Source organism: uncultured Pedobacter sp. (assembly GCF_913776295.1).
Classification (GTDB): domain Bacteria; phylum Bacteroidota; class Bacteroidia; order Sphingobacteriales; family Sphingobacteriaceae; genus Pedobacter.
In genome coordinates, this window is record NZ_CAJYOJ010000082.1 from 1 (window position 1) to 57,671 (window position 57,671).

35 protein-coding genes (1 of these 35 running past the window's edge) are annotated in these 57,671 nt (G+C 42.1%); 15 read left to right on the forward strand and 20 right to left on the reverse strand.

Annotated elements, in window-relative coordinates; translation table 11 throughout:
• Positions 1-462: 462 nt before the first annotated feature.
• The 4 genes from QZ738_RS19455 to QZ738_RS19470 all read right to left on the reverse strand — a co-directional run bounded on the left by QZ738_RS19455 (position 463) and on the right by QZ738_RS19470 (position 6,755).
• Positions 463-2,097, reverse strand: a complete 1,635-nt coding sequence (locus QZ738_RS19455; RefSeq protein ID WP_293789699.1) for an ABC-F family ATP-binding cassette domain-containing protein — start codon at positions 2,095-2,097, stop codon at positions 463-465.
• Between the two features lie 128 nt (positions 2,098-2,225).
• Positions 2,226-3,215 (reverse strand): PorP/SprF family type IX secretion system membrane protein, encoded by a 990-nt coding sequence (locus QZ738_RS19460; RefSeq protein WP_293789701.1) that lies wholly within the window; start codon positions 3,213-3,215, stop codon positions 2,226-2,228.
• Complete coding sequence (locus QZ738_RS19465) at positions 3,212-5,584, reverse strand: gliding motility-associated C-terminal domain-containing protein (protein ID WP_293789703.1); 2,373 nt, start codon at positions 5,582-5,584, stop codon at positions 3,212-3,214. Before QZ738_RS19465 ends, QZ738_RS19460 begins: the two co-directional genes overlap by 4 nt.
• Positions 5,585-5,855: 271 nt before the next feature.
• Positions 5,856-6,755, reverse strand: coding sequence for a glycerophosphodiester phosphodiesterase family protein (locus QZ738_RS19470; RefSeq protein WP_293789706.1), 900 nt, complete (start codon positions 6,753-6,755; stop codon positions 5,856-5,858).
• A 569-nt stretch (positions 6,756-7,324) separates the two neighbouring features.
• On the opposite strand from QZ738_RS19470, the gene QZ738_RS19475 reads away from it, so the two are divergent.
• Positions 7,325-8,659 carry a putative sensor domain DACNV-containing protein gene (locus tag QZ738_RS19475; RefSeq protein WP_367268614.1) on the forward strand — a complete coding sequence of 445 codons (1,335 nt, stop codon included), beginning with the start codon at positions 7,325-7,327 and terminating at the stop codon, positions 8,657-8,659.
• A gap of 32 nt (positions 8,660-8,691) precedes the next feature.
• Positions 8,692-9,939 carry a GAF domain-containing sensor histidine kinase gene (locus QZ738_RS19480; protein ID WP_293789710.1) on the forward strand — a complete coding sequence of 416 codons (1,248 nt, stop codon included), beginning with the start codon at positions 8,692-8,694 and terminating at the stop codon, positions 9,937-9,939.
• A gap of 132 nt (positions 9,940-10,071) precedes the next feature.
• Here the strand turns inward: QZ738_RS19480 and QZ738_RS19485 are convergent, their stop codons facing one another.
• Positions 10,072-10,305: a hypothetical protein gene (locus tag QZ738_RS19485; RefSeq protein ID WP_293789713.1), complete on the reverse strand. Its 234-nt coding sequence runs from the start codon at positions 10,303-10,305 to the stop codon at positions 10,072-10,074.
• 495 nt (positions 10,306-10,800) lie between these two features.
• Positions 10,801-12,201: an MFS transporter gene (locus tag QZ738_RS19490; RefSeq protein WP_293789715.1), complete on the reverse strand. Its 1,401-nt coding sequence runs from the start codon at positions 12,199-12,201 to the stop codon at positions 10,801-10,803.
• Between the two features lie 651 nt (positions 12,202-12,852).
• Here QZ738_RS19490 and QZ738_RS19495 point away from each other — a divergent pair.
• The 6 genes from QZ738_RS19495 to QZ738_RS19520 all read left to right on the forward strand — a co-directional run bounded on the left by QZ738_RS19495 (position 12,853) and on the right by QZ738_RS19520 (position 21,709).
• Positions 12,853-13,410 (forward strand): RNA polymerase sigma-70 factor, encoded by a 558-nt coding sequence (locus QZ738_RS19495; RefSeq protein WP_293789718.1) that lies wholly within the window; start codon positions 12,853-12,855, stop codon positions 13,408-13,410.
• Positions 13,411-13,503: 93 nt separating this feature from the next.
• Positions 13,504-14,529, forward strand: coding sequence for a FecR family protein (locus QZ738_RS19500; protein WP_293789721.1), 1,026 nt, complete (start codon positions 13,504-13,506; stop codon positions 14,527-14,529).
• Positions 14,530-14,625: 96 nt separating this feature from the next.
• Positions 14,626-18,078: a SusC/RagA family TonB-linked outer membrane protein gene (locus QZ738_RS19505; RefSeq protein ID WP_293789724.1), complete on the forward strand. Its 3,453-nt coding sequence runs from the start codon at positions 14,626-14,628 to the stop codon at positions 18,076-18,078.
• Positions 18,079-18,089: 11 nt separating this feature from the next.
• Entirely contained in the window at positions 18,090-19,562 is a 1,473-nt protein-coding gene (locus QZ738_RS19510; protein ID WP_293789726.1) for a SusD/RagB family nutrient-binding outer membrane lipoprotein, read from the forward strand.
• Between the two features lie 30 nt (positions 19,563-19,592).
• A complete protein-coding gene (locus QZ738_RS19515; RefSeq protein WP_293789728.1) occupies positions 19,593-20,882 on the forward strand; it encodes a metallophosphoesterase family protein in 1,290 nt (429 codons plus the stop codon).
• Between the two features lie 2 nt (positions 20,883-20,884).
• The gene (locus QZ738_RS19520) at positions 20,885-21,709 is read left to right on the forward strand and encodes a glycerophosphodiester phosphodiesterase family protein (RefSeq protein WP_293789731.1); all 825 of its coding nucleotides are present in this window, start codon (positions 20,885-20,887) and stop codon (positions 21,707-21,709) included.
• Positions 21,710-22,009: 300 nt separating this feature from the next.
• Here the strand turns inward: QZ738_RS19520 and QZ738_RS19525 are convergent, their stop codons facing one another.
• Both QZ738_RS19525 and QZ738_RS19530 read right to left on the reverse strand, forming a co-directional pair.
• Positions 22,010-22,651, reverse strand: a complete 642-nt coding sequence (locus QZ738_RS19525; RefSeq protein WP_293789733.1) for an alpha-ketoglutarate-dependent dioxygenase AlkB — start codon at positions 22,649-22,651, stop codon at positions 22,010-22,012.
• Positions 22,630-23,124, reverse strand: a complete 495-nt coding sequence (locus QZ738_RS19530; protein WP_293789735.1) for a hypothetical protein — start codon at positions 23,122-23,124, stop codon at positions 22,630-22,632. Before QZ738_RS19530 ends, QZ738_RS19525 begins: the two co-directional genes overlap by 22 nt.
• A 217-nt stretch (positions 23,125-23,341) precedes the next feature.
• Between QZ738_RS19530 and QZ738_RS19535 the strand changes: the two genes are divergently transcribed.
• The 3 genes from QZ738_RS19535 to QZ738_RS19545 are packed head-to-tail and all read left to right on the forward strand — an operon-like array spanning position 23,342 to position 28,804.
• Positions 23,342-24,070 carry an Error-prone repair protein ImuA gene (locus QZ738_RS19535; RefSeq protein ID WP_293789742.1) on the forward strand — a complete coding sequence of 243 codons (729 nt, stop codon included), beginning with the start codon at positions 23,342-23,344 and terminating at the stop codon, positions 24,068-24,070.
• The gene (locus QZ738_RS19540) at positions 24,067-25,572 is read left to right on the forward strand and encodes a DNA polymerase Y family protein (RefSeq protein ID WP_293789745.1); all 1,506 of its coding nucleotides are present in this window, start codon (positions 24,067-24,069) and stop codon (positions 25,570-25,572) included. Before QZ738_RS19535 ends, QZ738_RS19540 begins: the two co-directional genes overlap by 4 nt.
• 4 nt (positions 25,573-25,576) lie before the next feature.
• Entirely contained in the window at positions 25,577-28,804 is a 3,228-nt protein-coding gene (locus QZ738_RS19545) for an error-prone DNA polymerase (RefSeq protein ID WP_293789748.1), read from the forward strand.
• A gap of 224 nt (positions 28,805-29,028) precedes the next feature.
• Here the strand turns inward: QZ738_RS19545 and QZ738_RS19550 are convergent, their stop codons facing one another.
• From QZ738_RS19550 to QZ738_RS19565, 4 genes are all read right to left on the reverse strand, one after another.
• Positions 29,029-30,135 carry a glycoside hydrolase family 88 protein gene (locus QZ738_RS19550; RefSeq protein ID WP_293789750.1) on the reverse strand — a complete coding sequence of 369 codons (1,107 nt, stop codon included), beginning with the start codon at positions 30,133-30,135 and terminating at the stop codon, positions 29,029-29,031.
• 138 nt (positions 30,136-30,273) lie between these two features.
• Positions 30,274-31,947 (reverse strand): RagB/SusD family nutrient uptake outer membrane protein, encoded by a 1,674-nt coding sequence (locus QZ738_RS19555; RefSeq protein ID WP_293789753.1) that lies wholly within the window; start codon positions 31,945-31,947, stop codon positions 30,274-30,276.
• An 11-nt stretch (positions 31,948-31,958) separates the two neighbouring features.
• A complete protein-coding gene (locus QZ738_RS19560; protein ID WP_293789756.1) occupies positions 31,959-35,015 on the reverse strand; it encodes a TonB-dependent receptor in 3,057 nt (1,018 codons plus the stop codon).
• 196 nt (positions 35,016-35,211) lie between these two features.
• Complete coding sequence (locus QZ738_RS19565; protein ID WP_293789759.1) at positions 35,212-36,783, reverse strand: family 43 glycosylhydrolase; 1,572 nt, start codon at positions 36,781-36,783, stop codon at positions 35,212-35,214.
• 298 nt (positions 36,784-37,081) lie between these two features.
• Between QZ738_RS19565 and QZ738_RS19570 the strand changes: the two genes are divergently transcribed.
• On the forward strand, positions 37,082-40,240 hold the full coding sequence (locus QZ738_RS19570) for a two-component regulator propeller domain-containing protein (protein ID WP_293789761.1): 3,159 nt from the start codon (positions 37,082-37,084) through the stop codon (positions 40,238-40,240).
• Positions 40,216-41,010 (forward strand): DNA-binding response regulator, encoded by a 795-nt coding sequence (locus QZ738_RS19575; RefSeq protein ID WP_293789764.1) that lies wholly within the window; start codon positions 40,216-40,218, stop codon positions 41,008-41,010. Before QZ738_RS19570 ends, QZ738_RS19575 begins: the two co-directional genes overlap by 25 nt.
• 286 nt (positions 41,011-41,296) lie before the next feature.
• Here QZ738_RS19575 and QZ738_RS19580 read toward each other — a convergent pair whose 3' ends face one another.
• Positions 41,297-42,652: a Gfo/Idh/MocA family oxidoreductase gene (locus QZ738_RS19580; RefSeq protein WP_293789866.1), complete on the reverse strand. Its 1,356-nt coding sequence runs from the start codon at positions 42,650-42,652 to the stop codon at positions 41,297-41,299.
• Between the two features lie 12 nt (positions 42,653-42,664).
• Positions 42,665-43,399, reverse strand: a complete 735-nt coding sequence (locus QZ738_RS19585) for a DUF1080 domain-containing protein (RefSeq protein WP_293789767.1) — start codon at positions 43,397-43,399, stop codon at positions 42,665-42,667.
• Between the two features lie 520 nt (positions 43,400-43,919).
• Between QZ738_RS19585 and QZ738_RS19590 the strand changes: the two genes are divergently transcribed.
• Entirely contained in the window at positions 43,920-45,650 is a 1,731-nt protein-coding gene (locus tag QZ738_RS19590; protein WP_293789770.1) for a glycoside hydrolase family 43 protein, read from the forward strand.
• A 101-nt stretch (positions 45,651-45,751) separates the two neighbouring features.
• Here the strand turns inward: QZ738_RS19590 and QZ738_RS19595 are convergent, their stop codons facing one another.
• Genes QZ738_RS19595 through QZ738_RS19610 form a run of 4 tightly spaced genes read right to left on the reverse strand, consistent with a single transcriptional unit; the run spans position 45,752 to position 53,346 of the window.
• Positions 45,752-46,750: a DUF4973 domain-containing protein gene (locus tag QZ738_RS19595; protein ID WP_293789773.1), complete on the reverse strand. Its 999-nt coding sequence runs from the start codon at positions 46,748-46,750 to the stop codon at positions 45,752-45,754.
• A 19-nt stretch (positions 46,751-46,769) separates the two neighbouring features.
• Complete coding sequence (locus tag QZ738_RS19600; RefSeq protein WP_293789776.1) at positions 46,770-48,857, reverse strand: RagB/SusD family nutrient uptake outer membrane protein; 2,088 nt, start codon at positions 48,855-48,857, stop codon at positions 46,770-46,772.
• Between the two features lie 3 nt (positions 48,858-48,860).
• Positions 48,861-51,941: a TonB-dependent receptor gene (locus QZ738_RS19605; RefSeq protein WP_293789778.1), complete on the reverse strand. Its 3,081-nt coding sequence runs from the start codon at positions 51,939-51,941 to the stop codon at positions 48,861-48,863.
• A 19-nt stretch (positions 51,942-51,960) separates the two neighbouring features.
• Complete coding sequence (locus QZ738_RS19610) at positions 51,961-53,346, reverse strand: IPT/TIG domain-containing protein (protein ID WP_293789780.1); 1,386 nt, start codon at positions 53,344-53,346, stop codon at positions 51,961-51,963.
• Positions 53,347-54,333: 987 nt separating this feature from the next.
• Here QZ738_RS19610 and QZ738_RS19615 point away from each other — a divergent pair.
• A complete protein-coding gene (locus QZ738_RS19615) occupies positions 54,334-54,828 on the forward strand; it encodes a nucleoside deaminase (RefSeq protein ID WP_293789781.1) in 495 nt (164 codons plus the stop codon).
• Positions 54,829-55,027: 199 nt separating this feature from the next.
• Here the strand turns inward: QZ738_RS19615 and QZ738_RS19620 are convergent, their stop codons facing one another.
• Together QZ738_RS19620 and QZ738_RS19625 are read right to left on the reverse strand one after the other, a co-directional pair.
• Positions 55,028-56,518 (reverse strand): alpha-amylase, encoded by a 1,491-nt coding sequence (locus tag QZ738_RS19620; protein ID WP_293789783.1) that lies wholly within the window; start codon positions 56,516-56,518, stop codon positions 55,028-55,030.
• A gap of 393 nt (positions 56,519-56,911) precedes the next feature.
• Positions 56,912-57,671 carry the 3' portion of an ATP-binding protein gene (locus QZ738_RS19625; protein WP_293789785.1) on the reverse strand. It continues 506 nt past the right edge of the window, so the window shows 760 of its 1,266 coding nt (coding positions 507-1,266); its start codon lies beyond the right edge, outside the window; it ends in the stop codon at positions 56,912-56,914.

The window sequence follows — 57,671 nt, forward strand, 5'->3', positions numbered from 1 at the left end:
AGTCCGAAAAATTTGTTAGGCCGGACTTAAGTAGAACGGAGACCCAGTGCGAAGGCCTTGTTGGATGGAAATGCATATTTCATAAGTGACTAATTATCAAATAATTAAAAATTAACGTCAATGGTAGGCATAATTTATTGGATAAAAATCAATAGCAATGACAGCTGATTTAGCAATTTGAAAGGCCGAGAGGCATCGTCATCGCGAGAAGGCTTTTTCAGCTGACAGCCAGCCCCGGCTTTTCGGGGAAGCAATCTTAAAACGATCGCTACCAGCGCGCGCATTAAGATTGCTTCTTTCCTCGCAATGACGATTTTTGTATTGGAGTCTGTCAATGGTAGCTTGTCGAAGGACCTGCTTTAAATATTTAACAGGGCGTTTTTACAGGCTTAACGTGACAAATTAAGCGTAGGGCACAATTTATGATACTGCATCTTCAAATTTGAGTTTAAAAAATGCTGTTTAACTTTGCTCAATTTCCTTCAGACTATTCATCTTTTTATAAGCTAGGAATCCTTTGATATCCTCAAAATGTTCCCGAACCCGTTTATGGCCAAATTCAAATACCTTTTGTACCAATCCGTCTAAGAAATCACGATCGTGCGATACCAAAATCAACGTTCCATCGAAATCTTTCAATGCATCTTTGATAATATCTTTGGTTTTCATATCCAAATGGTTGGTAGGTTCATCCAGGATCAATACATTTACAGGCTCCAACAACAGTTTAATCATCGCTAAACGCGTTTTTTCGCCACCAGAAAGCACTTTAACCTTTTTAGTGGTATCATCGCCACTGAACATAAAAGCGCCCAAAAGGTCTTTAATTTTTATCGAGCCGTCACTTAATGGAATCTGATCAATGGTTTCAAAAACCGTTAGGTTCTCATCAAGTAGCGCAGCCTGGTTTTGTGCAAAATAGCCAATTTTGGCATTGTGTCCCACTTTTAAACCCCCTTCAAAATCAATCTCCCCCATAATGGCTTTAATCATAGTCGATTTACCTTCGCCATTTTTACCCACAAATGCCACTTTTTCTCCGCGTTCGATGACCATTGATGCCTTTTCGAAAACCACATGATCGCCATAAGTTTTAGTTAATTCCTCTACCATTACCGGATACTGACCTGAACGTGGTGAGGGTGGAAATTTCAGTCGCAATGCGGAAGTATCTACTTCATCAATTTCGATTATTTCCAGCTTTTCTAACATTTTTACGCGCGATTGCACCTGTAGAGTCTTAGAATAAGTTCCCCTGAAACGATCGATAAATTCCTGGTTATCGGCAATAAAACGTTGTTGCTCTTCGTAGGCCTTTAACTGATGGATCCGACGGTCAGCACGCAGCTGAAGATAATGGCTATATTTTGCTTTATAGTCATAAATCCGACCCATCGTTACCTCAATGGTGCGGTTGGTGATGTTATCCACAAAGGTACGGTCGTGTGAGATGACCATTACAGCCTTGGCCGAATTGATCAGGAAATCTTCGAGCCACTGGATACTTTCAATATCCATATGGTTGGTAGGCTCATCCAATAGAATCAGATCAGGCTTCTTTAATAAAATCTTCGCTAATTCAATACGCATACGCCATCCACCTGAAAACTCAGCAGTTTGACGGCTAAAATCTTTACGCTCGAAACCCAAACCTTTTAAAACTTTCTCAACTTCCGCATCGTAATTGGTTTCTTCAATGGAATAAAATTTTTCGCTCAATTCCGATACACGTTCAATAAGCTTCATGTAATCATCGCTTTCATAATCGGTACGGATGGTAAGCTGTTCATTCAGGTCATCAAGCTCTTTCTGCATCTGGTTTACCTCTGCAAAGGCTTTCATGGTTTCCTCAAAAACAGTAACATGATCCTGCGTGAGCAAGTGTTGTGGCAGATACGCAATTACAGCTTCTTTTGGACCCGTTACGCTTCCAGAAGTAGGTTTAGCCACATCGGCAATTATTTTTAGTATGGTCGATTTACCTGCACCATTTTTACCCATAAGGGCGATTTTATCGTTCTCGTTTATCGAGAAAGTTACATCGCTAAAAAGCGTAGTTCCGCCAAATGAAACGGAGATATTATTTACATTGATCACGAATCGGGAATATTAAATCAGCGGCAAAGATAAAGGAAAGCAGTTAAATTTCAGCCAGAAATAAAACACAGCAAAAGGAGCAGCTATTGCAAATATTGATAACCCGTTGATGAATGAGCAATTTAACGTTAAAACTTACAGGTATTTTTAAATTTGGTGAAGTTTTTATCCCTGATGATCAGTGAAACTTCAAAGGTACGTGGTTTATAAGTGGCTATATTATTGGTGAACAAAGAATAGTTCATTCCGATGGCAATATTGTCTACATCAAAACCTATAAACGGAATAAATGCTTTTTCGTTAGTCTGGTTCCATAAACCAAAACTTAACCTGAGTTTTGATTCGATATGTGGTTTAAAGCCCAGTACCGCACCAGCTACAAAATCCGTGCTTCGCGCCTGGATCAGGTAATGCGCACTCAGGTTAAAGTCAAGGAGATCATTCGATTCGTACCTGAACCCGGCATTGAGCGTATGCCGATAAGGCAAAGTCACCTGATTGTTCTTAAAAAAGGAATCCTGCGGACGTGTTAAATGATATATTGCATAGCCGATATTGGCAGCGATCCGATCTGATGTGAAGCCGAAATTGGTCCCTAAATTTAAATCAAGATAGGAAAAATGACCTGACTGCAGATCAAGACCATTTGGCAGTGCTGTATTAAAAGCACCATCCTGATACTGTGATGCAACCGTAAGAGCATTGTAATTAAGTCGCCTCGAAACATAAGAAAGCTGGGGCGAAAGCCCGAACCTGAATTGATGATCAGCATCAAAATACCGGTAATAGGAAATACCGGCAGAATAAGTATAGGACTTAATGAATTTATTGAACGATTCCTCCAGCAATCCTCCTACGGCAATTGTGAAAATATCGTTATAATAATATTCATCCTGCAATTTCATTTCCCCTGAGGCACTATAGGTATTGTACGGATTTCCAATATTACCCCATTGCTGGCGGCTATTAACGGCCAACCTATAATCTCCATCAAAATAGCCGGTCATTGCTGGGTTTAAGGTTAATGGCGACGCAAAATATTGTGAAAATTTAGGGTCTTGTGCAAACACCGTTTTTCCTAATACCACCAGTAAGACCAACAGACAGCTTCTCCTCATGGCAGTAATATGGTTTTTCCGGTTTTGGTAAAACGTTCATCCAATTCGTTAACGGCATCAACAAACCAGGTATAGGTTTCAAATGGTTGCAACTGGTTTTTACAGGTCCCGTCCCATCCTTTATCCATGTCCATCAAATTGGTTTCGAACACCATATTTCCCCACTTGTTAAATACCTTAAAGCTATTTAGCCTTTTTATTCCCTCATAAAAAGGGAAAAGCGTATTGTTTTTTTCTTTAAGCGGGGTAAACACAGTGGGTACATTAACCTTTGGCCGTTGCACCATCACAACATCTACGGCCCCAAAGCTCAAACATCCTGAAGCATTATGCAACGAGATATAATATCTGCCTGACCGTGATATCGATTCGGGGTGTTCAAGAGTCTCCGTTAAAGCTGCATTCTTCCAATAGGAAATGCTGGTGTAGCCACTGCTTCCTTTTAAAATGACCGGGTTGGTGAGATCTACCTTATCCGAGATAAATACTTTTCCGGGCTGGGTGATCAATAGTTTAGGCATTTGATAGATGACTACATCCATTGGTTTTGTAAGGGTACAACCCTCATTATTTTTAACAGATATGTAATAAGTACCACCTTTAGCAACATGCCGGGCATCATTTACAACAGCACCGGTAGCATCCATAAACTGGTAGCTTAACCCATCATCATCACTCCCCTGGTATAGATCCGGATTTGTTATATCAATTGTTGCTGGTTCACAAACGGGTTCAGGATTGGCAACCGTTAAAATTAATGGTGGGTTAACGATCGTTTTTACTGCTGAAACAACACTGCAGCCCCTATCATTTACGGCCCTGATATAATAAACCCCGCTATTTTTGATTTTAGTAGGATCTGCTACCGCTTCTGTGCAATTTACATCCATATAATAACTGAAGGTCAGATCAGGATCGCTCCCATCCCTGATGATAGCTTTCGTTAAATCGATGCCTTCTGGCAAACATACCGCAGCGGGATTAGTAATTTTCAAGTTGGGTAATGGATTGATTTCCAAAGCAACTTTCTTAATAATTATGCAATACGGAAACTGGTATCGTATAAAATAGTCGCCGGATGTTGAAATCTGTCTGGGATCTGTAACCGGCGTTTGCAATGATACATCGCTAAAATAAGATACTTTGGCATTTTGGGGTACTTTTTTCTGAATCTGGCCTGAGGTGAGATCAAGGGTTTTACCACAGGCAGAAAAATTCGGCAACACCTCTAATGCACCTAAAAGATGAAAAGTGATGGTTACACTCTTGGTAGAAATACACCCATCCGGGGATTTTGCTTTCACATAATATACTCCGGAAACATTAATTTTTTGAGGGTCAGCAATCTCCTGTTGCAGGGCATCATCGGCATAGTAAGCATAACTCACCTGGTCAGATTTGTTCAGGATAAACTGGCTGCTCGTTAAATCAACCACTTCATTTTCGCAGGAATTGATCGTGGGTATTAAATCAAGCTGGAAATTATAGGTAGAAATGGTAGTGGTTACGGTATTGGGGCAGCCAAAACCCGCAAAAGGGCTTAGATCCAGTAATACTTTTGTCCCCGAGGGCAGTGCGGGGCTCATTTCCAATGTTTCTCCCTCGCCATACAATTTACTTTTATCTTCGTTATACCACTTGTAGTATTGATATCCGCTTGGTCCTTTCAACCGGGTTGACTGCGCGCCTTCGCAACTTACATTTCCAACAATAACACTTTCACATTGCTCATCCACATCCACATAGGCGTAACCAAAGTGTCCACCCTCTGTACAATCTGCGGTGGTGAACTCCAGCGATAACGTTTTACCTTTGTAACTGCTCAGATCTATGGTAACCGGTGTCCAATCTTTATAAATGACGGTTGGATCGATGGTAGAGGCTTTAAAACCTGGGATTCCGGATGTTGCAATGTATTTAAATGAAGCGCATTCGATATACGCTCCGGTACTCACATCAAGCAGTTTAACATCAAACCGGGGCTGCTGTTCGTCGGTATGGTTGGGTGCCTGAAAAACAACTGCATATTGATAAGTAATGGTAAAATGATCTACCTGATCAGGCACATTGATTAAATAGGAAATGCCTTCGGCTTGTTTACCATTGGTATTACTGCCCAGTTTAACGGCATGCCCGCTTCCGTTGGGTGATAATACCGGAAATCCTCCGTACATATCATGGTCGGTAGCCGATGTCATCATTGAATGTCGCCCCGCTATAACAGATGAGGGGCTTAATACTATCGTATTTTTCCCTCCGGAGAGTGAAACTGAACCTGTAAATGTTTTCCAGTTTAAAAAACTGCCCTTTTCAAAACCGATATTCTCGGGACAGGTTTGACCATAAAGTGATGTGCAAAAACAAATCACAATAATCAAATAAGCCAGGAATATCCTTGTTAAAAATAGAAAGCGCCGGTTTAACATATGAAGTAATCATCTGGTGGCTGATTCAGTCTAAAAAATTACCACATTTATACTGTAAATATAGTTGTGCTCAATGAGTATCGGATTAAAACGAAATTAATTTTTCTTCATATCCAAATTGCATAAAAAAGTCTAATCTGCGTTGGGCAAGAGGCAAAAATTTCTGACTTTTGCTCCAAAACATCAGCAACAATTAATAAAGCGCCCACCGAAACTAACGGTGAAGTTTTTTTATCCTTAGATATTCGATAAGTTCCTTTGGCCGGTCGGTCTGGATCAGGTTGGCTTTGTGGCTGATCAGCCAGCCCCAGCTTTCTTCCTTTTTATTTTCTTCAACAGCCATATCATCATCATGACCACCATTTTGCTCTGGCCATAAACTGTTGATCCATAAGCCGTAGTTTTTCCTCAAGCCAGCGATATTTTTTAAAACCGACAAGGTATCGGTACTGAAGTTTGCCTGGATAATGGTTTTAGGATGAATCTTATAACTTGCAATAATAGCTGATGCATCGGCTCTTTTCATATCCACTATGGGCATAATGGTAATGTCTTTTTCAATTTTACCTACCTCTTGCTCTATTAAAGGTAGTGGTGTGTTTGCCTTTACATTCACAATAGCCTGACCGATCATTCCCAGTTCGCGCAGTTCTTTAATTACCTGCGGATAATAATCGTAACCTTTATCCACATCAATAATGATCTTATTTTTCGCGATGGCCAATATCTCCATAAAGGTGGGCACACGGTGCTTAGTCGGGTGTCCTGTACCTGAGCGCAGGAAAAATGTTTTGATCTCTGCCAGGGTGTAATCAGAAACTTTGCCTTTTCCGGTGGTAGTTCTATCCACGTTCTGATCGTGCATTATAACCAGATATCCATCCTTTGTTTTTTTCAGATCCAGTTCCATAATATCTACGCCCATAGCTATACAGTTTTTAAGGGCTTGAATAGAATTTTCCGGCGTATTGCGCCAGTCTCCACGATGAGCTGTAACCAATACCCTTTTATTATCCGGGTTAAATACTTCTTTCAAGCTAGCTTCTGGTCCTGGTTGAGCAAATCCACTTAAAGCAATAAATAAGATGGATAGTTGCAGTACAATTGTTTTCATTTCGTTTTATTTAAGATTAAAATAGTGATATGGATTTTGTTTTAATTGCCGGATGTGTATCAATCTGGCTTTGCGGAACAGGTTGCGGAAGGTCGCGTTCAGTAATGCCCATCGTTATATTTGCGTGGCAAACCAGGTATTCATGAACGAAATGGCGGCGCCTGTTTTAAGCAGATCAAACTATGGATGACGTTCACCTATCATTTCTCCTATGGTACGACCTTGTAAATTGGATCGAAAAAACACCCCTATTGGGCAAGGGGCTGTTTTGAAATTGATGCTTTACCATGAAGAATTAGATTGGACAAAAATACTGATACAAAAATATAGCGAATATGTTAACTCTATATTAAGCTTCTGAAGGGGTGCTTCACAATACTTTTTTTTACGTTGAAAGGAATAATCGATGCAAAAATCTGATCTTGAATTTTCCTGCATCGCAGGCCCGAAATTGAAAAAATATATCTGAATATCAGTAAAATAAAAAAAAGCGTCATTAAAAAAAACACATTACATTCATTTGCTGTTGTATACCCTAAATTCAAACACATAACGAGCGCTATCAGGCAATGATTGAGGAAAAATCAAAAACAACGGACCTTGCGGCGCATATTCATGCCAAGTTGAATCATAGCAGACTGGCGATGGCTACTCCCCCTTTAATCGTTCTCGAAGAACTTTTCGAGTGTCTTTTCTACACGTCTATGAGAACAGAAGAGGGAGAGCTGACCAAGGTAGCCGTAACACTCATCGATCCTGCCAATCCAGATCCCACTCCGCCGAGGAAAATTGTTTCTGAAAGATGGAGCTGTGTAGAATTTGCCCAACATCTACCTCTTGATATCAGGTCTTTGGCCAAGCTCTCAAAGGCAGCCGATCCATCCGGCACCTCACTTGCCGTTTATTATGATCAGGATGGAAAACTCTTTATCTGGGGAATGATTGACCAGGCCATGCACTACCAGAGTTTTCTGAATTACGAATCTGAATCAGGATCTGAACAGCCAGGGTTGTTTCAGGTATTTATAGACGATATTGCCACACTTAAGGTGATGTTCGACTACGAACTGCTGGCTACTTTAAAACAAAACGTACTGGTTACCCGCTACCTGGATGTATTTACCATCGGACCGGTATCCAAAATCATCAGAAAAAATGCCGGTGCAATCAGGGCAGAAATCAAAGAGTTCCTGTCTGTGTCGCATCCCGAAGAAGATTTTGCAGATTGGGAAGAATTTGTAGATAGTATATGGACCCAAACATTGTCCAGGTTACTGCTAAAAATCCAAAACTACCATCATGGCGGGGCGGTGCTGATCTCAGAGGATAGTAGCGATGTTGATATTAAATATGCGGTAAACTATAAAAGATTGCTACTGGCTATCAGTGACTATCTGAAGCAGACCATCAATAGCTATGTTACAGAAAACAGGATTGACCAGCGGCTGGCCTCTGGCAAACAAACGGTAACAAAATTGCTTTATGAGCAGGAAACTATTGCCCTGCATGCCAAAACAGAAGTAGCCAACGAAATTAAGGGTTCGGTAAGTTTCATCGCCTCTCAAAGCTGCGTGGATGGCGTGGTGTTATTTGGCCAGGATATGGTGGCACGGGGATTTGGTGGCGTAATCCGCTCGAAAAAGATACCGGGAAAAATCTATGTTTCATCCACCGCCACGGCAACCCCTAAATCATTGATCCCTACGGATCCTAAACATTTTGGTACAAGGCACCGCTCCATGATTGCCTACTGCTGGACACACCCCGGCAGTTTGGGCATTGTGATTTCTCAGGATGGAGATATCCGTGTATTTTCCAGAATTGAGGACAAGCTGATTATGTGGGAGAATATCAAAACGCAACAGTATCAAAAGAGTGGAAAGCTCAAGGCAACAAGAAACTAATACCCATAAATTAACGCTACATTTATAACGATTTGAACAATATAGCAAAACTTCCCGAAAACGAAAAGCAGCGGCTAGAGGCCCTAGAATCTTATCAGATTATGGATAGCCTGCCGGAAGAGGATTTCGATGAGCTGACCAAAATGGCTTCGCAGATTTGTGGAACGCCGATTGCACTGATTACCCTGGTAGACAGCTCGCGACAGTGGTTTAAGAGCAAGCTGGGCATTGATGTGCAGCAGACCCCAAGGGCGCATGCTTTCTGTGCGCATACCATTATTGATCCAACCGGTGTAATGGTGGTGAGTAATGCAAAGGAAGACCAACGATTTGCGGAAAACCCCTTGGTTACCGGCGATCCTAACATCGCATTCTATGCCGGAATTTCATTGCTTACCCCGGAAGGGATGCCACTAGGTTCGCTATGTGTGATAGATACCGTTCCCAGAACGCTAAACGAGCAGCAGCTATGGTCGCTCAAGGTATTGGGCAAACAAGTGATTGCCCAAATGGAACTGAGAAAAAAACTATCGTTGCTCTGTGAAACGAACAGACATCTTGCTGAGACCAATCAGTTTATGCAACAGTTTGCCACAACGGCTGCCCACGATATTAAAAATCCATTAACGACCATTTCTATGAGTGCCGAATTATTAACCAGACACCTGGACAATAGCGGTGATAAAAAAGGGCATAAATTGGCGTTGACCAGCCTTAATGGTATAAAAGCCCTTAGGAAACTGATTAACGATATGTTCGACTATTCGATCAGGCCAGAAATGCTGACAGCCCAACACGAACTCATCAACCTGGGTAGTTTTCTGCGCAAAACCGTATCTATGCTTAGCATTCCGGAAAATGTAAACATCTGCTATCCGGAGGCGAAGATCGAGATCAGCACTTCAGCTATTGCACTCCAGCAAATCATGATTAACCTGTTAACCAACTCTGTACGGTACAATGACAAACAGAAATGCCTGATCCATATTGACTGTGTAATTATTGACGACCAGGCCAACATTACCGTTAGTGATAACGGAATGGGCATCAGAAAAGAAGAGCTGGAACGCATTTTCCAGAGAAATGTTACCCTAAATACATCTGACCGTTTCGCCCAGAGCGGGACAGGAATCGGCCTTGCAACGGTGAAACTTTTGGTTGAGAAACTTGGTGGACAGATCAGTGTTCAGTCTACCCCGGGCATAGGTAGTGCCTTTACTTTTACAATCAGATCAAAAAAAATTAACGTTCGCAAAGATTTGGAAGTCGTTGAAAAATAAAGAGTCTGTATATGACACCATATTTCTTGTAAATCGATAAATAAACTTCTCTAAACAAAAACGTCTGTCGAAAACCGACAGACGTTTTTATGCTACTGGTGGTACCAGTAATGGTCAGAATAGATTTATTTTTTAACCAGCATTCTTATACACCACTTCAAAACTTCCGTACATAGCCATTTCCGCACTGTGCGCCACGGAAAGCTTTAATTTTAACTTTTCGATTACTTCATTTGCAAAAATGATGCTTTTATTTAAATCCTTTATCCCGCGGATCTCTATTCCCCTCGATAAGCGCTTGAACTTAGAAGGTTCAAATTTTTCAATGAATTTTTCGATATCAGATGTTTGTGTCATTTTATTCATAGCGTTATGATTTTACCAAAGCAAACCTATCTAACAAGGTTTTGTTTGCCTCCTGCCTTGGAAAAATATTAACAATTCAACAATCTGAAAGCCATTAAACTGACAGTCAACTCACTAAACAATAAAAAGCGTTAATAAGTCTTCACCTGTAAAAAATCATTACTCATCCGTGATTAATGATTTCTTAAAACATATCTTAAAACCGTTTTATGGAGTTCAGCCAAAGCGTCGTTACGATTTTCCATTAAATACCACATTTATTACAAGTCTCAATGGTGTTGAAGCATGAGACCCATCGTCACCTATCCATTAATTGCTAAATCATCAAACAGCGGATTGATTAACGATAGGCTTGATTATTCCTGGAAAAGAATGGAACGATGGCCAATACAATTCCAAATAAAATTTATCCGAATTATTTTTGAACTGAAATAAGCATCTGCCAATCAAAACTAATCTTTAAAAAGGACCCTAGTACAAATTCTCCAATTACAATTATTTTAAATTTTCACCATCCTTAAAATGTAACCGCCTAAATACAAAACCTGATAGTATAGTCAAAACGCCCACTACAAGAAAGGTGTATCTGAATGCATTATGGATATCATCATGGATGAGTTTCACGTCTCCCCTGAATATTTTTAAAATAATAAGTCCAAAGGCTACACCAAAACCAATCGCCAGTTGCTGATTGACGGAAATTAATGAATTACCACTGCTGGTATGATACTCGCGCAGATCGGCAATTGAAATGGTGTTCATGGCCGTAAATTGAATGGAGTTAAAAAAGCCCATCAACACAATAATTGGTATATAATAGTAAATGGACGAACTGATGGCAGGTATCGCCATCGAACAGATCAGGCATCCGATGATAAAAGTATTCGCCATTAAGGTGGTTCTGTAACCAAACCTGTTCAAAATTTTTATGACCTGCGATTTTGCAAGAATAGCAGTTAATGCCATGGGCGCGATAATCCAGCCTGAAACTACTGCAGATTGACCATAAGCAATCTGAATCATCATGGGCAACAATAGTGGTATTGCACTGATACCTAACCGGGTGGCAAGGTTGCCAAGTATACCCACCCTAAATGTTCTTACCTGAAATAAATTCAGTGGAAAAATAGGATTATTGTCTGTTGCGGCATGTCGGTAATAAAAATAAAGCATCAATACACCAAGTGATAAAATAGTCAGAGCGGGTGAAGTGTATACCTCATCTCCCAGAAGCTCCAGCGAAATGGAGAGCAACAATGAGGCAGCAGCAAATATCAGAAAACCGCGTAAGTCAAAATCAATTACATCAGATCGATAATCAGGCATGTAACGTAAGCTGAGCACAATACCCAAAATGCCCATTGGTATATTAATTAAAAATATCCAATGCCATGATAGATAGTCTACCATATACCCTCCAACAAGCGGGCCTAAAACCGGGCCAATGAGCGCAGGTATAATGGCAAAATTCATCGCTTTCAACAAATCTTTCTTTGAAAAACTCTTTACCAGCGCTAATTTACCAACCGGTGTCATCAAACTTCCCCCCACCCCTTGTATTACCCTTGCAATGACCAGTTGAGTTAGATTTCCGGAGAGCGAGCAAAAAAGTGATCCCGCACTGAAAAGCAACAATGACAGTATAAAAACCTTCTTGGTTCCGAATTTATCAGATAGAAAACCACTTACCGGCATAAACACCGCGAGTGTTAACACATAACCGATAATGGCGTTTTGCATATTCAATGGAGATTGATGGAGATCCTTAGCAATAGCCGGCAGCGATGTATTAAGTATGGTCGAATCCAGCATCTGCATAAAAATAGCAGTAGCCAGTATCATGGGCAAAACGCGTTTTGTAGCCTCTATATTTTTTGATGGTAAATCTTGCGGCATAACTTAATTTTGAGTCTATTCTGATGAAATATAACTAATCTTCTTTGTGTTCGATGTTCAAAACTGTACGATGTATCACCTAGATTAGATATTATTCCAGATCAGCAATAGCATTCTTAAAACTTTATTTTATCAAAAGTAGTACCTATTAGTAGGCTGCCTAATAAATTTAATGTCATTATTTAATCTTAAAGCTTGGTAGCGCAGATTAAAGTGTCTAAATATTCCCTTTACCAGCTCTTGAACGTTTCAGTAAGTAAAAAGTTGAGTTGAAATTTATTTTACTCGAATACACAAAGAATATTCAGACCTTTATATTTTATCTTGTATCATCAGAATTTATCAGTAAGCTAAATCTGAGTCCATGCTTCTCACTATGGAGAGATACCAAATAGGATAGGTTATGAGCAAGAATTGCAAATTTTAATCCAAAACGGGCAGCAATCTCGCCCTTGTCGTGATGCTAATCACAATAACCTGCATCAAAAAATTATTTATAGGAAAATCAGCACTTATTGAGGTGTTCTTAAACTATGTTAGCCACCAGGTTCACTGGCAAAGAAACCGAAAAGCTTCTTTACAAAAGAGGTGCATTTAATATTGAGTTAATATGTGTATCGTTTCTGAATTTTAATTTTGACGCGATAATTTATGGGCGAAAACAATATAGCCGGATTTAACGATAGTAAAGGAAAGAAGTTTGATGAAAAAGCATTCGCGGACCTTTATCGCCGTATGTACCCCACACTTAAAAAATACGCTATTTATCTGGTAAAGGATATTGAAAATGCCCAACTCATTTTAAATGATGTATTTATATCCATCTGGAAAAACGGCACAATTATCTCAAACGAAAAGGCTTATCTTTTCCGGGCCATAAAAAACGCAGCTACCAATTACCAAAAAATGTCTAAAGTAAATATCTGGCCTATTGATAGTGAAGAAGAAGCAACTGAAATTATCGACCTGAAAGAAACCCCTGCTCAGGCTTTCCAGAATAAAGACCGCAACCGGGTACTTTACAGTCTTATTGACCAGATGCCCGAACGCCGCAGGCTTATTTTCTATATGTACCGGATTGATGGCTTCAGTTATAAGGAAATAGCTGCTTTATTGGACATATCGGTACGTACAGTTGAAGATCATCTGGTAAAAGGTTTTCAATTTCTCCAACAAAAAGTATTACAAAACAGATCCGAATTCAGATAAAACACCAGTTAACGATTTTTTAACGCAAAGTTAACTTTTTTGGGCCCGTAGCGATCCTTCCTATTCTTGTCTTGTAAGTATAAAAGCATGTGAATGGATCAGGAAACCTGGAAATTGGTACTCGAATATTTGGCGGTAAAGGAAAACGCTCGCAGCAGCAAGGCCGAAATAGCCATGCTCAAACAAAAGCTTTACGATTGGGCAGGTAACGATCGGGCACGGATGGAGCAGTTGGAAGAGGCAATATCATTATGGGAAAATACTGCAGAGCTTCCGGATGACGGATCGTGGAAAGAAAGTTTTGCCACTATCAAACAACAGCTGGATAAAACTCCGGTAAAAAAATTGAAAATAGCAAAGTGGTGGCCTGCTGCAATAGCAGCAGCAGTAATTGGAGCACTGCTATTTTTTGTTAACTATGATAAAACACCATGGGCAAATAACCAGAATACCATTATATGGACAACCAAAACTGCTCAACCCGGTAAAATCGTTGATATAATGCTACCCGATAGTTCAGAGATCTGGTTAAACTCCGGAAGTAGCATCAGCTTTCCTCAAAACTTGAAACACGCTGACATCAGAACAGTTAAGCTCAATGGGGAGGCTTTCTTCAAGGTAAAAAGAGATCCCGCACATCCGTTTATCGTAAAAAGTGAAAACATACAAACCATGGTATTGGGTACCAGTTTTAACATCAATGCCTGGAAAGGATACAGTCCGCAAGTAACTGTGCTGACCGGAAAGGTAGCAGTATCAAGAGATTCGGCCGGTGTACAATCGGCAGCAGTTCATCTATTACCCAACCAAAAAGTAGTTTATGATATTAAAACAGCACGCCTGATGCGCGAAAATGTTGATGATGCAAAGATTGCTATCGACTGGAGAACGGGAAAAATGAATTTCGACCAAACGCCTATGGAAGAAGTTTTTCAGACCATCTCGAGAAAATATGCCATCAAGATTATTTCTGATCAGTCTTTTAAAAGCTGCCAGCTTACGGCAAAGTTCGATAATGTAGCAATTAATGAGGTAATGAAAACCATTAGTCTCACATTCGATATCCAATACACCATAAACAAACAGACTATTTATATAAAAGGAGGCAAATGTAATTAAACAACGATTAAAAGATAGCTGCAGCATGTTGACGCATGCCACAGCTATGAAATTTCAATTTTATTTTAACCCATCAAGATTAAAACATACAAAGTTATGAAAAAGTCAGCAGTGACTAGTCAATTAATTTTTAGCGCAATGCGTTTTTTAACCCTTATTTACTTTATGCTCTCGGTAATGCTTTTAACAGGGCAGGCATCACCAGTAAATGCACAACAATTAAATACAAAAATTAGTATCAATTTAAAACAGGGGAGCTTAACCGACCTTTTTAAAACCATCGAAAAAAAAACAGGCCTTTATTTTGTGTATTCAAATAAAGATGCAGTAGAAAAACAACACATTACCAGTTTAAAAGCAGATAACGAAACCGTTGGCAGCTTATTGAACCGGATTTTAACCCCGATGCAACTTACATACCTGATAGAAAGAAACCAGGTGATCATAAAAAAATCCGTCCGCATTAACGGTCAGGTAACAGACGAAAAAGGTTTACCCCTGCCTGGAGTAAACGTAATCGAAAAAGGAAGCAGCAACAGTACCAGCACCAACCTTAATGGTGAATTTAACCTGAACGTTAAGGATAAGTCAGCTACGCTGGTTTTCAAAATGATCGGTTACCGGACTAAGGAAATAGGACTTTACAATCAAACCCAGTTAAAGGTTAGTCTCTCACCTGATGAAACCGCTCTTTCTGACGTAGTCGTTACCGCGCTCGGTATTAAACGTTCCGAAAAAGCCCTGGGTTATTCTATTGCTACCGTAAAAGGCAGTGATGTGAATACTGTAAAAGAAGTAAATGTAATCAACTCACTTGCCGGTAAAGTAGCCGGGGTAAATGTAGTAAGCGCCGGTTCCGATCCCGGATCGAGCGCTTTTATCACCATCCGTGGACAATCGTCCATCGCTACCGATAACCAGCCCTTATTTGTAGTTGACGGCGTTCCTGTGGCACATTCGCTTCGCGCTACATCAGAGGTTGGCCGATCATCAATCGACTATGGCAGCCCCATTGCGGATATCAGTCCGGACGATGTAGCAAGTATAACTATCCTGAAAGGTGCAAGTGCAGCAGCCTTATACGGCAGCAGGGCCGGCAGTGGTGTGGTATTAATTACTACCAAAAGCGGTTCGGCAAATAAAAAAGGTTTGGGCATCAATTTCAACTCAAACGCCATGTACGATCGGGCCTGGATGTTCCCGCATTTTCAGCATACCTTTGGTGGTGGCGAATACACCGACGATCCGGCTTCCTCTACCTCCTCGGCATGGGGACCAAGACTTGATGTTGGCACAAAACACCTGCAATGGAACAGTCCTTTGGATGCCAACGGAAAACCGATTGCCACCGATTGGGTATCACACCCGAATAATCCACAGGATTTTTACGAAACCGGTGCAACTTATACCAACAACATTTCCATCAGCGGCAAAAATGCTGATGGCAGTTACCGTTTATCATACACTAACCTCAGCAATACAGGGATTGTACCCAATACCGACCTCAAAAGGAATACGCTTAACCTTTCGGCCATGTATGTGCTACACCCTAAATTAAAAATCAGCACCAACATTGGTTATGTAAACAATAAAAGCGACAACAGGCCATCGGCTTACCGGGAAAGTGTTACACAGATGTTGTATTCACTTCCGCCGAATATGAACATCAACGACCTTAAAAACTATTGGAAACCGGGAAGGGAAAACATAGAACAATTTTCTGCAGATGATTCAGACAATCCCTATTTTGTAGCTTACCAACATACCAATGGTTATGACCGGAACCGTTTAACAGGAAATATTCAAGCGGTTTACGACATTACCAAAAACTTAAGTTTAATGGTGCGTACAGGGTTGGATATGTACAACGAAGAACACGAAACCAAGCGTCCCTTCAGTTCGAAACGTTTTAAATTTGGTGGATATGGGGTAGATAATTCTTTCTTTAAGGAACAGAATAGCGATTTTTTACTGAGCTATAAAAAACTGCTGAATCAGGATTGGTTGTTAAGTATTTCTGCAGGAGGTAATCAAATGAACCAAACCAACCGGTTTACCGCGCAGAAAACAGAGAGCCTGAGCATCCCGGGCGTATACAACATTGCCAATGCACAGGCCGGTACCATTGTAAATTCGCAGTATAACTCGCGCAAACGCATCAACAGCATCTATGGCCTTGGGCAGGTATCATTTAAAGATATGGTTTTTCTTGATGTAACGGGCAGAAACGATTGGTCGAGCACATTACCTGAAGGCAATAACTCATATTTTTATCCGTCTGCTTCGTTAAGCACCATTGTAACTGACGTATTCAAAATCAAATCTGATGTACTTTCGTTTCTTAAACTTAGGGCAAACTGGGCACAGGTGGGTAGTGATACCGATCCTTACCAGTTGTACAATACCATTCCTTTTAACCAGGACTGGGGAGATGTGAAAAGGGCAACCATTGAATTTAACCTTAAAAACAACTTCCTTAAACCCGAAATTGCTACATCTTACGAATTCGGTGGAGATTTACGTTTTTTCAAAAGCCGTGTAGGTATCGATTTAACCTGGTATAAAACGAATAAGCGGAACCAGATCATTAACATTCCTACCACTATTGCATCAGGTTCTTCAAACCGGTTGATCAATGCCGGAAACATCCAGAACAGTGGCTGGGAAATCAGTTTAAATGCCGTGCCTTTTGATGGTGCCTTTAAATGGGAAACCAATGTAAACTTCACCAAAAATGAGAATAAGGTTATTGAGCTCTCAGAAGGCTTAAAAGAATACTCAATGGGCAGTGCCGATGGAGACAATATCCGCTACTTGATTAAAGAAGGCACCAAAATCGGCGATTTTTATACGCCAAGCTATACCAAGGTAAGCAGCGGGCCAAATGCCGGAGCCGCATTACTCGACAAAACCGGGCACTACATCCGCAACAATACCGAGTACCTTAAGGTAGGAAACTATAACCCCGATTTTACCATGGGTTTCAACAATACTTTCAGTTACAAAAACTTCACCTTAAATGTGCTTCTGGACTGGCGCAAGGGTGGTAATTTTTACTCGTACGTAGTAAAATCACTCATCAATGCAGGTTTAACTGACAACACTTTGGTGGGCAGGGATGCAGAAACAGGTGGTTTGCCATGGACGGATTCGCAGGGTAGAAAACGTAACGACGGAATGATTATTCCGGGCTATATTGCCGATGCTAACGGTAACCTTACCCAAAATACGGTAATTATTGCCGCTTCTGATTTTTATAACAACACCTACAACAAATACTACGAAAGATTAACCTATTCGGCCTCCTTTCTTAAAATCAGGGAAGCTTCTTTAACCTATGTATTTGATAAAAAACTAACGCGTAAACTGCCCATCAGTAACCTTTCGTTGTCACTTATCGGAAGAAATCTCTATACCTGGACCGCTAATGGGCTGGGTTATGATCCGGAAACGACCATGAGTGTTACCGAGGGATTTAAACTGGGCGTAGGCCATTGGACACTTCCCGGAACCCGCTCTTTCGGTTTTAAATTAAGTTGTAACCTTTAACCTCTACAAAAATGAAATTCAAATATACAACGCTACTCTTCTCGCTACTGGCTTTGATTACCAGCTGTACTAAAGATTTTGAAAAGATAAATACCAATCCCAATGCTCCTGAAACCACCAATACCGAGTTTTTAATGTCGGATGTATTGGTTTCTACCGCTTATGCCTATCAGGAAAATGCTGTGAACCGAAGACCAGCCTCTGCAGCGCGTTACCTTACCTTGGTACGCAATACGGGTTACGACCTGTTGGACTGGGGTCCGGTTGATTGGGATGATATTTACGCCCGCTTAGCCGTAAACAAAACCTTTATCGAAACCGCACAAAAACGTTCAGAAAACCAATACGTAGCTATCGGTAAAATTATGAAGGCTTTTAACTTTGGATACCTAACCGATTTATATGGCGATGTTCCCTACACGCAGGCACTTAAATCGAAAGAGGCCAACGTGATTTATCCTGAGTACGATCAGCAGCAGGCTATTTATCCCGATCTGTTGAAAGAGTTAAGAGAAGCCAACGATATATTAAAAGGCAACACCCAGGAAATAAATGCCAAAGCTGATATAATGTTTAAAGGGAAAGCGCTTGCCTGGCGCAAGTTTGCCAATTCACTGCGCTTGCGGATGTTGTTGCGGATCTCAAAAAATTATACACCAGCCTTTACCCAAATGCAGGAGATCCTTAATGATAAAACTACCTTCCCGATTTTTGAAAGCAGTGCAGATAACGCAGAGGTAGCTTATTTAGGCAATATTGCAGCCTACAGCTGGCCCGGCGGTCCTTTGGCCATGATCGATTTCGATTACCAGAAAACCAAAGCAAGCAAAGAACTGGTAGACAGATTGACACAAAGAAATGACCCAAGGCTGCCTGTTTGGATAGAACCTGTAAAAAGTACCACCGGATCAACTGTCGACCTGAACCGCTATGTGGGCGTACCCAATGCCATCGATGCACCATCTGCCTATAACGGTGGCGAAGATCATGTTTCAGTTTTTTCCTCTGCCTTTTTCAGAAAAAATGGCGGTACTTCCAATGCATTACTAAAAGCCAGTCTGGTAACTTATACCGAGCAGTGCTTCATTTTGGCTGAGGCCGTACAAAAAGGCAAACTTAACGTAAGTGGCGAAACTGCAGAATCACTTTATTATAAAGGCATCAGGGAATCGATGAGCAGCTATGCTGTAAGCGCAACACAGACCTATTATGATCAACCTTTGGTAAAATACGATGGCACACTTGAACAATTGATTACCCAAAAATGGCTGGCTATGCTATTTAAAGGTGCCGAAGGATGGTTTGATCAGCGCCGTACCGGCTACCCTGCTTTTGTCACCGGTCCGTTGGCAGCCGGAAGAGGTATTCCCAAACGTTATACTTACCCTGACTCGGAAAGTGCAAAAAACCGTGCTAAGTATCAAAAAGCCATTTCCATTTTTGGAGCCGACAACCAATATACCCTAATGTGGTACCTCAAATAAATTAATTCCTTTACAACTGAACAAAATAACATGAAATTATATATCAAAGCTTTTTCTTTTTTATTTGCACTCTCAGTTTTAACCATTGGTGTTAAAACATATGCCCAGGATTTCAAACCTGGGCATTTTCCCGACCGCATAATTTTAACCTGGGCGGGAGATCCTGCCACGAGCCAAACCGTAAACTGGCGTACCGATACCACAATTAAAGCTTCAAAAGCACAGATCAAGGCCGAAGATTCTAATCCGGCGCTTGAACAATCGGTTACCAGTTACGATGCAATTTCCACCTTGCTTGGTAGCGGAAATAATTACGAAATAGCAAGATACCACCATGTTACTTTTACCAAGCTTAAACCGGCAACGGTATATGCTTACCGTGTTGGCTCTGGCGAACACTGGAGCGAGTGGTTCCAGTTTACCACTGCATCGGTTAAAAGTACCCCATTTTCTTTTATTTACCTTGGTGATGCACAGAATGATATCCGTTCCAAATGGTCGCGGGTCATCCGTAAGGCATTTTCGCATCAGCCCGATGCCAGGTTTATCATCCATACGGGCGACCTGATCAACCGTTCGAATAACGACCAGGAATGGGGCGAGTGGCATTATGGTGGTGGTTTTATTAATGGTATGATACCGAGCATCCCCTCGCCGGGAAATCACGAATATGTACGCGACGATAAAAGAAATCTGGTACTCGACCCTCATTGGGGTGTACAGTATACTTTTGCAGGTAATGGTCCGAAAGGATTGGAAGAATCAGTTTATTATGTAGACTATCAGGACATGAGGGTCATTTCCCTGGATTCTCAAATGATTATCCTGGATGAAGCATCGGCAAAAGCCCAATACGAGTGGCTCGAAAAAGTATTAATGGAAAATACTAAACTCTGGACGGTAGTTACCTTCCACCACCCTATTTTCTCAACAGCAAAAAGCAGAGACAATAAGGAATTCAGGGAACGGTTTAAACCATTATTTGATAAATATCATATTGATCTGGTACTGCAGGGCCACGACCATACCTACAGCCGCGGCCAAAACCTGCCAAGGGGATTATCGGGAAGGGAAGTAAGCGGACCGGTTTACCTGGTTTCGGTTGCAGGCCCTAAAATGTACCAGGTAGATGGTGCCAAATGGATGGATGTATCCTTAGAGAACACGCAGCTTTTCCAGGTCATCCATGTTGATGGGGTGAACCTTAAATTTGAGGCCTATAAAACCTCAGGTGAACTTTTTGATGCCTTCTCCTTAAAAAAAACCGGCAGAAACAGCGCTGCTGCATTTACAGATATGAACCCTGCACAAAAGCCTTAACCATGAACATACGGATAAAACCATTTTTATTGAACATCTTATTCAGTTGTCTCTGTATACCGGCATTCTCACAACAGGTGAAGAGGAAATTGCCAAAATCAAAAAATACTTTTATTGTGATTGCTCACCGCGGTAGTCATTTAATTAAACCCGAAAATACAATAGCTTCCATTACGGAGGCTATTGCTTTGGGTACAGATTATGTGGAACTCGATCTGCGTACTACGAAAGACGGGCATCTGGTACTTTTGCATAACGACCGGGTAGATGGCATAAGTAATGGAAAAGGACTGATTAAAAACCTCGATTTTGAATCAGTTAAAAAGCTCATTCTTATAGGCAGGGATAGCAGTTTGCACCATATTGCCAGTTTTGAAGAGGCGCTAAAAGCATGTAAAGGAAAAATAAATATCTATTTGGATTTTAAGGCAGCCGAAGCAGAAAAAGCTTATCAAGCCATTAAAAATGAGGGAATGGAGCATCAGGTATTGGTTTATGTTAGTGGAAATAGCGATTACCTTTCCTGGCGGAGAACTGCACCTGAAATGCCATTGATGTCGCAATTGGATCCAGGTATTACTACAGTACAAAATTTGCTGGGCGTTTTTGCAGAAACTCCACTAGAGGCAATCGATAATATTCCTAATGAAACGCTGCTGCCAGTTTTAAGAAAAATGGGCATTAGTATTTTTCCTGATGTTCAAAAAGCCAGTGAAACTGTAAAAGATTGGAACAAGGTAATAAAGTATGGTGTGCAGGGACTGCAGACTGATCATCCCGAAGCACTTATCAAATACCTCCGATTGGCTAAGATAAGAGTTAACTAATTATCATTAAGGCGTTACTGAATTGATAAAGACCAGGAAAAGTTATACCGGATCAGAAACAATTTTAATCGAAAAGCATTCATTAAAAATTAACACCTTAAACCGGCTTTTATCAGCCTTGACATTTCATATATCCATCAGAAGAAATTCTTCATCATATTATTTTCGCCCTGGCTTTTAGGGTTTGTAATTTCCAATTATTTTAGAAGACCGAAACAGCCGGAACCTGCCCCTGTAAATCAGTAATTTCTTCAGGTTAACCGTAAAAAATGTTATAGTTATTTTAGTGGTGAGCTTATATCACACAGATGGATTGATAATCCGCCTGAAAGTCAGGTTTACCCTTGGTCCGATATGTTGAGTAGTCTTGGCAATCCGGTGTTCCCATCTGGCCTGCAAATCACCTTTCATGATTAAAAGAGACCCATGTTCTAGCCTAACTGCATATTTCTCCCGGTGATTTTCTTTTTTTCTGATATCAAAACTCCTCACTGCGCCAAAGGACACTGAGGCGATAACGGGGTGCGATCCCATTGCCGTTTCCTTATCGCTATGCCAGGCCACCGAATCATTGCCATCACGATAGTAATTGAGCAATACACTATTAAAGGTTATTCCAGAAATAGGTTCTACCGATCTTTTAAGTTCCAATAGTAATGTTGTCCATTCTATTGGCGTGGATTTGCCAAGGGCGCCATAGTCAATACCGGCAACATCACCATACCAGGCAGTAAGCCTCGGTGTAAGTATTTCCCGGTCGTACATTTTTACAAGCCTTTGCTGCCAGGGGGTGTTTTCAACAAGTGTTGTCAGCAACAGATCGCTTTGTTCCTGATTGATAAAACCTGCACGATATTCGAGCACATCTGCGGGTAGTCCGGCAGATTGCCCGCCAGGTGCAAAAAGAGTCAATTGTTCCATTACCTGTCCACCTCTTCCCATCCAAATGATTCTTTTTTATAAACCAGTGGCTTTGCAAGCAAGGAGAAATCATCCGAAAAATCATGGTTGAATACCTGGAAATTTATCGCCCATTCATCCTTGAGCAGACCTGGCACAAATCTCGAAAATATAGCTTGAAAGCTGTTCAAATTAATCCCTTCTTTGCAGATGATCATATAAGCCGTATCAGACCTTAACACTACTTTTTCTACCAGATTTGGCCAACGCGAACTGATCTCCCCGGGAAGGCAGTTAAAATGCTGTGCATCAATATGACTGGTAAGACCGATCAGCAGATCGTCGCTAAGTTCATCACCGCTTTGCAGTTTCCATGTACCTTTCCATTTTTTCATACTGCCAATCAATTCACCGTCACGCACAATCTTCCAAGGCTCCCCAACCCCAAAACTGATCAATTGATAAACCACTGATAGGCCATTTTCATCCTCAAAAAAATATTCCAACTCCGTCATAAAAAAGATCCTTTTCTATTTTTTAAAGATCAAATATACTAATTTATACTAAATAAATTAGTATTTATTAACATTTTTCAGAGTCCAAAAGTTTAATTATGATTATTTAAAACCACAATCAGATAAATTTGTTCACATTTAAGAGATACTAATATTTTTAGCATTAACTTTGCAAGAGTGGTCTCGAGATTATTTTCCCTTGCCCTAGTAAAAGGATATGGCGGCTGTTAAAAAGGATATTATAGGCAAACTTCAGGAACAGATCCTGAATCTTCAGGGTGTTAAACCTGGAAGAAATGCTCATGCAATAGACTTTGGACTGGGCATCATTTCAAATGCTTTCCCGGGTAATGTATTTCCGCTGGCTGCCCTGCACGAATTTTTAGCCACAAATCTGGAAGATGCAGCGGCAAGCGGTGGTTTTATATCCATATTGCTTTCTACCCTGATGAAAAAGAATGGTGTTTGCCTGTGGATCAGTACACAACGCAAAATCTTTCCACCGTCACTGATCAATTTTGGCCTGTCGCCAGAGCGTATCATTTTTATTGATCTGCAAAAAGAAAAGGATGTATTATGGGCCAGCGAGGAGGCGCTAAAGTGCGAAAGCCTGGCTGCAGTAGTAACCGAACTGGATGAAATCAGTTTTGCGCAAAGCAGAAGGCTCCAGCTGGTGATCGAAAAAAGCAGGGTTACCGCCTTTGTGATCCGAAAAAATGCTGAAAAACTCAGTTCTACCCTGGCGGCCGCCAGGTGGCGCATATCTGCTATGCCCAGTGGGGCAATTGATGGATTACCCGGACTAGGCTTCGCCAGATGGCACGTTGAACTGCTTAAGGTTAAAAATGGAATACCGGGCAGCTGGATAATCGAATATGCAGCCGGAGTTTTTAAACCGGTAAAAGAAGTACCTGTTAACGATCTGAAAATCAGGAAGGCGGTATGATGCAAAAAAGATACATGTCTATATGGTTTTCTACCTTGCTTACCGACTGGATCCGCATCAAACAGCCAGCGCTAAGGGATTTGTCGCTTGTTTTTTCAGATAAGGCCGGCAACCGGATGGTGATTACCGCTGCCAGTAAAGAAGCTACTTTGCTCGGTATCCATTTAGGAATGCCGCTGGCTGATGCCAGAGCGATTGCTCCTGATTTGGAAGTCATTGAAAACCAATGCCACAAATCCAAAAAGCTATTAGCCGCACTTGGCAGGTGGTGCATCCGTTATACGCCATTAGTGGCTGTGGAAGAAGATCAGGGCCTGATTTTAGATATTAGTGGCTGTGCACATCTCTGGGGAGGTGAAAGGGAATACCTGCGAGAAATCGTTAACCGCTTACGTGGGCTGGGCTATCAGGTCAGGGCTGCGATTTCAGATACCATGGGTACCGCCTGGGCCGTATCGCGTTATGGCAGGGTTTCTCCCATCATTAAAAGCGGCGAAGAACTGAATGCGCTTCTGCCTCTACCGCCAATGGCGCTCCGCATTTCGCCCATGGCCAGTCAAAAATTGATCAAGCTCGGTCTAAAAACCATCGGCAGCTTTATTTCCATGCCCCGATCGGTACTGCGCAGAAGGATTGGCGAAGGCAGTATGGAAAGAATAGAACAGGTTTTAGGGCAAAAGGAAGAATTTTTTTCACCAATTACGGTACCCGAAGTTTATAGCGAAAGATTGGCCAGTATGGAGCCGATCAGAACGAGAAAAGGCATTGAAATCGCCATAGAGAAACTGCTGTCGCAACTCTGCGCCAGCATGCAAAGAGATGGAGTGGGACTTCGTTCGGGCCTTTTGCAGAGCTATCGGATAGATGGACGGGTAATTAAAACCCGGATTGGTACCAATAGCCCAAGTATTAATACGAGCCATCTTTTCAAGCTGTTTTCACTCCAGATCGATAACATTGAGCCAAAGATGGGCATTGAACTTTTTACCATGGATGCGGTAAGCTTTGATGAGCTGGATCCGGGCCAGGAAACTTTATGGATAACAGAAAAAAGTATGGGCAACCAAAAAGTCATTGAACTTTTGGATAGGCTGGCCGGAAAACTGGGTGCACAGGTCATTCAACGTTATCTGCCACAGCCACATCACTGGCCGGAGCGATCCATCAAAAAAGTGGATTCAATTACAGAGCCGCTTTCTTTACCCTGGCGTACCGACCGCTTGCGCCCGGTACAGCTACTTAAAGTACCTGAGCCTGTACAGGTTACTGCACCTATTCCTGATTATCCCCCCATGCTCTTTCGTTATCAGGGTATTACCCATCAGGTAAAAAAGGCAGACGGGCCGGAGCGCATTGAACGTGAATGGTGGCTGGAGGAAGGTGAACACCGGGACTATTACCAGTTGGAAGATGCAGAGGGAAAACGATACTGGCTTTTCAGATCGGGACATTATAGTTCAGAGAAAGCCTCTAAGTGGTTTATACACGGTTTTTTTGCTTAATAAAATGGAATATATAGAACTTCAGGTAACCAGTAATTTTAGTTTCCTTAGGGGGGCTTCACACCCGGAAGAACTGATCGATCAGGCGGCGGCCATGGGTTACCGCAAGCTAGCCATTACCGACCGCAACACCCTGGCAGGAATTGTGCGGGCACATGTAGCGGCCAGAAACCACGCTATCGAGTTGATACCAGCCTGCAGGCTCGACTTACTGGATGGACCATCGATATTGGCTTATCCAACAGACAGACAAGCCTATTGCCGTCTTTCTGCTTTACTTAGCCTGGGCAATAGCCGGGCAGAAAAAGGCAGTTGCCACCTTTATCAGGCTGATGTGTTTGAACACAGTGAGGGTATAAATTTTATTGTAATTCCCCCGGATGAAATGAATTCCATTTTTGATTACCTGGAAAACTTTAAAGCTCAACTGGCAGATTTCAGAAAAAAACTGGGCGGTAATCTGTTTTTAGCTGCAACCATGGGTTATACCGGAGATGACCACAAAAGACTGTTCCGGCTAAACCAGTTATCGCAGGTGCTGGATATTCCGCTCATTGCCACCAATGATGTACATTACCATCATCCTGATCGCCGTGAACTGCAGGATATCCTGACCTGTACCCGTGAAAAATGCACGGTCCAGAACGCCGGATTTTTGCTCCATCAAAATGCAGAGCGGCATTTAAAGGATCAGGCAGAAATGATCAGACTCTTCCGGCAGTATCCACAAGCGATAAACAACAGTATTTTATTGGCTGAGTCCTGTCAGTTTTCACTCGATAGTTTAGAATATGTGTATCCGGAAGAAATTACTTCGGATGGAAGATCACCGCAGGAGGAGCTTAGCTATCTCTCCTGGAAAGGTGCCAAAGAGATGTTTGGTGAAGAAATCCCTGAAAAAATTGCTGCCAACATCAGGTATGAGCTTAAATTCATGGAAGAAATGAACTATGCTTCCTATTTTCTTACTGTATATGATATTGTCAGGTTTGCGCGTTCAAAGGGTATTCTATGCCAGGGCCGCGGCTCTGCAGCCAATTCTACGGTGTGCTACTGCCTGGGCATTACTTCGGTTAATCCCACCAAGTTCGACCTTCTTTTTGAGCGCTTTATTTCTTCGGCCAGAAATGAACCGCCGGATATCGATGTGGATTTTGAACATGAACGTAGAGAAGAAGTGATTCAATATATTTATCAGAAATACGGCCGCGACCGGGCAGCCATTGTGGCTACCGTAACCCAGCAGCATCAAAAAGGTGCGATACGTGATGTGGGTAAGGCCATGGGCCTTTCGGTAGATACCGTGGCTAAATTATCTGGTGCAATCTGGGAGTTTACCGATGAATGGTTTGAAGAAGCGCGGATACTGGAAGCGGGACTCAATCCAAAGGATCCGCTTTTAAAAAAGGTGCTGCAGCTCACCGGACAAATGATGGGTTTTCCCCGCCAGTTAGGCCAACATACCGGTGGATTTGTAATTACCCAAGGAAAACTGACAGACCTCTGCCCTATCCTGAATGCGCGTATGGCAGACCGCACCAATATTGAATGGAACAAAGATGATGTCGACGCATTGGGTTTTCTGAAGATCGATGTACTGGGGCTGGGCATGCTCACCTGCATCCGGAAAGGATTTGATCTGGCTAAAAAACATTATAACCTGGATTTAACCCTGGCGAATATTAACGCAAAAGAAGATCCTAAGGTATATGAGATGATCAGCAATGCAGATACCATTGGTGTTTTTCAGATCGAAAGCCGGGCACAACAGTCGATGCTGCCACGTTTACGCCCCAATTGTTTTTACGACCTGGTGATCGAAGTAGCCATTGTACGCCCAGGGCCTATTCAGGGAGATATGGTACACCCCTATCTGAGAAGAAGGAATAATGAAGAAACCGTTGAATACCCATCGCCTGAACTGGAAGAAATATTGAAGAGGACATTGGGTGTGCCTCTGTTCCAGGAACAGGCGATGAAAATTGCCATAGTAGCTGCAGGTTTTTCTCCTGCCGAGGCAGATGCTTTAAGGCGCAGCATGGCCACTTTCAAATTTAAGGGGCTGGTCAACCAGTTTGAAAAAAAACTCATCGAAGGGATGTTGGAACGCGGCTATAGTGAAGATTTTGCCAAACGCATCTTCAAACAGTTAGAGGGTTTTGGAAGTTACGGTTTCCCGGAGAGCCATGCCGCGAGCTTTGCACTATTAGTTTATGTGTCCTGCTGGCTGAAATGTTATTATCCGGATGTTTTTGCAGCGGCACTGCTCAACAGCATGCCCATGGGCTTTTACCAGCCGGCACAGATTGTGATTGATGCCAGGAACCATGGCGTAGAGGTCCGTGCGATAGATGTTAATTATTCGGTATGGGACAATATACTGGAGGAAAAAACCGGAAAATACCATGCCATTCGCCTGGGCTTTCGCCAGATCAAGGGCATTGCCACAGAAGAAGTGGAATTACTTGTTAAAGGAAGAACGGCCTGCTATAAAATGATCCATGAGCTTATGGATGCCGGTGTATCACAACACACACTGGAAATTTTGGCTGATGCGGATGCCTTCCGTTCACTTGGAATGGACAGGCGGCAGGCACTTTGGGAAGTTTCGGCATTGGCAGACCGTCCGGTAGGCTTATTCGAAAAACAAGCCTCTGAAAGCGAAAAAGAACCTCAGTTATCACTCCCACTCATGCGTAATTCTGAACATGTAGTACATGATTATGCCACAACGGCACTATCGCTCAAAGCACATCCTGTAAGTTTTGTACGTGAGCAGCTGAGTTTACTTAATATTCTTTCTACCAAAGAAACAGCAGCATCCTGGGATGGCAGATTGGTGAAAGTTGCAGGCCTGGTGCTGGTACGCCAACGGCCCGGAACTGCCGGCGGAGTCTGTTTTATCACGGTTGAAGATGAAACAGGAGTAGCTAACCTGGTTGTTTTCCAACATCTTTTTGAAAAGTACCGGAAGGAGATTCTGGGCGCAAGGCTTCTGATGGCAGAAGGAAAACTACAGCGTGAGGGTGAGGTAGTGCACATCATTGTTAAACGCTGTTTCGATCTGACCAAACTGTTAAAAGGACTTACCGATACAGGGCAGGAAGAACTCCCTTTATTAACGCTTTCAAGGTCAGACGAACGCGTACCTTACCCCGCAGAAAACAAACGTACACAAAAAAGAGAGCAGGCAGATAAAACAGTATTCCCTCCTGCCAGGAATTTTAAATAGTTTCAGGTCGCCAGCGTTAGCATTACCAATCTGAAGTGGAAAAGCATAGCATCATACCAATTATAATTCAGCCTTACCGATCTAATTAAAGTGGGTAAAACCGGAACTGATGATGTAAAATCCAAATAAAGAACCCTGGGAGACGACGCCCCAGGGTGATCAGAATGTGCGCCAAACAGCTCTATGAGAGGGGCTGAATAGTACCAAATACGGCACAGCAAACTTTACTTTTCCAAAAGGGCGGCAGTACACCATAAGTATGGCGACTGCCCATGCGAATCACCCACGTTTCTAGGGCGGTCGTAATAATATTGTTTATCATTTTTCTTATTTGTACCTACACATACTTCTGCAACATCACCCTTTTCGTTGATGTAAGGCACTAATGCCAGCCAGGCCTTCCGGGCCACCGGTGCATATTCCTGTTTATCAAGCCAACCTTGTTTCACCCCGCTAATCAGCGCATAGGTAAACATGGCCGATCCCGATGTTTCCGCCCAACAATCTGGTTCATCAATTAACTGGTTCCACATGCCACTTGGCCTTTGGTAATCTTTCAAACTTTTCATCATTATTTCATAACCTTTCAGAATCCGCGGGCGGTCTTTATTGTCCTTTGGCAGCAAACGCAATAGTTCAGTCATGCCTGCTGCCATCCAGCCATTGCCACGCCCCCAGTAAAAAGGCACATCGGGTGCATGGTAAAAAAGGCCGTTTGGGCGCTGTAACTCATCCAGATAAAGTACCATTTCACGGGCAGCGCGATCGATATATTTCTGGTCGCCAGTGGCTTTATAGGCCTGAGCCTGAACAATGGTAATCATATACATATCATCAATCCATAGGCGCGTTTGCCAGGAAAAACCTTTATCTGCCCATTCTTTCTGCTTTTGATCAGCATTAGACGGAAGCGTCCATTGCGTATCTGCATAAGGCATACCCAGGTCGAAATAACGTTTGTCTTTAGTAATCTGATAGAGTTCCAATGGCAGACTACCAAACATATTCAAATCAACATGGTTCATAATCGGTAAAAGCTGTCTTTCCTGCGAAGTAAGTTTCTCAAACCTTTCTTCCAAAAGTGACAGGAGCTTTTTATCTTTTGTTAATTTGGCGTAGCGAAGCGCCCCCACCCAATTAAAAGTTTCAGGATAGCTGATCCATTTGCCCGCATGGAGCATGTGTTTTCGGTCAGGAAAGCGGTATGCCAGGCGTTTGCCGACCTCTTTTGGTCCGAATCCTTCAGGAAAATCTTTAAGCAGGTTACTCTGGGCAAACAGAAACTTACCGGGAATTAAGAATAAAAATAAGACAATTGATTTTTTATACATATTAATTTATAATTTGATTAAAAGCATGTTCAGTAGAAAAATTTGGTTAAAAAAATAAAATCAGATATATGCTTTGATTATAACCACTCCTGTTCTGTCCTGCTTTCTAAGCATTTTTCTAAAATGACCCACCAATGATCAGTAGCCAGGATTCTGTTCCAACTTAGCACCGTTGTTACGCTCAATTTCGGAAGCGGGAATAGGCCACAGGTTGTAAGTGGTTAATATATCGTTATAATAAGGATTACATTTTTTTACACGATCATAAACCAGGCCGAGTCTCATCAGGGTAATCCGCCTTTTCTCTTCCGATCCCAGTTCACGCATCCGTTCGTCTAAAATATAATCGATGTTTACATTGGCCGGCAGTACAGGAGATGCATTTGATCTGGCACGTACCACATTGATGTCGGCTGCGGCCTTATCCAGCTGGCTTAAACCTAAATAGGCTTCGGCCCTGAGCAAATAAGTTTCAGCTAACCTGAACATGTATTGGTCGGCATAGGTTCCGCCTGCGCTTGCCTTAAGCAACAGCTGCGATTTATCCTGAAACATACCATCAGGATGGTCGCCGGGAGTAGTTACCTTTGATTGAAAAGCATAAAAATCTCTTCTTGGTACCGTAATACCCGCAGGCGGGTTGATGGTGGATATGGTTTGCCCAAAGCGTGGATGTGCCGGATTGGTTACTTTAAATTCGCGCACAAAATTGAATGGTGCGTTCCTGAGATCGTTATTAAAATCGCTCTGCCAGATGACATCCGAAAAATATTTGGTGGGTATTGCCCAACCGATTCCCCTACCGCCGGTATAATCGCTGATGGGGTATAAAAATGGTTGAATACTGCTGCCCGCAAGCCTGAAAGTAAGAAACTGTGGTGCGAAATGTCGTTCCATCTGGTAAGAACCGCCAATTCCTGTAGAAACAGCTCCACCGCCAGGTACATCAGTTTCAAACTGGATTACCCATAGGCTCTCCCGGTTTGTTCCATTTTTACGATTTTGGTTACCGCGCTGAAAGAGATCCCAGTACACATTTTTTGTAGCATCTGACGCTTTCACCCCAAACCTGGTCGTCATCAGGCCAACATTGGGGTTACTGATCACCGTTGAAGCGGCATCTGCCGCATTTTGAAACTGCCCTGCCGCCAGGTAAACTTCCGACAGGAGATGATATGCGGCCAGGTTATTAATTTCACCATCCTGTACCACGTTGATGGCAGGCAGGTTGGCTGATGCAAATTTAAGATCGCTGATGGCCTGCTCCAATACCGCGGTTTTCGGCGCCCGTACATAATCTGTTTTGGGCGATACCACCTCGGTTGTGTTTAAAGGTACACCACCGTATAGATAGGCAAGTGTACGGAAAGCCATTCCCCTGAAAAATTTGGCTTTGGCTTCCATTAAGATTTTATCTGCCGGAGACAAGGCAGAAGCAGGAATACGATCGATAATGGTGTTCGATTCCGCAACAATTTTATAAAGAGATGTCCAATGAATCAAAGGGATTTCGGTACTCAGCGGCGAATAGGCTGCAACCATATTGGTGTGCCTGGTTGTAGCCGGCTGACCGTCAAAAACAAGATCGCAACCAAATACATAATCGAAAGGCCGTTGCTCGCCACTGTTATAGAACTCGCTTCTAACCCGGCTATACAAATTGTTCACGGCAGCATCAAAGTCTTTAATATTATTGTAGGCATTTGTGGTGCTTAAAAAATCCAGTGGTTCTTCATCCAGAAAAGATTTTTTACAGGATAAAAACGTCATGAACAGGGTAGCAGCTATAATCGTAAAGGTTATCTTTTTCATTGTTTTTTTATTTAAAATGTAACATTTAGACCTACAGAATAACCTTTGAATACAGGCCTCCCATCATTGGTCAATCCCTGGTTAGTTTCCGGATCCCAACCATCCCATTTGGTCCAGGTAGCCAGGTTTCTGCCACTTATAAATACATTCAGGTTCTGTAATTTCATGCGCTCAATCAGCTTCCCGCTGAATTTATAAGACAGCGAAACATCCTGTAGCCGCACAAAACTGCGGTTTTGGAAAAGTGGCGGGTTTAAGGTTGCAGAAACAATAGAACGGGGATACTTGCCATCGGGGTTATCTGGCGACCAGAAATCGATGCCGCTGAGGTAATTGTTCCGGATGGAATTATCATCCCTGATCAGTCTTGGGGTATTGCCGGCAAGGTAAGATTTATCTCCCCCCTGAACTGAATTTAAGAATATGCTCAAGGTGAAGTTTTTGTACTGAAAATTGTTCAGCAAACTGATCCTATAGGCCGGGGCTGATGATCCCAATACCGCTCTATCGCTTGCATTGATCATCCCGTCGCCATTTTGATCTACAATACGGAAAGTGCCCGGAGAATAACCAGTTGGAATTTTCTCGCCTACCTGCCAGATCCCATTTACCTGGTAATCGTAAATTACAGCAGTAGGCTGACCGATGAAAAGGCCACTCTGAGGGAGATCGTCTTCCACACCATCTCCGTTACGATCACCTAACAGCTTTACCACTTTGTTTACATTCCTGGCAAAATTTAAGGAAGATGTCCATTTAAATTCACCGCTATTGATGTTTTTTGAGTTTAAAGAAACTTCCAGGCCTTTATTGTTCAATTGGCCAATGTTGGTGAGTATATTGCTAAAACCGGTAATTACCGGAATGTTTACCGAATAAAGAAGATCGGTTGTTTTGGTATCGTAATACTCAACTACACCCGATAACCTGTTTTTAAACAGGGTAAATTCAAGACCCACATTGGCGCCTGTTGTGCGCTCCCACTTTAAATCCGGATTGGATAAGGAATTCACCTGCTGGCCAAATTGTGTGGAACCGCCATCACCAAAAACATAAGAGGCACTTACACCCACGTTGGCCAGTGATGAATATCTGGTCGTCTGATTTCCGGCAACGCCATACCCTATCCTCAGCTTCAGGTTATCTACCCAGTTAACTTTGAAAAAAGATTCTTTAGAAATATCCCAACCCGCTGATACCGACGGGAAAATACCGTATTTATTGTTTTCAGCAAAGCCTGAAAACCCATCTCTCCTAATGGTACCGGTAAACAGGTATTTGCTGTCGAAATTATAATTTAGGCGGAACATCTGATAGTTCAGGGTTTCTTTCCAGGCATTGGATATCGCAAAACGGTTGGTGCCCTGCTGCAGGTTATCGTAACCCAGGGTTAACCTCGAAAAACCTGTGGAGTAAGCCCTGGTATAACTGTTATCACGTTCTATAGCACCGTAAAGCAAAGTTCCGGTAAAATTATGTTTACCAATCACCTTATTATAAGTTAACAGGTTATCAAAAGTATAATCATAATAAGTGGTATTTTCTTTCGAAGCCTGCCCGGTAAGGTTGCCATCGTACATATTTGAAATGTTTTTAAAATCGAGGCGGTAATTATTGCCAAAACTGATCTTATAACTCAGGCCTTTAACAGGCAATTGAACGTTACCATACACATTGGCAAAGAAATAATTGTGGCGATCGTAGTCTTTTGCCTGGTAATTTAGCAACGGGTTAACCACATTGGTATTGAAAGGATTGATTTTGAGGTTCCCATTATTGTCCCAGGGCAAAATTAACGGCGACATGAGATTGATATCTACAAAATTTGGTTCTACGCCATCTTCATTTACAAAAGTACCAAACGATTGCAGGCCAATGGTAAGCCAGTCTGTGGCTTTGGTTTCAATATTCGCCCTGATGGTTTTCCTTTTAAAAATATCATTATTGATAAAACCTGAATTCCGGGTTAAACTGCCCGATAACAGGTAATTAATTTTGTCTGTTCCACCTGATACACTGAGCTGATTATCCACTATTGAACCCGTTTTAGTCGCTTCATCATACCAGCTGAAATCATTGGGCAGCAGATTACCCTGAGCATCTTTCATTGAGGCATCTACTTTACCTATCAGATTAAATGCAGGATTAGGTCTGGTAAAATCGGGGGCAAGAAAGGCCTCATCATAATATAAATATCTAATGTGATCTAAATATTCATCCCTCGCCATGGGTTTTAAATCGATATTAGGTTTTTGAGTGGCGTATTGAGTAGAAAAAGAAATTCTCGTCCGGCCGATGGCCCCTTTTCTGCTGGTGATGAGGATTACACCATTCGCGGCTTGTGCACCATAAACCGCAGTGGCACTTGCATCTTTCAAGATATCAATAGAAGCAATATCATCCGGATTGATAGAAGTTAAGGAGCCATTGTATTGTACCCCGTCCAAAATAATCAATACGTTCTGGTTGCCTCCCAAAGTATTTTGCCCCCTAATGCTGATACCTGGTGTGGCACCAGCACGGTTTACCTGCCCCACATTTAATCCTGGTACCGTTCCCTGCAAAAGGTTGGCTACATTGGTAGTAGGTGAATTTCTGAAATCGTCAAGATTTGCCCGCACAACCGATCCGGTCACATCTGCTTTTTTCTGTGTTCCGTAACCAACCACCACCACCTCGTCCAGATTGGCCTGTGCCGACTTTAACACCACATTGATATTTTTAAGATTACCTACCGCTACTTCCTGTACGTCGTACCCGATATAAGAAAATACCAGCACCGTTTGGGCATCGGGTACACTAATTTTGTACCTACCGTTTTCATCGGTTACAACAGTGGTGGTTCCATTTTTTACCTTAACCGAAACTCCGGGTATCGGTGATTTCGTTTTTTCGTCTGTTACCTTGCCTGTGATGCTCATATCGACCTGGCTGAGGACAGCAAGTTCAGGTTTTTTATTTAGCAACACAGCTGCAATGCTGGCGTTTGCTGCTGTGAAAAAGGCCAATACCAGGATCTGCAAAAAAATGATGGCTATAATTCTTTTGGGTAGAATTCTATATCTCATATTTGGTTAAAATTATTGAATGTACGAACCATTGTAAATGGGCATTATTGGCTTAGCGAAATCAACAAAGCGGTGATGCAAGATTTTATATCTGGTTTCCGGGTATCAAAGTAAAAAAATGCTGTTTACAAAAAATGTTCATTCCTTTGTCGTTTTATCTCAAAATGATAAGGATGATGAGTATTGTTCAAACCTCTTATTCGCCCACCGGTACCGGAATATTCACCCCTGTAGCTGTGGCCGTTCCAAAATTTGGTGAGCCATCTGCATTCCAGGTCAGTTTTTGCATCCTTGGTGTTCTCGATCCGTTGCTGGTATTGGCTACGCTACGGGCATGGTAAATAAACCAGTTTTCGCTATGCAATACCCCGTTCGGATCAGTGTAGCTACTGGTAAAAAAACCATTGTGGCCGGGACCATAAACCCCATTGGCATCGCTTTTAACAAATACCTGTTTTTTATTGATCCAATCGCCTGCTACCATCGGGTTGCCCCCATCTTTCAGCTGGATCTGCGCCAAACAATAATTATCACTGCTGTAGCGGCTGGCAGAATATATAATAAATACCGGACTGCTGACATCTTTTCTGAGCATAATGGGGCCTTCGTTAACGCCCGCCCCTAAAGCGCCGCTCGGTTCATATTTTTCCCAATTATTGGTTGGCGATGATATTTTTACCCTGTCGCTGCTTATTGTCCATGGGTTAGACATTTGAGCAATGTAGATGTATTGTTTGTATTTGGTGGCCACGTTCTCCCATCCCGACCAAATGAAATAGTTTTCAGTTCCAACGGTTAAAACCGATCCGTCAATCGCCCACTGATCGCTTGGATCGCTGATTTTCCCTTTAAATGTCCAGGTACCTGTAGTAGGATCAGCATTGGAATTTTCAAGTACATACATGCGATGGGTGACATCGCCCCCGTCATTAGCGGCAAAGTAGAGGTACCATTTCCCGGAGAGGAAGTGCAATTCGGGTGCCCAGATATTAGAAGAATAAGCTGCACCTGCAGGAGGAGTCCACACCACTGTTTCGGCTGCCGTAGAAAGTAAAGACATTGTTTTGGTTTTCCTCAAGCCGATATTATTTCCGCGGGTATACATGAAGTAATAATAACCATCTTTTTGAGCAACATAAGGATCAGCTCTGCTCGCATTAATCAATGGATTCTGGAAGTTGGTATCATGAAAATTAAACATTCCCTGTGTACCGGTCAAGGTCGTTTTCTGCCTGATTTTGGCGCCAGGCGTACTGCTTTCGGGATCGACGGCCATTTTCATCCCGGTGGCCTTATTGGTAAGCGTATATACATTATTACTGCCGGTATAATCAATAGCCCATTGTTGCGCATCGCTGCCATCATCGGTACCTTGTTGCAAAATATCGCCCGAGGTAGCCGATGGCGATTTGAGGCATTTACTGCTGGTCATATTCACCAATTTGTAATAAGTGGCATCGATTTTTATCAGTTTCCATTTTTGGCCATTGTTGGGAAACCACGACCATTGCTGAATAGCGGCATTTTCTGCCGTGGAGTTACCGGTAACTTCTACCACAGGCACGTTGGGTAAGGATGAAGTTCCGCGGATGCGGTATATTGCCCCATCAATCAAAGTACCCAATGGTGGTGCAGCGGCGATTACATATGAGGCAGATAGTTTTCCGATTTGGTTTACATCAGCTCCTTCGGATGATGGCCCTTTCTGGCAGGAAGCGGTTAAAACAACAAGGGCGGTAGCCAGATAAATCAATAAGTTGTTTCTCATAAGATAAATGTTAAAACTGCAAAGGATTGGTTAGCAGGCAGAATGATTTGCAGTCAGGTTATTAATTTGGTTAAATCCTATCAAAGTAAAGAAATGATGGTTGTAAAATTTGTTCATCTTTTTGTCGATATGTCTCAAATCACTTTTACCACACTATACAAATAGCTGATAATCAGATAATAAAAAAACAGCTATTCAAAAACCGGTAAAAAGGTTCCTAAATATGGATTACACCACAATTGGATTTATATATATTTGAGATTACTCGAATATGCGATTTGTATTATTTTTTCTGTCAGTGAATCTGTTTTTTGCAATTTCTACCTGCAAGGGGCAATCCCATTATTTCCGGCAGTACCAGGCCGATGATGGATTGGCACATAATTCAGTGAATACGGTTATACAGGATAAAAAAGGCATGATCTGGGTGGGTACCCGGGGCGGTTTAAACCGCTTTGACGGTTATACTTTTAAAACCTTTAAAGATGAAAAAAGCAGGTTCGGAAACATTGGCAACAACATTATTGTTAGCCTTGCTGAAGATAAAAATGGCATATTATGGGTAGGTACCGGTCGTGGTATTTTTAAATATGACCCCATTAAAGAGTTGTTTACGCCGCTCAAGCCCGACGTAAAAAAATACATCAATGCCATCCTGGTCGATCATGAAAACAACCTTTACTTTTTAGCAAACAGAGCCCTGTTTAAATATGTACAGCAAGATAATAAGATCATAGACTTAAAAATAAGTGCAGCCTGCATGGCCATTGATGAACATCGGAACATTCTGGTTGGCACTGATAATGGTGAAATGGTTACCTACAATCCAGGGGATGGATCAAAGACCTTTGTAAAAATTATCGGAGAGCATGTACCGGCAAACCTTCGGTCAATCAGTAAAATATTTCCAACAGACAACGATAATATACTGGTAGGATGTTTTAAGCGTGGATTGAAAAGTTATAATACCAAAACCGGTAAGATCAGATCGCTGATCCTTAAAAATAGCGACAATACAGATATTTATGTACGTGACATCACCGTAGGTGAAAAAAACGAGTATTGGATTGCCACAGAATCGGGTATTTATATCTATAACCTGGCCACCAACACCAATATCAATCTGCGTAAACAACCGGGCGATCCCTATTCCATTCCTGATAACGCTGTATATACGGTTTGTAAAGATAATGAAGGTGGCATGTGGGCCGGCACCTATTTCGGGGGACTGGGTTATTTCTCCCGGAACAATGCACGGTTCGAAAAATATTATCCGTTATTGGGTACCAATTCTATTTCCGGAAATGCAGTGAGGGAAATCTGTCCTGATCAGAAAGGCAATTTATGGATCGGTACTGAAGATGCTGGTGTAAACAAATTCAACCCAAAAACCGGGCTTTTTACCAATTATAAAGCCAATGGCAAGGACGGCAATCTATCGTACCCAAATATTCATGGTCTGCTTGCTTTGGGTAATCAATTGCTGGTTGGGCCGTTTTTACACGGCATGGAAATTATGGATATGGATCAGGGAAAAGTAATTGAACGTTTTAAAACCATTGGCGAAGAAAATGAAGAAACGAGCGATTTTGTACTTTCCATCCACCAAGCTAAAGATAGCACCATTTACGTAGGTACAGGCTATAATATGGGTTCGGGGCTATTTATTTTTAACCAAAAGAAGAAAACATTTAGAAGAATTAAAGAGATTCCTGTTAACTCATATGTATACGATGTCTGGGAGGATCGGCTAGGCAATATCTGGACTGGCAGCGTTTCACGCGGGGCATTTTATTTTCACCCTAAAACGGGTAAACATGGCAACATTTCTTTTGGCGAAAAGGTTAACAATAAGACAATCCATGATTTTCCGGTATGCGGCATTATGGAAGACAGCAATAATGCCATGTGGTTTACTACCGAGGGCGGTGGACTGATCAGGTTGAGTGCAGACCGGAAAGTACTGAAAAAATTTACAACCGAAAACGGACTGCCTACCAACATCTTGTTCCGGGCTTTAGAAGACGACTCAAAACACTTATGGATCAGCTCGCTTAAAGGGTTGATCTGTTTCGACCTGCGGACCGAAAACTTCAAAATCTACACCAAATCAAATGGACTGATTACCAATCAGTTTAACTTCAGTTCGGCCTATAAAGCACCAAATGGCAGAATGTATTTTGGATCGGTAAGGGGAATGATTTCTTTTGATCCTAAAGATTTTGAGCACAAAGACACTGCCCCTCCTACTTTTATAACCGGTTTTCAGCTTAACAATAAGGAAGTTCTCCCTAATGTTAAAAATAGTCCGCTGAGCAAATCCATTTCTTATACCGATACCATTATATTGGCCCATCATCAGAATAATTTTAGTATCGAATTTGCTGCGCTCAATTATTCTTCACCTGAAGTAACCAGGTACGAATATGTAATGAAAGGTATAGACCAGGCCACCACTTACCTCAACAATAACCGAAAAGCCTATTTCACGGATTTATCTCCTGGTAACTATACTTTTTTGGTCAGGGCGAAAAGCAATGTAGATAGCTGGACGGGCAAAGAGCGTCGTCTTTTTATTCAAATCCTTCCGCCATTTTGGAAAAGCACTACGGCTTATGTTTGCTACCTGCTGATGATTGCAACAGGCCTCTTTCTATCTGTTCGCTATTATCATCGCTATATTGAACGGAAAAACTTCAATAAATTACAACTGTTCGAACACGAAAAGGAAAAAGAGATTTATCAGGCCAAGATTGAATTTTTCACCAATATTGCCCATGAAATACAAACGCCGCTTACGCTAATTTTAGGTCCGGTGGAGATGATGCTGGAAGAAGCGCAGGAACAGCCCTTCAAAAGCAGTTTGCTGATGGTCGAAAAAAATGCAAACCGACTGGCTAAACTAACCAATCAGCTACTGGATTTCCGCAAGACCGAGATGCACCAGTTCGGCTTAAACTTTGTAAATACCGATATCAGCAACCTTTTAAAAGAACAGGTAAATGCTTTTCAACAGGAAGCCCTGAAAAGTAATATTTCGCTTGCTCTCGAATTGCCCAAAACCCATATCATTGCATTTGCCGATCGTGAAGCATTGATCAAGATCTATAACAATTTAATTTCTAATGCCATAAAATATGGAACAAGTGAGGTAACCGTGCGCCTGAACGCCGACGAAATCAACGGCCAGTTTACAGTTACTTTCAGTAACGACGGAAAAGGCATCCCCCCACAGTACCGTTCTCAGATTTTCGAACCATTTTTCAGGTTATACGGCAAAGATAAACCAGGTACAGGCATTGGGCTTTCGCTGGCAAAATCGTTGGCAGAACTGCATAATGGCTCACTGCATTTATCGGAAAGCGATGCAGACAAGATCGTTTTTGAATTGATCTTACCTATACACCAAAAGTTTGAATTTAAATTGAGCAGTTGGAAAAAGATAAAACAGCCATGATGGAAAGCATTTTAATTATCGACGATAACGAAGATATCCTCGAGTTTTTAACGCAGGTATTCGGAAACACCTATAAATTGCATCTGGCCATTAACGGCGAGCTTGCTCAGGAAATTCTGGATAATGAAATCGTTGACCTGATTATTTCGGATATTATGATGCCCGGCATTGATGGTTTTGAACTTTGCAGGCTCATCAAATCGAATGTAGAATATTGCCACATCCCTATTATCCTGTTAACCTCAAAAAATACCTATAAAGCGCATATTGAAGGATTGGAAGTGGGTGCAGATCTGTACATTAAAAAGCCATTTTCGCCACAATTGTTACGGCTACAGGTAGCAAACCTGCTTCAGAACCGTTTAAAAATAAAGGCCCACTTTGCCAGTTCTCCTTTTGAGGATGTAAGGGTGGTAGCCAATTCTAAAATTGAAGAAGCATTTTTAAAAAGGCTGGATGAATATGTGCGCAAGAACATTCAGGATCCTTATCTGGATATCGACCAGATGGCCGAACACATGCACATGAGCCGTCCAACCCTTTACCGTAAGATAAAAGCTATTTCTGCGCTATCGCCTAAAGAACTCATTGATGTAACCCGGCTCAAAAAAGCAACCAGGCTGATTGCCCAAAACGAATTCACTTTTTTTGAGATTGCGAAAATGGTGGGTTATAGCTCTCAAAGTTTATTCAATAAAAATTTTCAAAGGTATTTTAAGGTAACGCCACAAGAATATATTAATTCGCTGAGTAAAGATACCAGGGAATAAAATCTGGTATTGGAGTAGCTAATAAGCGTAAACTTTTATGTGAAAGGTATGTGAGGACACATACCTTCGCTGACTACCAAGCTTAGGTAACTAATTTGGTGATAACGAAAAGGCTTTTTCAGCAATAGCATTGAGGAAATATCTTTGTCACTATTGCACCATGTAAGAAATATAAGAACATATCAGCTGATGTGTACCTTAAATGTCTGATATGGTAAAAACTAATGGCAAATAGTTTAATAAGGTCTGTGGAGACACAGACCTTGGCACTTTGTTGTTGAGGCTGTTAATATTTAAAAACTTTCCCTCCAACCATTACTTCCTGGCGGGTGGCATCAAAGGTGGCTTTTCCCCCGGTTCGTACTGCGGCATTGGTCATAATGTTTGCAATGGAATGCTGATAACCTGCTTCTACCGGGGCGTTAGGTTCTTTTCTACTTCGGATACACTCCAGCCAGTTACGCATGTGGTTGGAACTTAACACATCGGCACCTGTATTGGCCGATGCCGCAGCAGCAGATGGGGCTGCAAGTTTGATTTGGGGCAATAGGTTTGGTTTCATTTTCATGGCCGCTGCAGCCCTTTCATTTAACCCCCCATGTGGCGAAATGGTATTGGTAATCAGGTTCAGCTCACCGCCGTTGGAATAATAAATCTCTGCCGGTTTTTCGTCGCCATTGTGCATCCTGGAACTAAATACTACCTGAAAACCTTTGGTAAGGTCATCTAATGGCCCGTAATCAAAAACAGCGGTGGTGGTATCCCAGTTTCGGCGACCATCTTTCCATTGATAAATGCCGCCGTTGGCAGTTACGCTGCGCGGGTGCGATAAACCCGTAAACCAATGCACCGTATCGATCTGATGACTCATCCACTGGCCGGGCATACCGGAAGAATAAGGCCAGAAAAGACGGTACTCCAGGTAAATCCTCGGATCAAAGGTTTCGTATGGGCGGTTCAACAAAAAGCGTTTCCAATCGGTATCTTCCTCTTTCAGTTTGGCTACCAGATCAGGACGGCGCCACCGGCCCGGCTGGTTTACATTCCAGCTCAGTTCTACCATGGTAATATCGCCAAACTTACCCTCCTTAATAAAATCGGCAGCGGCTTGATAATTCTGTCCACTGCGGCGTTGTGAACCGATCTGCAGAATCTGTTTAGAAGACCTAACCGCTTTTAAAGCAGCGCGGGCATCATCCATGGTTTCAGCAAAAGGTTTCTCGCAATACACATCCTTTTTATTTTTAACTGCTTCGATGGCGTGCAAGGCATGCGCAAAATCCGGCGTACTGATAATTACGGCATCAAGATCTTTCAGGGCATAAAGCTCATCATTGTTTTTACAGGAAGTAATGCCATGGCCAATTTTGTTTTTGATATGTCCAGCACCTAAAGCACGACGGTAATTCCAGAGATCGGAAAGCGCAACAATATCAAAGTTAAGTTCCTTATGGTGGTTTAGAAAGCAGGGGAAAAGCGTATCCTTGAAGCGGTCAGAAAAACCTACCACCCCGACCCTAACCCGATCGTTGGCACCGATAATATTTGCATAACTTTTGGCCGACATCCCTAAGGTACCAACATAAGTTCCCGCCGCCGCAATTGCAGCCTTTTTTATAAAGTTTCTTCTCGATTCTTCCATCATTTCCGGTTATTAAAGTGTTTTGATTCTGATGTTCCGGTAAGAAACCGTGTTGCCATGATCCTGAATAAGTATATGGCCTTTTTTGGCTTCACCAAAGTTTTTCCATGTTTTGTATTTACTTGCGGCTACCAGTTTTCTAAAATCTTCTGAACCACGCTCATACTCCACCACTTTTACGCCGTTTAACCAATGCTCTACATGGTTGTTCGGATAAACCCGCACTTCGCCACTGTTCCACTCGCCGATTGGTTTAATTACCGAAGCAGGTTTGTTTGACGGGATCAGATCGTACAAAGAGGCCAGTTTGCGGTTACCGTTTTTGCCGAGTTTTGCATCCGGATGTTTTTCATCATCCAATACCTGAAATTCGAGGCCAATGCCTGAAAGATTTGTTTTTTCTTCTTCGGTTACAAAATATTTGATCCCGCTGTTTGCACCTGGGCTAAGTTTGAAATCAAATTTTAAAATAAAGGCCGAAAATTCATCACGGGTAACAATATCGCCGCCGGAACCTTGCTCCTGCCCGTTTGACGCCAATACCGTTAACACTCCATCGTTCATTTCCCAGCCTTTGGATGGAAACTGCTCTTTAAATATGGCTCGCCATCCTTTTGCATCCTTACCATTCCACAATAGTTTAAAACCTTCTTTTTTTTCGCTTTTGCTCAGTGTATTTTGAGCATACGTTGGGTTCAAGGTAAAAATGCCTAGTAACAGCATGTAAATTGACCTGTAGTTTTTCATTGAATTTAATTATTATAATTATTGATGTGTTAGTAGTGAGTTTTGAGGGCAGATTTGATACCTATTCTAAATGAAGCCAGCCAGGTGAGCCGATGTCATCATTATCCTTGATAATGGCCATAAATATTTGCAGCTGATGCACTTGACAGGTTTATAATTGGTTCTACTGCCAAAGTAAGCCAATGAACTTTGTAAAATATGTTCAATTTATTGTTGATTCGTCTCATTTTGCCTGATCAAAAAACAGAAATGGAGCAAAGTATCCGGTTTAAAAACGGCTTACACAAAATATAAGAAAATGCTAACAAATAAAATCAACAACCTAAAAATCAATTTTTTACAATAAAAAAATCTTCTTAAAAAGAAGTTAAAAAAAGATAAATAATGTGGCTTTCACCAATAAGAAATGATGCATTTAAGCATATTCATTTCATTACAGCAACCTTTTTGTCATCATATAATTGTTTATTTTCGGACAAATAACCAAATAAGCAACAAGACAATTTACACCCTTATATACATGCTCAATTTTCGATTATCTACCTTCTTTAATCCATCTCCAAATGGTATGGAGCGCATACCAATTCAAAAAAATCCAGTTTCAAAAGAGCCTTATACTTTTACGGTTCAACCATTTGGCACCTCTTTGGCTGTTTTGCTGATCAGCTTTTGCCTCTTTTCCTGCGGATTAAAAAAACCGCAATCGGTTAATCCGGATACAGGACTTCAACAACACATATTGGTAAATCCTGCCTTACCCGGCGATAATCCGGATCCTTCTATCATCAGGATTGGAAGAACATATTATGCTACTTCTACCACCAACGAGTGGGCTCCGTATTTCACCATTTATAAATCAACCGATCTTAAGAACTGGAAACTGATTAATCACGTTTTCCCGAATGGATTTAAGGATATGAAAAATCAGTGGGGTGAGAATAACTTCTGGGCTTCGGAACTGGTTTATGACCAAAAACAGAACCGGATTTATGCCTATTACACGGCGCATAACCGGGAAACAAAAGGTAACCCGGGTTTACAGTGCGGAACGGCATGGATTGATGCAGATAAAATTGAAACGGGTAAATTTACCGACAATGGCCCTGTGATTATTGAAGATGAATGCGGTGCCATAGATGCATTTGAATTACAGCAAAACGGCAAAATTTATGCTTTCTGGAAAAACGATGGTAATGGTTGCGGCAAAGAAAGCTGGATCTGGAAACAGGAAATTAACGAGAGCCGTACCAAATTACTGGGGCAAAAAAGCAAAGTATTTACCAATAGCCAGCCATGGGAAACCGGACTGGTGGAAGGCGCCTGTTTTTTTACTTTGGGAGAATATGTATATAGCCTGTATTCGGTTGGGGGTTGTTGCGATGCCAAATGCAATTATAAAACCGGCATTGCCAGAACAAAAGATTTAAACAGCGGCTTATGGGAGAAATATGGCAAAAACCCGATTATGGTGAGCAATGATCGTTGGAACTGCCCCGGCCATGGCACAGTAGTAAAAACTGCCGATGACAGGCTATTTATGCTTTACCATGCTTTTAACAAAAATTATGATGTTTTTGTTGGCCGGGAAGGCATTATTGAGGAATTGATTGTAGGGGCTGATGGATGGCCCGTATTGCATAATGCCACCCTCCCCAACCGTCCAAAAGCTGATCTTGATTTTACCGATAATTTTGAAAAGGATCAAACACTTGATCTCGCCTGGCAGTGGCCTTCCAAATCGCAAAGACCATTGATGTTTTTAGATAAAGGCTTGAAATTGTCGGCATCTGATGAAAACCACGCACTTGGCACCTTTTTAGGCCAGTACATTAAAACGGTAAATTTCAGCATCAGTGCAGAGGTAAATCCCGGGGAAGCAAAAACCGGCATTTGCCTTGGGGGAGCCATATTAAAAAGTAAATGGCCTGGCGAACTTGGCGGCATAGGCATTACAGCCTCGAAAGATGGATTTATTGTTTTTGACAATTTTGAAGGTACTTACAACGTTCTTAAAGCATCGACAGAAAGTTTAAGCACACCGGTACAGTTGAAAATGCAGATTAGCAACGATGGCAAACAGATCGATTTTTTCTATAAAAAACCAGCAACAGAATGGCTTAGTTTTTATCGTACGGATTTTTTAGCCGACAAATATGTACCCTGGGGAATGGGCTACCGGGCTGGCATTGTGGTGAAGGGAGATACTTCTCAGACAGGGACTTTTAGTAACTTTAAGCTAATCAATAATTAGTTATGCTTTCTGTTAGTTGGTGGACACCAACCAACAAGTAGATATATTTTTTATGGTGGTCGGTGCCACACCGACCACCAGATGTACCTGATTAAGGTAGTTTACCACTGAATCTGCTGATCTTCATCCGGTATCAACGTGTTCAGGTCGCGCTGCATAGACAAAGTTCCCTCTACTTTATATTTCAATCGTTGTCCAGGAACGGTAGTATAATCTTCAAACTCGTACGACAGATAAAGAGTGGTGTAAACATGCTTTAAATAAGGAAGTTTCGGATCCATGGCCTCATCCCTGGTGTAATAAGATTGTGTTGCCCCTACCTTGAACTTATTATTCACCGTGTTGTCGCTCCAGATTTCCAGTTTTTTCTTTTGAAGATCTATTTTTTCATTGGTAAATTTGATAAAGACCTTATAATTTTTGCGGTCGAGGTAATCTATATCCCTGATCCCTGCGTAGAGAAAAATAGTTTTATCATCTACCACAAACGTCCTGTGGGTATTCAAGGTTAAAGGTTCAGTATCTCCCTCCAAAAATATTTTGTACAAGGTACCGCCGTATTCGCCGGAGTAATCATTAAAGGGGGTAATGCGGAGCATTGTTCTTCTGTAATATTTATTTGGGTTCGCCTGGTAATCATAAGAAGGATCGCTTAAAATCTGCAACGGCAAAACCCATTTATCCGCCTGATCGAGGTTGCCCAAAGTAAAATCAATCGGTATGGTTACCGTACTTACCCCTGTAGGTGCCGTTATGCTTTGTGGCATAGTATAATAATTTTTATCCAGTTGCTTAAAATACAGTTCCTGCCGGTGGCCATATTGTTCCTGGTTCAGTTTGGCCAGGGTATCAGGATCCAAACCGATGTGGATTGTACGGTCTTTAACATTTGGGGTAGAGCCGCTGATAATAACCGGTAAATTGAACCTCAATTTCCCCTGGGCATTATAACGGATATAACACCAGGTTACGCCCTGGGCAGTTGGGTTTGATTTAAATGATGCCATCTGGACGAATTGTTCTTCTTTCCACTCATCACGACATGATACACAGCATATTACTGTTGTTACCATAAAAATTAATTGATATATACGTTTCATTGTTTTAAATGCTAATCGGTTATTCAGGATTTGTCCAGCCAGGGTTTTGCGTAAGGTATTTATTCCGTTTTAATTCATCATAGTGAATAGGCCAGAACCACATTTTAAGCGTAAAGATGGAAGGCAGAGATGGCGTTTCTACAACCGTATGAAAAAGGTCTGCCTGTGCTTTGGTGGCATAAGCATTGTATCCATAAACCGGTGCAGATTCTTCCGAAGGAGCGTCCGTCCAGCGGCGCAAATCGAAATAACGTTGCCCTTCTGCAAAAAACTCGATCTGCCGTTCTCTTTTTAATTTGATGCGGAACTGGTTCGGATCAGCATATACCTGGCTGGTATAGTCAGCCAACCCTGCCCGGATACGGATGGGCTGTATCCCTTTTTTCATTTCTAAAATGTTGCGCGACATGGCATGTGTCCGGCTACCATCCCATGATGGGATATTGTAAGAACCATTCAGCTCATTTAAGGCTTCTGCATAAATCAGCAATACTTCTGCATAACGGATGGCAGGATCAACTTTTTGCTTCATCCGACTTTGATCGTAAGCAGTAACAGCTACATTACTGATATCGTCCGGGTGTATATATTTTTTGATGCCAACGCCTGTACGGGGCCAGTAAGAAGTATTTTTGTAGCCGTTAGGATCGCCACGGTAATAAAATATCTGCATATTACTTTTTTCGTCTTTTACGCTTTCGGCATTCAACAAATTCCAGGTAGAGCCGTTGTACGAAACCGAAGCATAAAACCTGGGCTCGCGACGGGCAAACTGTTTGTTTACGCCTACGCCCAGTGGACCTAATTCCGGATAGCTGGCCAACTCTTCTTGTTTGACGTAACCCGAGGCCCTCGGTGCTGAATTGTACCGACCTTCGTAACCCGGCCTACCGGCATACATGCTGTTCATACCGGGTATATCACTACCATTGTTCATGTAATAGGCATCTACCTGCTTCTGCGTCATGCCATGCGAGTTATAACCTTTCCCCTCCAGGCGTGGTAGCTGGTGTAATACCAGCACATTGATCCCTTCGCCACCCTGGTTTTGGCCATGGGTAAAAATCAGTTCCGGATTTTGGTAAGCTGGCACCGTTCCATTAAACAAAGAGCGATAGGATTCGAAAGGGTCAATATCACTCCAGCCGGAAGGCCAGGCACTATTAGAGAAATTACTGTCGAACGGCGGGGTTACCGTTGCCGGGTAAGCAGCATCGCCCGTTGCCTTTTTATAGGCCACATATAAGCGGTACTGCCCTAAATCCATCACATCTTTTGCCGCGGCAGCTGCCCTTGCCCATTTTGATTCATCGTAACTGCGCGAAAGTAAGGGCTTCCCATCTTTGGTCACCATTGCTGCCGCTACTTCTGCGGGCGCTTTTCCGTTAGCCAGCGGACTTGCGGCGTACAACAATATTCTGGCCCGCAGTGCCAAAGCGGCACCACGGGTAGGCCTGGCAATCTGTTGTATACCCTGTTGAACAGATAACCCTTTGGCAGCCTCCGCCAGCTCATTAGCCAGGTAAACCGCACATTCTTCATAAGAATTTCGCGGTTGGGCAATATCATCATATTCTTTAGTATAGTCGATGCCTTCGCTGGCTATAATGGGTACAGGGCCATAGGTACGCAGCAATATCCAATAAAAATAAGCCCTTAAAAAGCGTGCCTGCCCTTTTAAATCAGCAATTTCTTTCGCTGAAAATTTGGTATTGATATCAATATTATTGATAAAAATAGAGGCCTGCCTGATTCCTTTATAAGCGGTATTCCATATTTCCCTGCTTTCACCGTTCAGCCCGTTCTCGGTATACTGCCCGTTTTTCCATCTTTTATAGCCATCATTTTCGTCGCCATAATACATGTCATCAGCAAAATTAAAAGGTACGGTTTTCTTGCTGCTTACCTCCTGCATGTAATTACTGCCTAAAAAAGAGTACGCCTGTGCAAGCCATCTGTTTGCATAATCGGGGTTGGTAAAAACCTCTTCTGTGGTTAGCCTTTCATCAAAAAGATAATCGGAGTCGAGAAATTTCTTACAACCGTTAATGATGGTAACAGCGATCAGCAGGCTTACTGCCATCGCTGTTTTTTTCAAATTTTTCATTGCTTATAAATTAACTGATACGCCTAATGATAATGTTTTGCTCAAGGGATATACTTTCCCGGTCGAACTTCCTAACTCCGGATCCCAGAGTTTAAACTTACTGAAAGTAAGCAGGTTGGTCCCGATCAAAAAGACACGGACATTGTTTAAATGTGCCCTGTTCACCAGGGTTTTGGGTAATGAATAACCAATATCCAATGTTTTTAAACGCAGGTAGGAACCATCCCTTAGCCAGAATGTTGATGCCCTGTAATTATTGGCATTCGGGCCATACGTTAAACGCGGATAATCGGCATTGGGATCTTCGTTAACCCCTAACATCCAACGGTTACTATCAGCAATATCGCTTAAGATATTTCCCCAGTTCTGGCCTAAGCTGAACATATACACCGAAGAGCCATTGATAAAGTAAGTAGACTTTCCTACCCCTTGAAAATGCACATTGATATCCAGTCCTTTCCAGCTGGTTGAAATACCAAAACCATAGGTAAAATTAGGGCGTGTGGTTGCACCAATGGCCACAATATCGTTATCATCAATTAAACCATCTCCGTTAACGTCCTTGTATTTGATATCGCCCGGCATCACCTCGCCAAAGCTTTGCCTCGGACTGTTACGGATATCATCATAATCAGTGAACAAGCCTAAATCGATCAGTCCCCGCGCCTGGTCTACACGATGTCCTTCCTGAAGTTTATAGCTGTAAATCGTGTTTTCTTCATCCCGTTCAATAATTTCATTTTTGCTATAGGTGGCATTGCCCCTCAGGGTTAAATCGACATTATTGATCTTCTGTTTAAAAGTAAAACTGCCATCAAATCCATGGGCTTTTACCTCACCAACATTGGCTGATGGATTGTTCTCCAGGCCTACAAATCCCGGCAGGAAATTCCGGCTCATATAAATGCCGTCACGTCTTTCCCTGAAATAATCCACCGTCCCGCTGATTTTATCATGAAATAAAGCATAATCTATCCCTAAATCCTGTTTGGTAGCTACTTCCCACGTTACATTTGGGGAGGCTACTGATGAATAACGGATTCCTGTCCAGGGATTTGACGAATCGAAATCACCGAAATTGTAACCAACTGCCGACATTTGTTCCAAACTGTAGAGATAAGGAAACCTGATATTACCTAAATTATCATTCCCGGTTTTTCCATATGAATAACGGATTTTAAACATATCTACCCAACCCAGTTTCTTTACCAAGGGTTCCTCGCCTACATTCCATGCACCCGAAATGGCAGGAAAAAACCCAAACCGGTAATCTTTATGAAAATTCTCGGAACCTGTGTATCCGAAGTTAAAGTCTACATAGTAGCGTGAATTCCAGTTATAATTCACGCGACCTGCAACTCCCTGGTTGCGGCGGGCAATTCCGTTTTTGAGATCGGTACCGATATTTTGGGTAAACACCCTGGAAGCCTGCGTGTATTTGATCACCGCACCAAAATTATGCGAGGCAATGCTTCGGTTGTAATGGGTTTCCCATTCGAAAAATTCATTTTTGTTACCATCCGAACCGGCCGTCTGCGTCATTTTCTGTTCTTCTTTAATCCGCTTGAATACCAGTTCGCCTGCTGTATTCCGGTAACGGCTGGCACTCCATAATTCAGGAAATTTATACCGTTTGATATAATTGTTGTTGTAGGTATCATACCCGAAACGGCCCACAAAACGGAGTCCTCTGGTAATAAAATCGAGTCCCTGGTTCAGGTTTAGTGTGGTTTGAATATTGTTGCTCCAGCTTTCATTGTAGCCTGTCATGGTACCCTGTACCCAGGGATTAAAACGATCCATATCGTTGTCAGGATTAGTGTCGCCGTCATCACTGGCCGGGATTTTCCCATCCGAGTACTGAAGTGGTGAAGTGATGGCATTATAGCCCATCAGCGCTGTCCAGATGGCATCACTGCCCACTCCTGGGTCGTTCTGTTTACGCAATGAGCCTGATACTCCAACGGTTAACAGGGTAGATTTGGTGATGTCCATGTCTACGCTTAAGCGGTAGGTATATTTATTGAAACTGGCATTGGTATTATAATCTTTTAAAGCATCGTCTACCTTGTACATTCCCTGCTGGTTCTGGTAACTGCCCGATAAATAATAACGTGCCGTTTTTCCGCCGCCGCTCAGGTTAAGCATACTGCGTTGGCTCCTGGCTGCGTCCCGGAGTACCACATCCATCCAGTTTACATTAGGAAAGAGGTCCGGATCGAGTCCCAGGCGCAGAATTTCAAGCTCCGAACGCGAGAAAAGCGGTTCCTGATTACGTACAATCTTGGCTTCATTGGCCATTGAGGCATACGTATAGCCGTCTACAAACTGTGGAAGTTTAGTGAGCGTGTTGTAAAAACCTTCCACTTTAGCATTGATATTCACCTTACCTTCCTTCCCTCTTTTGGTTTTGATCAGGATTACTCCGTTGGCGCCTCTGCTACCATACATCGCGGTTGCGGAAGCATCTTTTAACACTGAAAAGGATTCTACATCTTCCACATTGATTTCATTCATATCACGCTCAAAACCATCAATCAATACCAAAGCAGCATTACTGGCTCCAAAAGTAGAAATACTGCGCACCCAGAATTCGGAAATACTGCCTGGCCGTCCCGAAGTTTGCATGGCCTGTATACCCGGTACCACGCCGGCCAGGGCATCAGCCATTGATGTGGACGGATTGGACTTCAGCTGATCAACATTTACTGTGGTAATGGCACCTGTAATGGCAATCTTTTTTTCGGCACCGGTAGCCGTTACCACCACTTCGTTCAGTACACTGGCATCCGATTCTTTTAAGGTAACATCTACCAGGCGTTGCTCTTTCACCAAAACTTCTTTCTTTTCGTAACCCACGTAAGAAAATACAAGGGTTTGATAGGCAGGCATTTTAATGGTGTATCTTCCATCTCCATCGGTAATGGCCCCTAATCCGGGCAGGTTACTTACCGAGATGCTCACCCCCGGAATCGGCAGCTTTTTCTCATCGGTTACGGTACCTTTAACGATCACCTCCTGGGCCAGGATATTAATGGAAATCCCAAGCACCCAAAGGCAGGTCAATAAAATAAATCTCATCATTATATTGTGTATTTATCAGTTATTCTTCTTTAGCAATTTTGCGGATCAGCCAGTTGCCTGTATCGCCGATGTAAAAGCATTTCCTGGTTTCATCATAAGTAATGGCCTGTGGATTATTGAAACGGGCCTCTGTGCGTAAATCGCCATCTGCGTAGCCACTTGTGCCATTGTTACCGCGCCCGGCAAAAGTGCTTACCCTCCCCTGTGGCGTTAAAGTGCGGATGGCATGATTGGCTTTGTCGCAGAAATAGAAATCGTATAGGTCTCCTCCGGTAGCTTCATAATCGGGGTTTTTCACAAATACGCCCTGTACCGGGTTATTTAACCGGGCGTTGGTGCCAATTCCATCGGCATAACCGGCGGTACCTGCAGCACCACAAATGGTATAAGGGGTTTTAAAAGTCCTCGTGGCGCGGTCATAATCGGTACGCATAATAAAATGCTTATCGTACTCAACCAGATAGGCATAGTCGCCCGAAGGGTGCATCACCATGTAAACGGCTACAGCGCTGTAAGGATTGGAGAAGACCAGTTTATCCTCTTTAGTATTAAAATCATACCTGCGGATATCTCCTGCCCTGAACCTCGAATAATAAAGTTCACCATTCTGAGGGTGTATCATCGTTCCGTTTACCCCGCGTGCATAAACTTCGATTGCTTTCTTTTGCAGAAAGCTGGATTCACGGCTAAAGATATAATTACCATATTTGGTATCGCTGGAGTGATTGTGCGAAACAATCATGTCCTGATTGCCATCAATTCGCCAATTGATAATGGATACCCTGTCGAGATCAGTCCTGAAATAGCTCACATATTTCTTTTCGAAATCGACGAGACGGCAACTGTTCACATCGGCTGAAAAGTACAGGCGATTTGGATTTTTCGGATCAAGGGTGAGCCAGGTAATGCCTTTAAACGCCCCGCAATCATTAAACGGGCCTTCTTTTTCTTCAAAATTAGAAGCCACCTGGTAGTACTTTCCTAAAAATGTAGAAACCAGTAATTTTCGGGTATAAGAAAAGACTTCTTTCGATATAGCCTGTGCAAGCTGCTGGTTGTTGCCATCAATGATGGTGATTTTGATATCGCCATCATAAGCCTCTTCAGGAATAATACAATAAATACTATTGTTTTTTACCCCGATCACTTTAGCCACTTTTCCACCAATGGTCACTTTTATTTTCGAAATATCATTACCGAAATTATGGCCATAAATAACGAGGTTATTCCCTACTCCGCCTTGTTTTGGGTAAAAATCAGTAATCAGCACTTCTTTTGACGGATCGTAAGCATCCTCCTGCTGCAATTTTTCTTGTTTACACCGCGTTAACGAAAGTGCAATCAGCCCGAGCAATATCCATTGGATTTGCCAGGGCATGGTTTTTACATTTTTTTTTGTTTTCATATATACCTATCGCTTTTTCCGGATCAAACCGGCTTGCATAATTAAATTGTTAACCACTTTTGGTACATGGGTTCCTTAGATTGAGGTATGTTGGATATATCCGTTTCCGGGGAGATTTCAGAAAACTATTGTTTAATATTACAGCAGCCGGTCAGGAAGCAGTTTAAAACTGCATGGATGAATTTTTGGACAAAGAAATCCCTATCAGCCTCAATGCGGTGCCGATGGCAGGTGTAAACTGAACCTGCTGGTCTTGCCTGATAATGATTGCATATTGCCCATAATATGGTTACTATACTGCAACATGAATCTCAAAAAACACTAAAACGTTTTTACAAAACAAACTCTTTATGTGATCAAATGATACTTATCACTTGATAATGATCAAAAAATTAACATTGACTTGCGCCTGGAAATAATTTTTAGCCTGATTTGTTTAGGCCGTAAAGCGACGTCATTGGTGATTAGACCATGAGGTTATCGTTTTACGGAACAATAAACGTGTTTAGAACAGATAGGTAAGTGTTGAGCATCATATTAATTTAGTTTTCGTTTCCCTGGTTAGTAATATATTAAAGTATTTGATAATCAACTGTCTGAAATAAATATCTGTTTTCTCATAATACATATTGAAACTGCAAAAAGCATGTGTTGCCTATCGAAGAATTGCAGTAAGGTTTGTTATTTGGTTAATTGAAATCAAAGTAAAGCAATACTGATTTTATTATCTGTTCAATATTTTGTCGATTTGTCTCAACTTTGGCAAAATTCCCTTAAAACTTTATAACTTTTCTTATATAAACGCAAAACACGGACATTATTAGTGTCTAGCTCAATCAAACCCGTATCATTAGGGTCCCTTTGACACACCTGTTGCAGACAGCTATATATCAAGCCCTATACAAGTCTGCAGAAAGGAACTTACCGGTATGTGTTACAACAAATATGACAGCCAAAACCAATAGTTAAAATCACTGTTCTTTAAGGATGGAAATACATGAAAAGTTTATGGCTAAAGCCATTGCATTATCGGAGCAGAACCTGCGATCGTTGAAAGGAGGGCCGTTTGGGGCTTTAATTGTGCGCGACGGTAAAATCCTGAGCGCTGAGGCTAATTCAGTTACGCAGGACTGTGATCCGACGGCCCATGCTGAAATAAATGCAATCAGGCAGGCAGCAAAAAAAATAGGGAAAGCCGACCTGTCAGGCTGTACGATTTATACCAGCGCAGAGCCTTGCCCCATGTGCTTAAGTGCAATATACTGGTCCAATATTAAACAGGTATACTATGGAAATACCCGAACAGATGCGGAATGGGCAGGCTTTGGTGATCAGTTCATTTTAGACGCCTTGCAGGAACCGATAGAAAAACAGCCGGTATCATTTGAAAGGATTATGCCAGGAGAAGCCATAAAAGCATTTGAGCAATGGCGTGCGGGAGGCCAGATGCTGGAAGAGAAAGTGAAAGATGGATCGTTGTAGCTGCCTGGCAATTTGCAATTAAGAGGTTAAAGACTACGCCTCTGAAGATGATAGGTTATTATAAAAACAGAATATAAAATTGATTAAACACCCCGCCCTAAGGGCAACCCCTCCTTAATAAGGAGGGGCGTAAACCAATGTATGCTGTGACCTATTATCACAGGTTGAATCCATAAGAGATTTCAGATCTGAACAACTATCAATCCGCTTTTAAAGTATAAACTGAAACCGAACCTGCTTCACAATAAAATTCTGCCCATCCATCCTGGTCTATGGTAATTTCTCTGTCGCAATGCCCCAGATAATCGCTAAAAGTTTTGCCTGCAAACTCAGTACCCATTTCCATACGCTTATTTCCCGCTTCACCATTTGATAAAACCACTGCAAGGCCCGAACCCTGGTGTTCCTCATCTCCCGAGCGTGTCCAGCCAATACAACTTGGATGATCAAAATAATCGCGTTGAAAACCATAGGCGAATGTTTTTCTCAATTGTAACAATGCCTCTAACTGAGGAAGTGAGGCCATGGTCACTTCGTGGTCTTTTCCATCATTCCCTTTGTCGGTATAGGCCGATCCATATACATCTGCATAAAAAACGCATGGGTAACCTGCTTCACGGAGTAAAATGATTGCATAAGCATGTGCCCGGAACCATGGTTCTACTGTCTGTTCGAGCGATTGGAGTGGTTGGGTATCGTGGTTTTCAACCAATGTTACGGCTAGTTCCGGTCTCATTGAAACCAGAGATCCGTTTAATATGGTACTCAGGTCATATTGTTCGCCATCTTTACTGGCACGGGAGAAATTAGCCTGAAGGCTGGCATCGAATAACGACATACGGCCCTGTGTAGCATCAATATAATCCAGCATGGACTGCGGATCGTATGGCGACCAATATTCGCCCACCGTAAACAGTTCTTTGCCTGTTTCAGCCCGAAGATAATCCAGCCATTCATTATAAAAATCAGCAGGCATATGTTTAATGGCATCCAAACGTAATCCGTCAAAACCTGTAGTCTGGTAAAACCACATTCCCCATCTTTTAAGTTCCTCTCTTACAGCAGGATTCCTAAAATCGATATCGGTAAGCATCAGGTAGTCATAATTTCCATTTTCGGTATCGAGCACATTCTCCCATCCTGCTCCGTATTGGTTTTGAATGCTGTATACTGCCGACTCCTGGGTACGTGCATCGTAATCTACCCCCGTAAAGCACTGGAAATCCCATTGAAATTCAGAATATTTTCCACCACGACCCGGATAGGTAAATTTGGTATAAGCATCAATTTCAAAGGGTTCTGAGATGAATTCATTTCTGTTCTCCGGATTTACCTTGCGTACCATAACCGGTTCATGATCGTCTGCTCCGCCCAGATGGTTCAGCACAATATCTACATAAACATTTATACCAGCCTCCTGAGCAGCTTTTATTGCCTGCAGATATTCTTCTTTAGTACCATATTTTGTAGCAATACTTCCTTTCTGATCAAATTCGCCGAGATCGTATAGATCATAAGAATCGTAACCGGTTGAATCTTTGCCATCCATACCCTTGTGTGCCGGTGGCAGCCAAATGGAATCTATTCCCATTTCTTTTAGTTTAACAGCATCTTGCTGAACTTTCTTCCAAAGGCTGCCATCATTAGGATAGTACCATTCGAAGTACTGTAACATTGTATGATTTTCCATTTCTTTCATGAATTTAGTAGTGGATATACCTGCTAAACAGAGTGATTGTTTTAAATTTGATCAATCCATACTGAATTTATTTTATAATGGACAATTTTGAGATACAAATGAATGATATCAAGACATTATTGATGTATCACACAGATAGAATAAATATAACCGGATAGTTAACGACCGATGGATTTTTCCACTTGGAAAAACTGGCTTTGATGTTGGCTGGAAAAAGTATGCCCACTCAATTGCAATCCAATTGAATTGGTCAGGTTGAGCCTCCGGAAGTTCAGAACAGGTAGTTAGGGTTTTAGCAAACCTGTACCGATTAATTAAAATTTTACATCGGCTTGCTCACGGCACCTATCCGGGGATGGTAACTATTTTTGATCTGCATAATCATTATCCGGCAAGCTGAATGGTAAATACGGTACGTGGTTTAGTTGTTTTCAAAGAAAAACCGAAACCATGGTTGAGCAGTATTTCTCTCACCAGTGTTAATCCAATGCCCTGCCCATCTTTCTTCGTGCTGAAGAAAGGACTAAAAATTTGTGATGCATTTTCTTCAGAAATACCTTCTCCATTGTCGTAAATATTGAGCTGATGTTTAGCAGCATTCAGTTCTATTTGAATAACACCATTTTTTTCTATCGCCTGAATTGAATTTTTAAGAATGTTTATCAGGGCCTGCTCCATTTGTTCAACATCGGCAGAAATAAAATATGATGACGCTGGTAAGTCGAGTTCAAACCTGATTTGTTTTTCGTTTGCAGCGAAATACATCAATTCTGTTACAGATCTGAGAAGTTCTGCCAGATCTGTTTTCTTTCTGTTCGCTCCCGGAAGTTTCACCAGATCGGCAAAATTCCGGATGAATATGTTTAGGTTCTGATTACGTTCAACAGCAATTTTCATGGCATTTTTTAATAGCTGCTCTTCCTCTTTCAGCCATAAATCATCTTGAGCCAATGCCGTATTAATAATTGAATTTACGGGACCAACTGTATTGTTCACCTCATGTGCCATCATTCTGATTACCTTACTGTAAACGCTTTTCTCGGCCGAAAAAATTTCTGCCGTTACCTCTTCCATCATGATAAAAATCCGTTCGAAACCTCTGTCTATAAATCTCGACTTTTGAATTTTGTAGGTATGCAGTCCA

Coding starts and splice junctions, on each gene's coding strand:
- QZ738_RS19500 (WP_293789721.1), top strand. CDS start 13,504: ATGGATCAGGAAACCTGGAAATTGGTACTCGAATATTTGGCGGTAAAG.
- QZ738_RS19595 (WP_293789773.1), bottom strand. CDS start 46,750: ATGAAACGTATATATCAATTAATTTTTATGGTAACAACAGTAATATGC.
- QZ738_RS19615 (WP_293789781.1), top strand. CDS start 54,334: ATGGAAATACATGAAAAGTTTATGGCTAAAGCCATTGCATTATCGGAG.
- QZ738_RS19535 (WP_293789742.1), top strand. CDS start 23,342: ATGGCGGCTGTTAAAAAGGATATTATAGGCAAACTTCAGGAACAGATC.
- QZ738_RS19560 (WP_293789756.1), bottom strand. CDS start 35,015: ATGAGATATAGAATTCTACCCAAAAGAATTATAGCCATCATTTTTTTG.
- QZ738_RS19520 (WP_293789731.1), top strand. CDS start 20,885: ATGAACATACGGATAAAACCATTTTTATTGAACATCTTATTCAGTTGT.
- QZ738_RS19565 (WP_293789759.1), bottom strand. CDS start 36,783: ATGAGAAACAACTTATTGATTTATCTGGCTACCGCCCTTGTTGTTTTA.
- QZ738_RS19460 (WP_293789701.1), bottom strand. CDS start 3,215: ATGAGGAGAAGCTGTCTGTTGGTCTTACTGGTGGTATTAGGAAAAACG.
- QZ738_RS19610 (WP_293789780.1), bottom strand. CDS start 53,346: ATGAAAACAAAAAAAAATGTAAAAACCATGCCCTGGCAAATCCAATGG.
- QZ738_RS19505 (WP_293789724.1), top strand. CDS start 14,626: ATGAAAAAGTCAGCAGTGACTAGTCAATTAATTTTTAGCGCAATGCGT.
- QZ738_RS19530 (WP_293789735.1), bottom strand. CDS start 23,124: ATGACGGAGTTGGAATATTTTTTTGAGGATGAAAATGGCCTATCAGTG.
- QZ738_RS19600 (WP_293789776.1), bottom strand. CDS start 48,857: ATGAAAAATTTGAAAAAAACAGCGATGGCAGTAAGCCTGCTGATCGCT.
- QZ738_RS19585 (WP_293789767.1), bottom strand. CDS start 43,399: ATGAAAAACTACAGGTCAATTTACATGCTGTTACTAGGCATTTTTACC.
- QZ738_RS19580 (WP_293789866.1), bottom strand. CDS start 42,652: ATGGAAGAATCGAGAAGAAACTTTATAAAAAAGGCTGCAATTGCGGCG.
- QZ738_RS19475 (WP_367268614.1), top strand. CDS start 7,325: ATGATTGAGGAAAAATCAAAAACAACGGACCTTGCGGCGCATATTCAT.
- QZ738_RS19470 (WP_293789706.1), bottom strand. CDS start 6,755: ATGAAAACAATTGTACTGCAACTATCCATCTTATTTATTGCTTTAAGT.
- QZ738_RS19590 (WP_293789770.1), top strand. CDS start 43,920: ATGCTCAATTTTCGATTATCTACCTTCTTTAATCCATCTCCAAATGGT.
- QZ738_RS19545 (WP_293789748.1), top strand. CDS start 25,577: ATGGAATATATAGAACTTCAGGTAACCAGTAATTTTAGTTTCCTTAGG.
- QZ738_RS19605 (WP_293789778.1), bottom strand. CDS start 51,941: ATGATGAGATTTATTTTATTGACCTGCCTTTGGGTGCTTGGGATTTCC.
- QZ738_RS19495 (WP_293789718.1), top strand. CDS start 12,853: ATGGGCGAAAACAATATAGCCGGATTTAACGATAGTAAAGGAAAGAAG.
- QZ738_RS19555 (WP_293789753.1), bottom strand. CDS start 31,947: ATGAAAAAGATAACCTTTACGATTATAGCTGCTACCCTGTTCATGACG.
- QZ738_RS19490 (WP_293789715.1), bottom strand. CDS start 12,201: ATGCCGCAAGATTTACCATCAAAAAATATAGAGGCTACAAAACGCGTT.
- QZ738_RS19525 (WP_293789733.1), bottom strand. CDS start 22,651: ATGGGAAGAGGTGGACAGGTAATGGAACAATTGACTCTTTTTGCACCT.
- QZ738_RS19550 (WP_293789750.1), bottom strand. CDS start 30,135: ATGTATAAAAAATCAATTGTCTTATTTTTATTCTTAATTCCCGGTAAG.
- QZ738_RS19485 (WP_293789713.1), bottom strand. CDS start 10,305: ATGAATAAAATGACACAAACATCTGATATCGAAAAATTCATTGAAAAA.
- QZ738_RS19510 (WP_293789726.1), top strand. CDS start 18,090: ATGAAATTCAAATATACAACGCTACTCTTCTCGCTACTGGCTTTGATT.
- QZ738_RS19620 (WP_293789783.1), bottom strand. CDS start 56,518: ATGGAAAATCATACAATGTTACAGTACTTCGAATGGTACTATCCTAAT.
- QZ738_RS19515 (WP_293789728.1), top strand. CDS start 19,593: ATGAAATTATATATCAAAGCTTTTTCTTTTTTATTTGCACTCTCAGTT.
- QZ738_RS19540 (WP_293789745.1), top strand. CDS start 24,067: ATGATGCAAAAAAGATACATGTCTATATGGTTTTCTACCTTGCTTACC.